We start from the raw sequence: 54,279 nt of genomic DNA, 5'->3' as shown, positions 1-54,279 counted from the left end.
ACCACCACGCCCTGGGTGATCCGGCCCAGCCGGCGCACCGCGAAACGGTCCGCGCCGACCTGCGCCAGCACCGGCACCGGACGCACCAGCAGGACGTCGAACGAGCCGTCCCGCATCCGCGCGCCCAGTACCTCCATCGACCCCAGCAGCATGTCGGCGATCCCGAACGACGTCACCGACAGCCCGTAGAGCAGGGCGATCTCCGGCAGCGACCAGCCGCCCAGCGAGTCGACCTGCGAGAACATCAGCAGGATCCCCACGAAGTCCAGGCCGGTCACCAGCAGGTTGCCGAACACCGTGAAGACGAAGGAGGTCCGGTACGTCATGCCGGACCGCACCCACATGCCCGCGATCAGACGGTAGGCCCGCAGCCCCTCGACGACCGTGCTCCGCTCACCCACCCTGGACCACCACCCGACGCGTCGCCACCGACTGGAGCAGCCGCCCGGCCGCAAGGAGGGCAACGGCCCAGACCGCCTGGAAGGCGAACGCCCCCAGCGGATCCGTCTCCCCCATCAGCACATCCGCCGGAACCTGGATCTGCGCCGCCCACGGCAGCACCCGCACCACGTCCCCGAACCCGCCCGGGAAGACGTTCAGCGGCAGCACCATGCCCGAGAAGAACACCCCCGTGATCATCAGCACCTGGCTGACGCCCATGCCGTCCATCAGCCAGAACACACTCAGCGCCGCCAGATAGCGGATCGCGAAGCTGACCACCGCCGCCAGCAGCAGCGTCACCGCGAACGCCGCCCAGACGGCCGTCTCCGACGGCAGCGCCATCGGGAAGAACAGCCAGCCGAACAGGAACGGGACCACGCCCCGCCCCAGCATCTGGAAGACCGCCCGCCCCAGGTCACCCGCCAGCCACCACAGCTGGAGATCGGCCGGCCGGTACAGGTCCACGGCGATCTCACCGGTGCGGATGCGTTCCATCAGGTCCTTCTCCGCACCGCCGCCCTGGATCGCCAGCGTCGCGTACAGACACTGCCCCAGCCACACGTACGTCACCGCCTGCGCCTGGTCGTAGCCCCCGAGACCGGGCCGCTCCTCCCACAGCGCCAGATACGTGTACACGAGGATCAGCCCGAACACCGTATTGGTGAACACCCCGGCGGCCGTCGCCAGCCGGTACGACGCGTACCGCCGGAAACCCCCCACTGCCACGGCCAGATACAACCGCGCCGAGCCCACGCCCCCACCCTCCTCCCGCCATTCGGACCGAAGCGCAGGAGCCTAGTGCGGACGCCACACCCCCTGCCACGCATTTTCGTTGAGCCCATGTGCGTGAGAAGCCGCGGGCACACGCCACGCGCGCCGTCACCGGGGAACGAATCACCGGATGGGACAGTCTTGGACAAGACGCGCGTATGCCGGCAATCAGGCGCAGCCGCGTCTGTACAGGAACGAACAAGGCGAAACAGGAGTCCGTGCACGACATGAGCGACGAGCCGCAGCCGCAGCAGCCCGGGAAGGGCTGGGCCCCGAGAAGGCCTCAGGCGGCCGACGCCCCGAAGAGGCCCCGACGCACCGGATGGCGCCGGCTGATCCCCACCTGGCGGATGGCGCTCGCCGGCTTCCTCCTCGCCGCCGTACTCGTCGTCGGCGGCTTCTTCCTCGGCTACCACCTCGTACAGATCCCCGCCGCCAACGCCCTCGCCACCCAGCAGGCCAACGTCTACCTCTACGCCGACGGCTCCGTGATCGCCCGCGACGGCGAGGTCAACCGGGAGAACGTCACCCTCTCCAAGATCTCCAAGGCCGCCCAGCACGCCGTGCTCGCCGCCGAGGACCGCGACTTCTACACCGAGTCCGCCGTCGACCCGCAGGCCATGGTCCGCGCCGCCTGGAACACCGCCACCGGCAAGGGCAAGCAGTCCGGCTCCACGATCACCCAGCAGTACGTGAAGAACTACTACCTGCGCCAGGAGCAGACCGTCACCCGCAAGGTGAAGGAGTTCTTCATCTCCATCAAGCTCGACCGCGAACAGACCAAGGACCAGATCCTCGAGGGCTACCTCAACACCAGCTTCTTCGGCCGCGGCGCCTACGGCATCCAGTCCGCCGCCCACGCCTACTACGGCATCGACGCCTCCGAACTCGACGCCGGCCGGGCCGCGTACCTGGCCGCCCTCGTCAACGCCCCCAGCCAGTACGACGTCATCACCCACCCCGAGAACCGCGACACCGTCGAGGACCGCTGGAACTACGTCCTCGACGGCATGGTCGACGAGGGCTGGCTCAGCGCGTCCGAACGCGCCGGGATGAAGTTCCCCGTGCCCCAGCAGACCACCCTCTCCACCAGCCTGTCCGGACAGCGCGGCTACATCGTCAACATCGTCAAGAACCATCTGATCGGCAACGGGATCGTCGACGAGGCCGCCCTCGACACCGGCGGCTACCGCATCACCACCACCCTGGAGAAGGACAAGCAGGACGCGTTCGTCGACGCCGTCAACGACCAGCTGATGGACCGGCTCGACCAGGAGAACCGCAAGGTCGACACGTACGTCCGCGCCGGCGGCGCCTCCGTCGACCCCAAGACGGGCAAGGTCGTCGCCATGTACAACGGCATCGACTACGTCAAGCAGTACACCCCCAACGCCACCCGCCGGGACTTCCAGGTCGGCTCCAGCTTCAAGCCGTTCGTGTTCACCGCCGCCGTCGAGAACGGGTCCCGCACCCGGGACGGCCGCACCATCACCCCCAACACGATCTACGACGGCACCAGCGAACGCCCCGTCCAGGGCTGGCCCGGCGACCGCTACGCCCCCGAGAACGAGGACCACCGGGACTACGGCGACATCACCGTCCGCGAGGCCACCGACAAGTCCGTCAACGCCGTGTACGCGCAGATGGCCGTCGACGTCGGCCCGGACAAGGTCCGGCGGACCGCCATCGACCTCGGCCTCTCCGAGGACACCCCCAGCCTCGACGACGCCGGCCCCTCCATCGCCCTCGGCGTGGCCACCGCCAGCGTCCTCGACATGGCCGTGGCGTACGCCACCCTCGCCAACCACGGCGAGCACAGCGACTACACGCTGGTCGAGAAGATCACCCAGAACGGCGAGGACGTCGAGCTGCCCGAACGCCGGACCCGTCAGGCCGTCAGCCGCCAGGCCGCCGACACCACCACCTCCGTCCTGCGCGGCGTCGTCGAGAACGGCACCGCCACCGCCGCCCAGACCGCCGGGCGCCCCGCCGCGGGCAAGACCGGCACCGCGGAGGAGGACACCGCCGCCTGGTTCGCCGGCTACACCCCGGACCTCGCCACCGTCGTCGCCGTCATGGGACAGGACCCCGTCACCGCCGGCCACAAGTCCCTCTACGGCGCCATGGGCCTCCCGCGCATCAACGGCGGCGGCGCACCGGCCGAGATCTGGGGCCAGTACACCCGCGACGCCCTCGAGGGCGAACCCGTGAAGGCCTTCGACCTCCGGCTCCAGCCCGGCGCCTGGAAGACCCAGCCGCCCCCCGGCGACTCCAGCACCGGACCCTCCTCCTCCGGCGACCCGAGCGGCGACGGCGGGAGCAGCGAGGCTCCCGGCGACGAGGAGACGAGCGACGGGAGCACCGGCGGGGAGGAAGCGGAACCGACCGGGGGCGGGACCGACGGCGGCACCACCGGGGGTGACACCGGCGACGACGGAACCGACACCGGGGACACCGCCACGGACGGCGGCACCACCGGCGACACCGGTGACGACGACGACAACGGGGACGACGGCATCGGCCCCGGCGGACTGACCGGCGCCCTCACCCAGAACGGCCGATGGGACGACTGACCGGCCCGCCCCTCAGCGCCCCTCAGTGCCCGGAGGTCGCCTTCAGCCCCACCACGGCCACCAGCAGCAGGGAGATGAAGAAGATCCGGGCGGCGGTCACCGGCTCACCCAGCACCAGCATGCCCAGCACCGCCGCCCCGGCCGCGCCGATCCCCACCCATACGCCGTACGCCGTGCCGATGGGCAGCGTACGAGCCGCGTACGACAGCAGCACCATGCTCGCGACGATCCCGGCACCGGTGAGCAGACTCGGAACCAGCCGGGTGAAACCGTCGGTGTACTTCATGCCGACCGACCAGCCGACCTCGAGCAGACCGGCGACGACGAGCAGAACCCAGGCCATAACGGCACCTCCGGGACACGAACGGAAACGGGGGTGCGTCGTCTTTGCCTTCACCCCGGTACGGCGCGTCTCGTCGGGGCCCAGTGGGTCCTTCCACCGTAGCCGAAAACCCGAGATGGGGCTGGTGACCATGGTCACCAGCCCCATCTCTCCGTAGATCTACAGGTACAGGCCGGTCGAATCCTCGGAACCCTCGAAACGGTCCGCGGCCACGGCATGCAGATCGCGCTCACGCATCAGCACGTACGCCGTTCCGCGCACCTCGACCTCCGCCCGGTCCTCCGGATCGAACAGCACCCGGTCGCCCGGCTCCACGGTCCGTACGTTCTGTCCCACCGCGACGACCTCGGCCCAGGCCAGCCGACGGCCGACGGCCGCCGTCGCCGGAATCAGGATGCCGCCGCCGGAACGCCGCTCGCCCTCGCTCGTGTCCTGCCGCACGAGTACGCGATCGTGCAGCATCCGGATGGGCAGCTTGTCGTGCTGGGAACTGTCGTGTCTCTTGGCGCTCACGTCCAGAAACCTACCCGCATTCACCGCGACCGTGGACGGGCGGGGTGCGCGGTCAGCGCCTGCGCCGACGGGACCCGAGGGCCAGCAGCCCCACGACACCCACCACCAGCACCGCCACCGGCACGACCCGCTCCAGCCGGGGCGAACCCTCCGCGTCCACGAACTGCGCCCTGACGTCGCTCACCACGCCGTTGACGCGGACGTACGTCCGCCCCAGCGTGTGATCGACGTTCGACACGACCCGGGCCTTCGCGTCCCCCATGATCGTCTTCGGATGCACCCGCACACCGATCTCGTCCAGGGTCTCGGCCAGCACCGCACGGCGGCGCTCGATGTCCGCCTCGATCTGCGCCGGGGTTCTGGTGTCCGCCGTGTCCGCCACCGTGTCGCCTCCGAAGTCCACTGATACCTGTGTACCTGTGCCGGACAGTCTGTCAGCTCCACGCCGCCACGCACTGTCAGGACCCCCGGTTACCCTCGATCCCGGCACCCGATCCACGCAGCGCGTACGTACGAGGAGACCAGACCGATGAGCGAACGCCTCCAGCCCGGGGACGAGGCCCCCGCCTTCACCCTGCCCGACGCCGACGGCAACGAGGTGTCCCTGGCCGACCACAAGGGCCGCAAGGTCATCGTCTACTTCTACCCGGCGGCCCTCACCCCCGGCTGCACGAAGCAGGCGTGCGACTTCACGGACAACCTCGAGCTCCTGGCCGGCGCCGGCTACGACGTGATCGGCATCAGCCCCGACAAGCCGGAGAAGCTCGCCAAGTTCCGCGAGCAGGAGTCCCTGAAGGTCACCCTCCTCGCCGACCCGGACAAGACGGTCCTCGACGCGTACGGCGCCTTCGGCGAGAAGAAGAACTACGGCCGCACCTACATGGGCGTCATCCGCTCCACGATCGTCGTGGACGAGGAGGGCAAGGTCGATCACGCCCTCTACAACGTCCGCGCCACGGGCCACGTGGCCAAGATCATCAAGGATCTGGGCATCTGAGCCCGCCGCGCCTGCGGAACGGCCCGTACCGGAGCTCCGGTACGGGCCGTTCCGTTTTTCGTACGTGACTGTCCGATATCCGGTTCGTTACTCCGTACGAGGCCACGAACGGGTGGCCGGGAGACGGAGGGGGAGGCATGGGGGTCCGATACACCCGTGAACTGCTCGAAGAGGCTGCTCGGGTGACAGCGAACTGGGACGACGCCGTACGCTGGTGCGGCGGGACACCCACGCCTGGCACCAGGCGCTATCTGCGTCAGAAAATGGCCGAGGCAGGCGTTGACGTCGCACATTTTCCAACACAGTGGACACGCCACACCGAAGAGGCACTCCGAAAGGCCGTCGCCGCATCGGCCAGCGTCAAGGAGGTGCTTCGCCGCTTGGGTATCAACCCGGTAGGCGGCAATCACACGCACATCAGCCGCCGTATCGCGGCATTGGGCATTGAAACATCCCATTTCGCTGGGCGATCACGAAAGCCAAGAAGTTCGTATGGCGATCTCCTGGTCCTTCGCACGCCAGAGGCTGGCAGGATCCCGGGAAGTCGACTGCTACGGCACTTGCTCCGGTCCGGAGTGCCGGAGAGCTGCGCAATGTGCGGCATTGGCCCCAGGTGGAAAGACAAACCTCTCCGGCTGGAGGTCGACCACATCGACGGCGCCTGGTGGGACAACCGACCGGAGAACCTTCGGCTGCTCTGCCCCAATTGCCATGCCGTAACGGACACATACCGAGGCCGCAGGCGCAGGGCCGCATGAGTAAGCCGAAGTACACGCGCGACCTGCTGACACGCGCTGCGGCCGAGGCCACCAGCATGGTCGACCTGATGCGCAAGCTCGGAACGCCGTTGAGGAGCGGCCCTCGCTGCTATCTCAGCAAGCGGCTACAGCACTACGGCATCAACACCTCGCACTTCCGCGAGGATCCGCTGCCAGAACGCGAACGACGCAGCTATCCGGAAGAACTCCTCAGAGAAGCCGCCGCTCATACGAACAGCATCAGGGAGATGCTGGAGTACATGGGGCTTCCCCCGCAGGACAGCCCGTACGGTCACATCAGGAGGAGGCTGGACAAGTTCGGTATCGACACCTCGCACTTCATCAGCGGACGCGCATACGGTCCTGGCCTTCTTCCTCGCGCCGAATTGGCGGCAGCGGTGGAAACGTCCACGAGCGTGGCTGGAGTCCTCGCGGCCCTTGGCCGAAGCAGCAACGGTGCAACTCGGGCACTCGTGAAGCGCAGCATCGAAGCGTACGGCCTGTCGACCGTCCATTTCACGGGACAAGGTCACTATCGCGGTACCCGCTCCCCAAACCGCAAGCCAGCGGCCGAGATCCTGGTGCAGCTCGGTCCCGGATGTGCCCGGACCAAAACGGCTCTGCTCCGGCGGGCCCTTGACGACCTCGGCGTATCGCATGTCTGCAGTGAGTGCGGCACCGGGGACACCTGGCAGGGCAGGCGACTCGTACTGGAGATTGATCACATCAATGGCGATCGGCTGGACAACCGTCAGGGGAACCTGCGTTACCTCTGCCCGTCCTGCCACAGTCAGACGAGCACGTTCGCCAATCGATCGCGCGATCGCCCCACCCCGCCGCAACGGATCGCCAAGTACCAGTAAGCTGTGCGTGGGGCCGTAGCCCAATTTCGGCAGGAGGCACCACTTTTAGGTAGTGGACAGTGCGAGTTCGAGTCTCGTCGGCCCCACCCTCAGGGCGCGGCTCCCAGCGGGGAGTCGCGCCCTTCCGGCTTCTTTCACACCCGGCCTCAGTCGAGCAGCTCCCGGACCACCGGGACCAGTGCCCGGAACGCCTTGCCTCGGTGGCTGATCGCGTTCTTCTCGGGCGGGGAGAGTTCCGCGCAGGTCCGGGTCTCGCCCTCCGGCTGGAGGATCGGGTCGTAGCCGAAGCCGTTCGTGCCGGCCGGGGTGTGGCGGAGGGTGCCCCGCAGCTGGCCTTCGACCACGCGTTCCGTGCCGTCGGGGAGTGCGAGGGCCGCCGCGCAGGCGAAGTGGGCGCCCCGGTGCTCGTCCGCGATGTCCGACAGCTGGGCCAGGAGCAGGTCCAGGTTGGCCCGGTCGTCGCCGTGGCGGCCGGCCCAGCGGGCCGAGAAGATGCCGGGGGCGCCGTTCAGGACGTCCACGCAGAGGCCGGAGTCGTCGGCGACGGCGGGCAGGCCGGTGGCGCGGGCGAGGGCGTGGGCCTTGAGCAGGGCGTTCTCGGCGAAGGTGACGCCGGTTTCCTTGACGTCCGGGATGTCGGGGTAGGCGTCGGCGCCGACGAGTTCGTGGGGCAGGCCCGCGTCGGCGAGGATCGAGCGGAGTTCGGTGATCTTCCCGGCGTTGCGGGTGGCGAGGATCAGGCGGGTCATGGGCCCAGTATCCCCGGGCCCATGGACCGCTCCTTACGGCGTGCAGACCTTGGTGAGTTCACCGGCCGCGTCGGTGACGGGGCTGATGTCGGGGGTCGCGTCGCCGTTCTCGACGGAGGTGCGGACGTTCTCGACGGCCTTCTCCAGGTCGTCGACGGCCTTGCTGACATCGGCGTTGTCGGTCTTGTCGCCGATCTCGCCGAGGTTCTTCTCTATGGAGTCGAGGGATTCCTCGAGCTGGGTGACGTCGTTGCCTGCGTTCTCGACGGCCTGTTGCATCTCGGTGACGCTGTCGGCGATGGCGTCGGCGGTCTGGACGCAGTCCAGTGCCTTGTCGACGGCGTCGCAGCCGGTGGTGAGTCCGGCGGTCAGCGCGACGGCCGCCAGGGTGGCGGCGACGGCTGTGATGCGGCGTCGGCGGCTCGCGGCCATGGAACGGTCCCTCCCCTGGTCGGGCCGTGGGCCGGCCCCGGTCGTTGGCCGGGCGCCCGGGTTTGAGCCGTGCGCCCGTACTCCTTCAGACGCGGCGGTGGCCGGCGCGGTTGCCCGCGTCGGCCGACTGCCTTGGTGTGTCTTTTACCTTTCGAGGACGGTATCAAGCGCCTTGCGCTGGGCGGTGGCGAGTTCGGCGCAGCCGGTGACGGCGAGGTCGAGGAGGGCGTTGAGTTCGTCGCGGGCGAAGGGTTCGGCCTCGGCGGTGCCCTGGACCTCGACGAAGCGTCCGTCGCCGGTGCAGACGACGTTCATGTCGGTGTCGGCCTTGACGTCCTCCTCGTAGCGGAGGTCCAGCAGCGGTACGCCGCCGACGATGCCCACCGACACCGCGCTGACGGTGCCGGTGAGGGGCTTGCGTCCGGCCTTGACGAGCTTCTTGCCCTGGGCCCACTGGATGGCGTCGGCGAGAGCGACGTAGGAGCCGGTGATGGCGGCGGTGCGGGTGCCGCCGTCGGCCTGGAGGACGTCGCAGTCGAGGACGATGGTGTTCTCGCCGAGGGCCTTGTAGTCGATGACGGCGCGGAGTGAGCGGCCGATGAGGCGGCTGATCTCGTGGGTGCGGCCGCCGATGCGGCCGCGGACGGACTCGCGGTCGCCGCGGGTGTTGGTGGCGCGGGGCAGCATCGCGTACTCGGCGGTGACCCAGCCCTCGCCGCTGCCCTTGCGCCAGCGGGGGACGCCTTCGGTGACGGAGGCGGTGCAGAGGACCTTGGTGTCGCCGAAGGAGACGAGGACGGAGCCTTCGGCGTGCTTGCTCCAGCCGCGTTCGATGGTGACCGGGCGGAGCTGTTCGGGGGTGCGGCCGTCGATTCGAGACATGGCGCTGAGCCTAGCCGTACATGCGCGAGGGCCCCTTCCGCAGGTGCGGACGGGGCCCGAAGGTGTGGCCGTGGCGCGCGCCGCGGCTCACATCATGTCTTCGATCTCCGCGGCGATGGGGTCGGCGTCGGTGCCGATGACGACCTGGATGGCGCTGCCCATCTTGACGACACCGTGGGCGCCGGCGGCCTTGAGGGCGGCTTCGTCGACCTTGGAGGCGTCCACGACCTCGGTGCGGAGGCGGGTGATGCAGCCTTCGACCTCTTCGATGTTGTCGATGCCGCCGAGCCCGGCAACGATCTTCTCAGCCTTGCTGGCCATGTTCGCTCTCCCTGATCCGAACCGCTTTGTCGCAGTAACCCACAGTTGGCCCATCTTTGCGAGCGGTCATGCCGTCCGTACCGAATGATGGCGGTCACGACAGCGGAACCGTCCTGCTCACTGGTCTACACCACCGGGTGGACTGCCGCCAAACCCGTCGTGACCGCTCGCCAGCGAAGGGGGCCGGATGAGTGCCGACAGTCCTGCCGACGCCGAGCCTACGGTCAGCCCGGCGCGCGAACGCTGGAACCGGCTGTTCCAGGGTCTCCAGAAGATGGGGCGCAGTCTTCAGCTGCCGATCGCGGTGCTGCCGGCGGCGGGCATCCTCAACCGGCTGGGGCAGCCCGATGTGTTCGGGGACGACGGTCTGGGCTGGACGAACGTCTCCAGGGTGATGATGGGCGCGGGCGGGGCGCTGCTGGACCCCGCGCTGGGGCTGCCGCTGCTCTTCTGCGTGGGTGTGGCCATCGGGATGGCGAAGAAGGCGGACGGTTCGACGGCGCTGGCGGCGGTGACGGGGTTCCTCGTCTACTACAACGTGCTGCGCCAGTTCCCGGAGGACTGCCCGGAGGGGTCGAGGGCGGTGGCGATGGTCGGCTGCCAGGTGGCCGACGGGACGGTGACGGCCTTCACCTATCAGAACCCGGGTGTGTTCGGGGGCATCGTCATCGGGCTGATGGCGGCGTACTTCTGGCAGCGGTTCCACCGTACGAGGCTGGTGGACTGGCTGGGGTTCTTCAACGGGCGCCGGCTGGTGCCGATCATCATGGCGTTCGCGGCGATCGTGTTCGCGGGGCTGTGTCTGTGGGTGTGGCCGCCCATCGGTGACGCGCTGGAGAGCTTCAGCGAATGGATGGACCGGCTGGACGCGTGGGGCGCGGGTGTGTTCGGTGTGGCGAACCGGGCGTTGCTGGTGGTGGGGCTGCACCAGTTCCTGAACGTGCCGATCTGGTTCCAGTTCGGGAGCTACACCACGCCGGACGGCAGGGTGGTGCACGGCGACATCAGCATGTTCCTGGCGGGTGATCCGGACGCGGGGCAGTTCACCTCGGGGTTCTTCCCGATCATGATGTTCGCGCTGCCGGCGGCGGCGCTGGCGATCACGCACTGCGCGCGGCCGGACCGGCGCAAGGAGGTCGGCGGGCTGATGCTGTCGGTGGCGCTGACGTCGTTCGTCACGGGCATCACGGAGCCGATCGAGTACTCGTTCCTGTTCATCGCGCCGCTGTTGTACGCGGTGCACGCGGTGCTGACGGGGGTGTCGATGGCGGTGACGTGGGCGCTGGGGGTGCACGACGGGTTCAGCTTCTCGGCGGGGCTGATCGACTACGTCATCAACTGGAATCTGGCGACCCGGCCGTGGGCGATCATCCCGATCGGGCTGTGCTTCGCGGCGCTGTACTACGTGATCTTCCGCTTCGCGATCACGAAGTTCGATCTGAAGACTCCGGGGCGGGAGCCGGAGGAGGAGGTGGAGGACGCGACGAAGGCGTGATCTCTTAGGCTGGAGGCGGCTTTTCGAGCCCTCGGACCCCGTGGTCCGAGGGCTTTTCGGCGTGCCCGCCGACGGTTCCGTTTAGCCGGGTCGGGCAGGCACGGTGCGTAGCTCGGCGGTCGCAGATTCGCGGGTTCCTTACGTGGCCTTCATCGTGCTACAACAGGTCTACACCACTAGTGGTGTAGACCACCACCGATGGAGGAAGTATGAGCACCGCCACCGCCTCGGCGGCCCCCGCAAAGAAGCGGGGATCCGGCCTGTTCCAGGGCCTGCAGAAGGTCGGCCGCAGCCTTCAGCTCCCGATCGCCGTGCTGCCGGCGGCCGGCATCCTGCTCCGGCTCGGCCAGACCGACGTCCAGGACAAGCTGAACCTGCCCGACAAGGTGACCGCGGTGTTCGCCACGGCGGGCGGCGCGATCTTCGACAACCTCCCGATGCTGTTCTGCATCGGTGTCGCGATCGGCTTCGCCAAGAAGGCCGACGGCTCCACCGCCCTCGCGGCCCTCGTCGGTTTCCTGGTCTACAGCAACGTCCTGAAGGCCTTCCCGGTGACCGAGGCGAAGGTGCAGGACGGCGCGGACATAGCCGCGACCTACAACAACCCGGGTGTCCTGGGCGGCATCCTGATGGGTCTGCTGGCGGCGGTGCTGTGGCAGCGGTACCACCGCAAGAAGCTGGTGGACTGGCTCGGCTTCTTCAACGGCCGCCGTCTCGTCCCGATCATCATGGCCTTCGTCGGCACCGTCATGGGTGTCTTCTTCGGTCTGGTCTGGGAGCCGATCGGTGAGCTCATCTCCGACGCCGGCGAGTGGATCACCGGTCTGGGCGCCGCGGGCGCCGGCCTGTTCGGTCTGATCAACCGCGCGCTGATCCCGATCGGCATGCACCAGTTCGTCAACACCGTCTCCTGGTTCCAGATCGGCGACTTCACCAACGCCGCGGGCGAGGTCGTGCACGGCGACCTGAACCGCTTCTTCGCCGGTGACCCGGACGCCGGCCAGTTCATGTCGGGCTTCTTCCCGATCATGATGTTCGGCCTCCCGGCCGCCGCCATCGCCATCGCGCACGCCGCCCGTCCGGAGCGCCGCAAGGCCGTGATGGGCATGATGGTCTCCCTCGCGCTGACCTCCTTCGTGACCGGTGTGACCGAGCCGATCGAGTTCTCGTTCATGTTCATCGCCCCGGTGCTGTACGCGATCCACGCGGTGCTCACCGCCCTGTCCATGGCGATCACCTGGGCGCTCGGTGTCCACGCCGGCTTCACGTTCTCCGCGGGCTTCATCGACTACGGGCTCAACTGGAGCCTGGCGACCAAGCCATGGCTGATCATCCCGATCGGTCTGGTCTTCGCGGCGATCTACTACGTGCTGTTCCGCTTCGCCATCACCAAGTTCAACCTGCCGACTCCGGGCCGCGAGCCCGAGGAGGAGGTCGAGGACGCCACGAAGGCGTGAGCCGTCCTCGTACGACATGACACCGGGGCCCCGGGAGCCGCAACGGCTCCCGGGGCCCCGGTCGTTTCGCGTCGGATCGTCGGTTCGTCAGATCTCGTACGTCGCCCCGGGCGTCGCCAGCCCCACCGGGCCGTCGTACACCGCGCGGGCGTCGGTGAGGTTGACCTGCGGGTCGGTCCACGGGGGGATGTGGGTGAGGATCAGGCGGCGGGCGCCCGCGCGGGCCGCCGTCTCACCCGCCTCGCGGCCGTTGAGGTGCAGGTCGGGGATGTTCTCCTTGCCGTGCGTGAAGGCGGCCTCGCACAGGAAGAGGTCGACGTCGCGGGCGAGGTCGTCGAGCGCCTGGCTCACGCCCGTGTCGCCGGAGTAGGTGAGCGTCCTCCCGCCGTGTTCGATGCGGATGCCGTACGCCTCGACCGGGTGCGCGACGCGCTCGGTGTGGACGAGGAACGGGCCGATCTCGAAGGTGGACGGCTTGACCGTGTGGAAGTCGAAGACCTCGCTCATGGAGGAGGCCGAGGGGGTGTCGGCGTAGGCCGTGGTCAGCCGGTGCTCGGTGCCCTCGGGGCCGTAGACCGGCAGGGGGGCGCAGCGGCCGCCGTCGTACCGGTAGTAGCGCGCCACGAAGTAGGCGCACATGTCGATGCAGTGGTCGGCGTGCAGATGGCTGAGGAAGATCGCGTCGAGGTCGTAGAGACCGCAGTGGCGCTGCAACTCGCCAAGGGCGCCGTTGCCCATGTCGAGGAGCAGCCGGAAGCCGTCGGCCTCGACGAGGTAGCTCGAGCAGGCCGATTCCGCGGACGGGAACGACCCCGAGCAGCCGACGACGGTGAGCTTCATGAAGCAGAAACCTCCGCTGGCGGGTGTGGAGAGACGGGGGTCGTGCGGTTTGTCGAGCGTAAGGCGCAAAACCTTTGGTCGCTCCTCCACCAGGGGCCGTTGTGGGCGAACTCACCTGCGCTGTCACCGGTTCGGCTGGAAGCGGCGCGTGCCGGGGCCGGGAGGGGGCGCGCGGCGGGCGCGCACGCCGGTACGGTCGGGGCATGGACACGGCCTGGTGGCTCGCGCTCGTCGCGGTGGTACTGCTCGCGCTCGTCTCCGCGCTGGTCGACGGATGGGGCCGGGGTCACCGGTCCCGGAGACGGCGGCGGGGGTCCGGGCGGGACGGAAGCGGCCCCGGGAACACGTGAAGGGCCGGAGGCGATGCTCCGGCCCTTGGTCGTGCGGGTCGTACGGGTGGGGTCACGCCCAGAGCTGGCCCTGGAGGGTGTCGATGGCCTCTTCCGTCGTCGCGGCGGTGTAGACGCCGGTCGACAGGTACTTCCAGCCGCCGTCGGCGACGACGAAGACGACGTCGGCGCTCTCGCCGGCCTTCTGCGCCTTCTTGGCGACGCCGATCGCCGCGTGCAGGGCGGCGCCGGTGGAGACACCGGCGAAGATGCCCTCCTGCTGGAGGAGTTCCCGCGTGCGGGTGACGGCGTCGGCGGAGCCGACCGAGAAGCGCGTCGTCAGCACGGAGGCGTCGTACAGCTCGGGGACGAAGCCCTCGTCGAGGTTGCGCAGGCCGTAGACGAGGTCGTCGTAGCGCGGTTCGGCGGCGACGATCTTCACGTCGGGCTTGTTCTCGCGCAGATAGCGGCCGACGCCCATCAGGGTGCCGGTGGTGCCGAGGCCGGCCACGAAGTGGGTGATGGACGGCAGGTCGGCGAGGATCTCGGGGCCGGTCGTCGCGTAGTGGGCGCCCGCGTTGTCCGGGTTGCCGTACTGGTAGAGCATCACCCAGTCGGGGTGCTCGGCGGAGAGCTCCTTGGCGACGCGCACGGCGGTGTTGGAGCCGCCGGCGGCCGGGGAGGAGATGATCTCCGCGCCCCACATCCCGAGCAGGTCACGGCGTTCCTGCGAGGTGTTCTCGGGCATCACGCAGACCATGCGGTAGCCCTTGAGCTTGGCGGCCATGGCGAGCGAGATGCCGGTGTTGCCGGAGGTCGGCTCGAGGATCGTGCAGCCCGGGGTGAGACGGCCGTCCTTCTCCGCCTGCTCGATCATGAACAGGGCGGGGCGGTCCTTGATGGAACCGGTCGGGTTGCGGTCCTCCAGCTTCGCCCAGATCCGGACGTCGGCGGACGGCGAGAGCCGCGGCAGGCGCACCAGGGGGGTGTTGCCCACCGCGGCCAGCGGGGAGTCGTAACGCATCGCCGATCAGGCCATACCGCCGGCGACGGCCGGCAGGATCGTGACGTTGTCGCCGTCGGACAGCTTGGTGTTGATGCCGTCCAGGAAGCGGACGTCCTCGTCGTTGAGGTAGACGTTGACGAAGCGGCGCAGCTGCTCGCCGTCCACGATGCGGGCGTGGATGCCCGTGTGCCGGGTCTCGAGGTCGGCGAAGAGCTCGGCGAGGGTGTCCCCGGTGCCCTCCACCGCCTTCTGACCGTCGGTGTACTGGCGGAGGATGGTCGGGATACGGACCTCGATGGCCATGGCTGAGGGCTCCTGTCGGAAGTGTCTGTCGTGGGTTCGAGAGGGCGCGCGGCGGCGCACGGCAGTTCGCCGCGGCTCACGGCCCACGGCGGCAGCGGAAGATCAACAGATGGCGCTGTTCAGCCTGCACAGGTCGACGTGCAGCCGCGCCACGAGCAGTGTGCCCGGCGCCTTTTCGCTCACGTCGGAAAGAACCATGGGGTCATCGTATCGATTCCCGGACCGGCCTCCGGAGTGTGATCTCACCCTTCGGACACCCTTCTTCCGCGATTCGGGATACAGGGTCGATCGGGCGGGTCAGTACGCCTCGACGACCTTGACCTCCTCCTCGGTGACCTCGCCCTCCAGGATGCGGAAGGAGCGGAACTGGAACTCCCCGGCGCCGTCGGTGTCGGCGGTGGAGACCAGGACGTAGTGGGCGCCGGGCTCGTTGGCGTAGGAGATGTCGGTGCGGGACGGGTAGGCCTCGGTGGCCGTGTGGGAGTGGTAGATGACCACCGGCTCCTCGTCGTTGTCGTCCATCTCGCGGTACAGCTTCAGCAGGTCCTGGGAGTCGAACTCGTAGAAGGTGGGCGAGCGGGCCGCGTTCAGCATGGGGATGAACCGCTCGGGGCGGCCGGCGCCCACCGGGCCCGCCACCACGCCGCACGCCTCGTCGGGGTGGTCCTCGCGGGCGTGGGCGACGATCCGGTCGTACAGGGCCTGGGTGATGGTCAGCATGGGGCTCAGGATAAGCGGACGGGCTGCTCCGTACCGAGGGGTGGTACGGAACAGCCCGTATGCCGGACGCCTTGAGCGGACGGGAGCAGGGGGCACCACGAGTACGCCCTGCTGCCCGGCGTCCTGGTGGGGACGTCAGTGCCCTGTCAGGGGCTCAGAGCGTCTTGGTCGCCTGGGTGCCGACCGCCTCGGACTCGGCGTCCGCCGCTCCGCCGGCGCGGCGGCTGCGTACGTAGTCCAGGAAGGAGTTGAGCTCGCGCTTGACCACGGGGGCCAGCAGGTACAGGCCGATGATGTTGAACACCGAGAGCAGGAAGAGCGCCGAGTCGGCGAGGCTGATCAGCGAGTCGAGGGAGAGCAGGGAGCCCGCGACCACGAACACGCTCCAGACCACCTTGAACGTCGTCTCGCTGGCCTTGCTGCGGCCGAAGAGGTGGGCCCAGGCCTTGAGGCCGTAGTAGCCCCAGGTCAGGATCGTGGAGAAGGCGAACAGCAGCACCGCGACGGTCAGCAGGTTCGGGAACCAGGGCAGGACGGTCTCGAAGGCGTCGGAGGTGATGGTGACACCGCCGATGCTCTCGCCCTCACGGGCCTCGCCCCAGCTGGCGGGGTTGGCGATGACGATGGTCAGCGCGGTCATGGTGCAGATGACGACCGTGTCGATGAACGGCTCCAGCAGGGCGACCAGGCCCTCGCTCGCGGGGTGCTTGGTCTTGACCGCGGAGTGGGCGATCGGCGCGGAGCCGAGACCGGCCTCGTTGGAGAAGGCGGCCCGCTGGAAGCCGACGATCAGGGCGCCGATCACACCGCCCGCGACGCCGTCGGCCTCGAAGGCGCCCTGGAAGACGTTGCCGATGGCGTCGGGCACGGCCGTGATGTTCGTCAGGATGACGATCAGGCAGGCCACGACGTACATGATCGCCATGGCGGGGACCAGCCGGCTGGTGACCGAGGCGATGGAGCGGATGCCGCCGAGCAGCACCAGGCCGACCAGCGCGGCGACGACCAGGCCGAACAGCACGGCACCGGCGGACGAGGCCAGGAAGCCGTCCTCGCCGCCGAAGGTCGAGGAGATCTGCGCGTAGCTCTGGTTGGTCTGGAACAGGTTGCCGCCGAACAGACCGAAGAAGAGGATCATGACGGAGGCCAGGACGGCGAGCACCTTGCCGAGCTTGGCGCCGGCACTGCCGAAGCGCTCGGCGAGGCCCTTGGGCAGGTAGTGCATGGGGCCGCCGGAGACGGTGCCGTCCGCGTGCTCCTCGCGGTACTTCACACCGAGGGTGACCTCGACGAACTTGGTGGCCATGCCGAGCAGGCCGCAGAGGATCATCCAGAAGGTGGCGCCCGGGCCACCGATGGAGACGGCGACGGCCACACCGGCGATGTTGCCGAGGCCGACGGTGCCGGAGACGGCGGCGGTCAGTGCTTGGAAGTGGTTGACCTCGCCGGGGGAGCCTTCCTCGTCGTACTTGCCGCGCACGACGTCGAAGGCGAGCTTGAGCTTGCGCGCCTGGATGAAGCCGAACCAGCCGGTGAAGACCAGACCGGCGACCACCAGCCACGCGACGATGAGCGGTAGCTCGGTGCCGCCGACCGGAACGGTGTAGAAGACGATGTCGCCGACGGTGGTGGCGACGGGATCGAAGAAATCACTTACGGCGTCGTCGATGTTTTGGGTGATGGAGTCGAGTGACATCGAACTTCCTCAGATGGCGCGGGGACGTGCTGGCGTGCGCAGCGGAGCGGGTGGATGTGGGCAGGGGCCCACGTCCCGTTCGGCGACGGCGATGAGGCGGCGGCCCGTGAACGGGGGAACCGTCGCCCTTCTGTCGTGCTGGTCGTACACACCGGCGGTGACCGGCTTCCTCGATCACGGCGAGGGGTGGGCCGAAAACGAGTTGCCGATTCTTACCACGCCGTTTACCTGCCAATGAGTGATGCAGATCACAGAAAACCGCCCCTACGGGACAAAACCGCAGGGGCGGTGACGCGATCGTTATCCGGACTTGAGGTTCCTCTGAGCGAACAGATCCGGTGATCTTTCCGGACAGATCCCTACATATTCACGGCATGAGCGTCGTGACGAGGGTCTCCTGGAGGCCGCCGAGCCACAGGTATGCCATCACCATCGGCTTGCGCGGATCCTCGTCGGGGAGGCGGAAGAGGAGGTCGCTGTCGTCCTCGTCGCTGATCTCCAGCCGGGAGCCGATCGCGAGGCGCAGGTCGTTGAGGGCGCCGAGCCACTGCCGGGACTCGTCCGGCGACAGCTTGAGCACCGCGCCCTCCTCGCCGGCCGAGGCGAGCGCGTCCAGGGAGCGGATCACCGCGAGGGCGTTGTCGCGCTTGCCGGCCCGCAGGTCGTTCTCGGTGTAGCGGCGGAACTCGGCGGAGTACGCCCGCTGCTCCTCGGCCTCCTTGGCCTGTGGGATGCCCTCGGGGTCGCCGTAGGCGTCCGGGAAGAGACGGCGCAGCACGGGGTCGGAGGGCGGCTCACTGGGACCCTCGGCGAAGAGTTCGGCGAGCGGGTCGGCGGACGCGTCCTCGGACGGGCCGGGGCCGATCAGCTCCATCAGCTGCACGGCGAGGGACCGGATGATGGAGATCTCGACGTCGTCGAGGGCGACGGCCGCGCCGCCGCCGGGGAGCGGTTCGAAGGTTCCTGGCATGGCGGCGTCGCTACTTCCGGTCCTGCGGGCGGGGTCGGGTCATGTCCGGTTCGGTCACTTCCGGTCCTGCTGGAGGGTGGCCCACAGTCCGTAGCCGTGCATGGCCTGGACGTCGCGTTCCATCTCCTCGCGGGTACCGCTGGAGACGACCGCCCGGCCCTTGTGGTGGACGTCGAGCATGAGCTTGGTGGCCTTGTCCTTGGAGTAGCCGAAGTACGTCTGGAAGACGTACGTCACATAGCTCATGAGGTTGACCGGGTCGTTGTGGACGATGGTGACCCACGGGACGTCGGGCTCGGGTACGGCGAAGACCTCCTCCGCCGACTCGGTGCGTTCGATCTCCAGGGGTGCGGGTGACGTCACACAGCCCATGCTGCCACCGCAGGGGGGTGGTCGCACAAACCGCCCCGCTCGGACGGGGTGCCGTCCGGCATCCGAACCCCATTTCGTCAAACTGACGAAATGGGGTTACCATCCTCAGCATGAACACAGCGGACCTTGGGCTGCCGGTGGACGTTCCCTCGACGGCGCTCTTCACGGACCAGTACGAGCTGACGATGCTGCGCGCCGCGCTGAAGGCCGGCACGGCCGGGCGCCGCAGCGTGTTCGAGGTCTTCACCCGGCGACTGCCGGACGGCCGCCGCTACGGCGTGGTGGCCGGCACCGGGCGGGTGCTGGACGCGGTGGAGAACTTCCGCTTCGACCCGGGCGTCCTCGGGTTCCTGCGCGAGAAGGACATCGTCGACGAGGCGACCCTGGACTGGCTGGCCGGCTACCGCTTCTCCGGTGACATCTGGGGCTACCCCGAGGGCGAGGTGTACTTCCCGGGCTCGCCGATCATGCGCGTGGAGGGCAGCTTCGCCGAGTGCGTCCTGCTCGAGACGGTGATCCTGTCGATCCTCAACCACGACTCGGCGATCGCCGCCGCGGCCTCCCGGATGTCGTCCGCCGCCGGTGACCGGCCGCTGATCGAGATGGGCGCCCGGCGCACCCACGAGCTGGCCGCGGTGGCCGCCTCGCGGGCCGCGTACGTCGGCGGTTTCGCCTCCACCTCCGACCTGGCGGCCGGCTTCCGCTACAACATCCCCACCGTGGGCACCTCCGCCCACGCCTTCACCCTGCTCCACGACACCGAGCGGGACGCCTTCCGGGCGCAGGTGGACTCCCTCGGCGGCGGTACGACGCTGCTGGTGGACACGTACGACGTGGCCGAGGCGGTCCGTACGGCCGTCGAGATCGCGGGGCCGGAGCTGGGCGCCGTACGGATCGACTCCGGTGACCTGCTGCTGGTGGCGCACCGGGTGCGGCAGCAGCTGGACGAGCTGGGCGCCACCGGCACGAAGATCATCGTGACCTCGGACCTGGACGAGTACGCCATCGCCTCGCTGGCGGCGGCTCCGGTGGACGCGTACGGCGTCGGCACCCAGCTGGTGACCGGCTCGGGGCATCCGACCGCCTCGATGGTCTACAAGCTGGTCGCCCGCGCCGAGTCCGCCGACCCGAAGGAACCTTTGGTGCCGGTGGCGAAGAAGTCCACCGGCGGCAAGACCTCCATCGGCGGCCGCAAGTGGGCCGCGCGGCGGCTGGACGAGTACGGCGTCGCCGAGGCCGAGGTGATCGGCACCGGCGAGGTGCCCGACGAGCTGGCCGATCGGCAGTTGCTGGTGCCGCTGGTCAGGGGCGGCGAGGTGATCGCCCGTGAGCCGCTGGACGTGGTCCGCGACCGGCACGCGGCGGCCCGCGCCGGTCTGCCGCTCTCCGCTACACAGCTCTCCCGTGGGGAACCCGTCCTTCCGACGGAGTACGCGCACGGGCCCTCGGGTAGCTAAAAGCGTGCCCCCCGTGCGCGGGGCGGGGCTCCTCGAACGCGGGCGGGGGCTCCCGTCCCCCCTGCCGTGCCCCTGTCCGCGCCACCCGCAATTCAATAGGCTCGGAGGTTCACCCGGCCGGGCCCGCCCCCACCCGACCCCATAGTCGAAGGACACCGACCATGCGCCGCGCACTGATCGTCGTTGACGTGCAGAACGACTTCTGCGAGGGGGGCAGCCTCGCCGTGTCCGGCGGTGCGGATGTGGCCGCCGCCATCACCGAGCTGATCGGGCAGGCCCCCGCCGGTTACCGGCACGTGGTGGCCACCCGCGATCACCACATCGCGCCCGGGGGCCACTTCGCCGACAACCCCGACTTCGTCCGGTCCTGGCCCGCGCACTGTGTCGCCGGGACGGAGGGGGTCGGGTTCCATCCGAACTTCGCGCCCGCGGTGACCTCCGGGGCGATCGACGCCGTGTTCAGCAAGGGGGAGTACGCGGCGGCGTACAGCGGGTTCGAGGGGGCCGACGAGAACGGGACGCCGTTGGCGGAGTGGTTGCGGGAGCGGGGGGTCGAGGAAGTGGACGTGGTCGGGATCGCCACGGATCACTGTGTGCGGGCCACCGCGTTGGATGCGGCGAAGGAAGGGTTTCGTACGCATGTGCTGCTGGATTTGACCGCGGGGGTTGCGGCGGAGACCACTGAGCGGGCGCTGGAGGAGTTGCGGGGCGCGGGGGTGGAGCTGTCGGGGAAGCCCGTCGTTCAGTGAACCTGGGTTGGGGTGGGGCGGGGGGTGTGCAGCTCGCGGCGCTGAGCCGGTGCCGCTGCGCCCACCCGTGCCGCCCCAGCGGCACGACTGCCCGCAGCTAAGCGGGAGCGGCACGATTGCCCGCAGCTACGCGGGGGCGGCGTGACTGGCCGCAGCTACGGTCTCTGTAGGGCTCTTATGGGGTGCCAGAGTTCTACCGTCAACGGGTTGGCGGTGGGGGTGGTGCGCCATATGAGGCCGTCGGGGTGGTGGAGGACCGCGGTGATCTCGTCGGGGGTGGGTGGGGCGGCGTTGCCGCGCAGGTAGACCGCTCGCAGGCCCAGGTTGCGGAGCCTGGTCAGGGCTCGGGCGCGGTTCTGGGCGTGGACGAGTACGCGGACTCCGGCCGGTGCGTCGGCGGCGGGGCTGGGCAGGTTCAGTGCCACCACCACCGTGCCGTTCGGCAGCTTGCAGAAACCTCCTGCGGCCATGCGGTCATACCCCCGGTTCGGTCTGTGTCGTCACAGGTGTCAATAAGAGAGCCACAGGGGGCACCTAAACACGGATCGGCGGTGACCCGCCAGGGGGTCACCGCCGATCATGCTCTGACCTGCTAAGACGCTATTTACCTGCCCGCAGGACCGACCTCGAGCTCGATCGTCGAGCCGTTCCTGGCCTCCTTGACGATCTTGATCTTCGTGTTGGTGTCAGTGACCTTGACACCGGCGGTCGGGTTCGACTCGTCGTAGTAGGTGTTGGTGCGGTCGTTGAAGACCGAAACACCCTTCGACGACGGGATCCACTTCGCCACGTCCGCCTTGTGCAGCGTCATGCCGTCGGTGCGGTACATGCTGAACGGCGAGTCGTAGGCCTGGATGCGGTTGCGCATCAGCGTGCCGTCGGACCACTTCAGCGCGGTCGGGTGCGAGTCGATCGGGAGGATCAGGCCCGTGCCCTCGTGCTGGCTGGTGTTGTTGTCCGCCTGGGAGGTGTCCCACTTCCAGATCAGCAGACCGTTCTGGTACGCGTAGTGCTCGACCCAGTCCGGGCGGGACGTGAAGCCGAAGTTGTACGGGCCGACCTCGAGGGTCTTGTCGTACGACACGTACTGGCGGTTCTCGGCGATGTAGTACTGCGCGTAGTCCTTGGTGAAGGACGCGCCCTGGCGGGTGAAGCCGTTCGCCGTCCAGGCGGCGTCGGCGCTCTCGGCGTTGTCCGAGAAGACCGGGGTGCCGTCCGCCGTCACCGTGATCGAGTCGGCCGTGAAGCCCTTGAGGGCCACGCCGCCGTCGGACTGGTAGCGGAAGCGCAGGTCGACCTTCTGACCGGCGTACGCGTCGAGGGAGTACGCGAACTTCTTGTAGCCGTCGAGCGTGCCGTGCAGGGCCGGCTTGTCGCTGCCGTCGCGCGGGATCGGCTGGCCGTCGACCGTGCCGTCGAGGGCGGTCCAGTTGGCGCCGCCGTCGGTGGACACCTCGGTGTAGAGGTAGTCGTAGTTGGCCTCGATGTCGTACCAGCCGTCGAACGTGAGCTCGGCGGACGACTTGCCGGTCAGGTCGACCGAACGGCTCAGCGTGTTCTTGAGGTTGTCACCGCTGCCGCTCCACCACTGGGTCTGGCCCTCGGCCGGCGGGATGATCTCGGTGGTGACGGCCTTCTTCGGCAGCTGGACGACGAGCGCCTGCTTGTGCTTGGTGTTGTACTCGGCGACGCCCAGCTTGTGCCAGGAGTTGACGCCCGCCTTGGCGGTGTCGTAGTTCAGCCAGCCGAGCTGGAGCTTGTCCCAGGCGGTCATGTCGCCGGGCAGGTTGCCGATCTCGTTCTTCCCGGTGCCGAGCCAGGAACCGGAGGACATCAGCGACCAGAAGCCGGTGGAGTTCTCGCCGCCCGCGGTGTCGTAGAGGTCCGGCAGACCGAGGTCGTGGCCGTACTCGTGGGCGAAGACGCCGAGTCCGCCGTTCTCCGGCTGGACGGTGTAGTCGCCGACCCAGATGCCGGTGGAGCCGATCTGCGCGCCGCCGAGCCTGTTCTGGTCGGGGCCGGTGGCGCCGGCGTCGGTGCCGAAGGCGTACCAGCGGTGGGCCCAGATCGCGTCGGTGCCCTGGGCGCCGCCGCCCGCGGACTCGTCCTCGCCGGCGTGCACGATCTGGAAGTGGTCGATGTAGCCGTCGGGCTCGTTGAAGTCGCCGTCGCCGTCGAAGTCGTAGCGGTCCCACTCGTCGAAGCGGGTGACGTCCGCCTTGATCTGGGCGTCGGTGCGGCCGGCGGCCTTCTGCTGGGCGACCCAGGCGTTCAGGCCGTCGCTGACGACGTTCCACACGCTGGGGCAGTTGGTGTCGCCACAGGCGTTGTTGCCGTAACGGGCCTCGTTGTAGGGGACCTTGACCCAGTCGGAGACCTCGCCCTCGACCGAGTAACGGCCGGAGGACTGCTTCTCGTAGTACGTCTTGACGGAGTCCACGCCCTTGCCGGACCCGAAGTACAGGTCCTCGAAGTGCTGCTGGTCGTAGTCCTCCTGCCAGGCCGTGGAGTTGTCCACCTTGCGGTCCGGCTTGGCGATCTGGTTGTGCAGCGGGCCGGCGTCGCCGCCGTAGCGGCTGTCGACCTTGTCGCCGAACTCGACCAGGATCGTGAAGATCTTGTCGGTCTTCTCGCGGCCGAGCTCGACGTACTTGCTGTCGCCCTTCTTGCTCTTGAGCTCGACGACCTTCGAACCGTCACGGTTCTTGACCGAGCTCTTACCGGAGATGACCTGGTTCAGGGCTTCCTCGCGCTGGGCCGCCTGCGTCTTGGAGAGCGGGCCCGAGAGGTCGTGCTCGACGTGGTTGTGCTCCGCCGGGTCGTGCCGGTCCACGGCGCCGGGACGCTCGGCCTTGTCAGCCGAGTCGGCCTGGGCCACGGTGAACGCAGAGCAGGTGGCGGTAACCGCCGCGAGGGCAACGCCTATCGCGGACGCTCTGAACGTCCAGGGTCTACTGGTCACTTGAGATCCCCTCCCGCGTGCGTGCGCGCGGTCAAAGGAGGTTCCGTCTATGGAAGGTCCCGCGCGGACGTGATCAACGCGTGTAGTCAAGTGACGACATTTGACTAGAGGTTCGCCAGAAAAAACAGACCTTGACTTGAACAGTTCAATGGCACTATGCGGAGACGACGTTCGCTTACCGGACGCACCGGTGCGAAGGTCCCCGGGCGCGCACAACCGTCCACTTGATGGACGCCATGAATCCGTGCGCCCCCTGTGCACCGGCCCTGTCGGTTAGGTCACGCTTACCGTCCGTTCCCCTCGGGCACTCTCGCGGTTAGAGTCGTCTGGCGGAACCGCCCCGAACCGGTGGAAAGCCAGGCGGACAGCCCCCGACTCCCGAGGACACGATGGCCATGCCCCGTCCGACTGTCGCTCAGCTCGCTTACGGCTCGTGCACCGTGATCTTCTCGACCTTCGCCATGCTGCTGTTGTCCGGAGCCAGTTCGGGCGTCGGCGTCGCGATCGTCGCCGTCTCGGCGCTCGCCCTCGGACTGCTGGTGGCCATGAGGGCCCCGCTCCCCCGGCCACGCACGGCCGCGGCGGGAGCGTCCGCCGTGGTGGCGGCACGCCCCGTGGCCGCCCCGGAGCCGGTACGGGCCACCGTCCCGCCTCCGGCCCGCGAGCCGGTGCGGGAGCGCGCGGCCTCCTGAGGCCGTCCCCGCTCATCCGTCATCCGGTGCTGACCACCACGGTCTTGGCCGCCTTGTCGTGCAGGCCCTGTTTGTAGGGCCGGTCGAAGAAGCTCCAGCCGCCCGAGATCGCGGTCCACACACAGGCGCAGCAGAACGCGAACGGCAGCCACAGCACGGCGGCGCGGATCAGCGCCGTCTGCACGGAGGGGTTCGAGCCGTCGTCCAGGTTGGCGACCCGCATGCGCAGCCACTTCTTGCCCAGGGTCTGGCCGTTTCGGCTGATCATGAAGGTGTCGTAGGCGATGTAGAGCACCGCGGCGATGACGGACTGCCCGAAGGAGTTGCCGACGTTGACGTCGTCGCCGTCGACGTTGTACTCGCTCACCCCGAACGGCCAGGTGAGCAACCAGACCACGATGCCGACGAGGATCATGTCGATGATGCGGGCGAGGGTGCGCCTGCCGCTGTCGGCGAGCGGGGGCATGCCGGCGAGGGGATCGGTGGGACCGGGACCGCCACCGTAGGGGGCACCGCCGTAGGGACCGCCACCGCCGCCACCACCGCCGTACGGATCGCCGCCCCGGGGCGGCGGGGGCGTGCCTCCCGGGGTGTCGTACGGGGAGCCCGGCCCCGGGGTCTCGGGGCCGCCCGGCGGGGGGTGCTTCTTGAACGGGTCGTCGTCCGGCGGCTGCTGACCGGAGCCGGGGGGCGGTTCGGTGGTCATGCCCCCGAGTCGACCGCGAACCCTCCGGCCCCGCATCCGGCGAGCGGCCGTCCGGAGTAGCGGTGGCCCGCGGTGGCGCTGGTGACGGTGGTTCAGCCGGCCACGAACGTGTGCGCGGCCTTGTCGTGCCAGCACTGGCGCCAGGGCTTGTCGAACAGGCACCACGCGACGCCGACGACTCCGACGACGAGCAGCCCGGGGACGCTGTAGACCAGCCAGCGGCGCAGGGCCGGGCCGAAGCCCGGAGCCTCGTGCCCCTCGATGTCCCGTACGTCCAGGCCGAGCAGCTTCTTGCCCAGGGTGCGGCCCCACTTGACGGTGGGCAGCACCTCGAGGAGGACACCGGCGAGGAGGAGCACGGCCAGGACGATGCCGAGGTGGACCGAGGTGGTGCCGTCGATCAGCCAGACCGTGACGGTCTCGCCGGACTGCTTGGCCGCCTCGATCTTCGCGTCGATGTGGTCCATGGCCTCGATGCCGAGCGGCACACCCGCCACGGCGGTGACGGCGCCGAGGACGACGGTGTCCAGCAGCCGGGCGGCCAGTCGTCTGCCGAGCGCGGCGGGGCGGGCCGCGGCCTGGCGCCGGGCCGCGGCCTGGAACGGGTCGTCGACCGGCGGCTTCCAGGGCGCGACCGGCGGCTCCTCTGCGCCGGCCAGCCGGTGCACCTGCTGCGCCCACGAGGACTGGCCGCCGCCGGGGCCGCTCGTCAGAGGCGCGGAGGGGGCGGCAGCGGCGGGCCGGGCGGCAGCGCCCGGGGTCTGCGGGGGCACGGTCGGGGCCGCGGCCTGCTGGGGACCCGACGGCGCCGTGGCGGCAGCGGCGGCGCGCTCGGCCGCCGCCTTCCCGGCCCCGAAGCCGGGCCGTCCGGAGGCGGGGCCCGCCTGCTGTCCCGCGTCGCCCTGTGCCGGGCGGGGGCTGACGGCGCGGAAGGTCATCGTGCCCTCGTCCGCGGGGGCCTCGGCCTCCTGCCGCGGCTTCGGCGTCGGCGAGGGCGTGGTCGTGGGCGTGGGCGTGGGCCTGCGGAACACGAACGTGTTGCCCGAAGCGGCGGCCTCCCCCGCGTCCGGAGCGTCCGCGCCCGTGGATCCGGCCTCCGGCGCGGAGGGCACGGAGGACGCGGGGGCGTCGGACGGCGACGGCGCGTGCGGCACCCTCGGGTCGGCGCCCCAGGAGACCTTGCGGTCCTGGTCGCCGCCGAAGCCGGACTGGTGGGAGCGGTCGGCGCCCCAGGCCGAGGCGGGTTCGGGCCGACTGCCGTGCTGGACCTCGGCGGGCGACGGGGACGCGGCGGCCGGGGACGGTCCGGCGTCCGGGTCCTCGTCGAAGAAGTGCGGTCCGGTCTCCTCGACGGTGGGCCGCGCCGGGCCCACGCCCGGCGGTGGTGCGAGCGACTCGCCGTCCTTGGGCGCCGGTCGGCTCGTGCCCGGCACCCAGGAGGCACCGTTCCAGTACCGGACATATCCAGGAATGGACGGGTCCGGGTAATACCCTTCGCGGGGCCTGTCGTCGCCGGGGGCCGGGGTTGGGGCGCTCATGTCCGTCGTCCCGTATCTGCTCGGTGGGTGGGTCGGGGGGAACCACATCTATCAGACGGGCGGGAAACTGACCGCCCGTCCGGCCGGACCCCACCCCTTTCGGGCATCTTCTCGTTCAGAAGAGCTTGCCCGGGTTGAGAATGCCCAGCGGGTCGAACACCTGCTTGACGGCCCGCTGCATCTCCAGCCCCACCGGGCCGATCTCGCGCGCGAGCCACTCCTTCTTCAGCACGCCCACGCCGTGCTCCCCGGTGATGGTGCCGCCGAGTTCCAGGCCGAGCGCCATGATCTCGTCGAAGGACTCCCGGGCCCGCCGCGACTCCTCGGGGTCCGACGCGTCGAAGCAGACCGTCGGGTGGGTGTTGCCGTCCCCGGCGTGGGCGACGACGCCGATGGTGAGCCCGTGCTTCTCGGAGATCCGCTCGACGCCGTCGATGAGCTCGCCGAGCCGGGAGCGGGGCACGCACACGTCGTCGATCATCGTCGTGCCCTTGACGGCTTCGAGCGCGACCAGGGACATCCGCCGCGCCTGGAGCAGCAGTTCGGACTCGGCGGCGTCCTCGGCCGGTACGACCTGGGTGGCGCCGGCGGCCTCGCACAGCGCGCCGACGGCCGCGAGGTCGGTGGCGGGGTCGGTGGTGTCGAAGGCGGCGAGCAGCAGCGCCTCGGTGGTCTCCGGCAGGCCCATGCGGGCCATGTCGTTGACCGCCTTGACCGTCGTACGGTCCATGAGTTCGAGGAGTGAGGGGACGTGGCCGCCGGCCATGATCCGGCACACGGCGTCGCAGGCGGCGGCGCCGGAGGCGAACTCGGCGGCCAGCACCAGCTGCTCGGGCGGCTTGGGCCGCAGGGCGAGGACCGCGCGGACGACGATGCCGAGGGAGCCCTCGGAGCCGACGAAGAGGCGGGTCAGGTCGTATCCGGCGACGCCCTTGGCGGTGCGGCGGCCGGTGGACATCAGCCGGCCGTCGGCGAGGACGACGTCCAGGCCGAGGACGTACTCGGCCGTCACCCCGTACTTGACGCAGCACAGCCCGCCCGAGGCGGTGCCGATGTTGCCGCCGATGGTGCACATCTCCCAGCTGGAGGGGTCCGGCGGGTAGTAGAGGCCGTGTTCGCCGACGGCGCGGGAGAGGGTGGCGTTGATGACGCCGGGTTCGACGACGGCGATCCGGTCGACCGGGCTGATCTCCAGGATGCGGTCCATCTTGGTCAGGGAGAGCACGACGCAGCCGTCGGTGGCGTTGGCGGCGCCGGACAGGCCGGTGCGGGCGCCCTGCGGGACGACGGGGACGCGGAGCTCGGTGGCGGTGCGCATGACGTGCTGGACCTGCTCGACCGTGCGCGGCAGGACCACCACCGCGGGGCTGCCGGCCGGGCAGAAGCTCGCCATGTCGTTGGCGTAGGAGGCCGTGACGTCGGGGTCGGTGAGGACGGCCTCGGGGGGCAGGCCGCCGAGCAGCCGGTCGACGAGAGGGCCGGCCGCCACCGTGTCTTCATCGCGTCGCGCTTCGATACGGCTCATGATCACAGCGTCGCACCCGGGGCCATCGGTGTGAACCCCGCGGAGGCAGGCGCGTCACGACGGGGTGTGATGATCGTATGGACGTGAGGTGTGGCGCACAGTGTGCGCCATGGACGACAAGCCATCCGAGCCCCGTCGGCGGGTCCGCCGTCGGGTCCTGCTCGCCTCGGTCGCCGGGTGCGCGGTGCTGGGCGGGGTGCTGGTACTGCTGCCCCGGGAGCATCGGGTGCCGCCCCCGCCGGACCCCGGAGCACGGGCGCTGGCGGCGGTCACCAGCGGCGTACCGGCCGCGCTGCCCGACCTGGCGGTGCTGGTCGAGGAGCACGAACGGCGGGTGCGGAAGCACCCGGGGGACGCGAAGGCCTGGGCGGTGCTCGGGGCGGCCCGCGTGGAGCAGGGGCTGCGGCTGGCGGACCCCGCGCACTGGTCACGGGCCGAGAAGGCGCTGCGCACCTCGCTGAAGGTCCGGGCGAAGGGCAACGCACCGGCGCTGCGGGGAATGGCGGCGCTGGCCAACGCGCGGCGGGATTTCGCGGAGGCGCGCAAGTGGGGCGAGGCGGCGCGGAAGCTGGAGCCGAAGCGGTGGACGACGTATCCGCCGCTGATCGAGGCGTCCGCCGGGCTGGGGGACGACGAGGAGACGGGGAAGCTGCTGGAGAGGCTGACGGACCTGCGCTCCGGGCCCGCGGTGATGGCGCGGGCGGCGGCCGTGTACCGGGACCGGGGCTGGCGGGAGGACGCGGCGGCCAAGCTGGCGGACGCGGCGTCGGCCGCCGGGGAGCCGGCCGAGCGGGCGGCGTATCTGGAGCGGGCCGGGCAGCTCGCCTGGGAGCGCGGCGACCGGGAGGACGCGCTGCGGCACTTCCAGGAGGCGGTGCGCGTCGACCCCGACCAGCGCGCGGCGCAGGCCGGGCAGGGCAGGGCGCTGGCGGCGCTGGGGCGGATGACGGAGGCGCTGAGCGCGTACCGGGTGGCGCTGGCGAAGCAGCCCCGGCCGGAGTACGCGCTGGAGCTGGGCGAGCTGTACGAGTCACTGGGGCTGCGGCAGGCGGCGGGTGTGCAGTACGGGGTGCTGCGGGAGCGGGTGCGGGTGGCCGCGGCGCACGGGGGTGACGAGGCGGTGGTGTGGGGGCGGTTCGAGGCGGACCACGGGGATCCGGAGGCCGCGGTGCGGCGGCTTCGGGCGGAGTGGGAGCGGCAGCCGTCGACGGAGGTGGCGGACGCGCTGGGGTGGGCGTTGCACCGGGCCGGGGAGGACGAGGAGGCGTTGCCGTTCGCGGTGCGGGCGACGGAGGGGACGGAGGGTGGGGGTGTGCGGAGCGCGCTGTACGTGTTCCACCGGGGGATGATCGAGCGGTCGCTGGAGCGGTACGGGTCCGCTCGGCGGCACCTGAAGGAGGCCCTTCAGATCAACCCGTGGTTCTCGCCCCTGGGCGTCCCCCAGGCAAAAGCGGCCCTGACCCGCCTGGGCGAACCTTCCGTCCAAGCGGGCCCCGAGTCTTCCTGACGCCCTCCGCCGCACTCCGCCGCTCTCCGCGGGCAGTCGTGCCGCAGGGCGGCACGGGTGGGCGCGACGGCACCCCGTAAGCGCCGGGCTGCGCGACCTCCCCCCGCCCAGGCACCAGCACCCGTTGCGCTGCCCGGGCGTGGGTTGCTCTGCCGGCGTTTGCCGGGTGCCGCTGCGCCCACCCGTGCCGCCCCAGCGGCACGACTGCCCGCAGCTGGGGCAGTTACAGGTTGCCGCGCTTTTCCTGTTCGCGTTCGATGGCCTCGAAGAGGGCCTTGAAGTTGCCCTTGCCGAAGCCCATCGAGCCATGCCGCTCGATGAGTTCGAAGAACACCGTCGGCCGGTCCTGGACCGGCTTGGTGAAGATCTGGAGCAGATACCCGTCCTCGTCCCGGTCCACGAGGATCTTCAGCTCGCGCAGCGTCTCCACCGGCACCCGCGTCTCGCCCGCCCACTCCCCGAGCGTGTCGTAGTACGAGTCGGGAGTGTCCAGGAACTGGACCCCGGACGCCCGCATCTGCCGCACCGTCTGCACGATGTCGTTCGTGTTCAGCGCGATGTGCTGGACGCCGGCACCGCCGTAGAACTCCAGGTACTCGTCGATCTGGGACTTCTTCTTGGCGATGGCGGGCTCGTTGATCGGGAACTTGACCTTGAGCGTGCCGTCGGCCACCACCTTCGACATCAGCGCGCTGTACTCGGTCGCGATGTCGTCGCCCACGAACTCCTTCATGTTCGTGAAGCCCATGACCTTGTTGTAGAACTCGACCCACTCGTTCATCCGGCCGAGCTCGACGTTGCCGACGCAGTGGTCGATCGCCTGGAAGGTGCGCTTGGCCGGCGGCTCGACGATCGGGGCGGCGGCGACGTAGCCGGGCAGGTAGGGGCCGTCGTAGCCACTCCGCTCGACCAGCGTGTGGCGGGTCTTGCCGTACGTGGCGATCGCCGCGAGGACGACCGTGCCGTGCTCGTCCTTCAGCTCGTACGGCTCGGTGACGGAGCGGGCGCCGTGCTCGACGGCGTAGGCGTACGCGGCGCGGGCGTCCGGGACCTCGATGGCGAGGTCGACGACGCCGTCGCCGTGCGCGGCCACGTGGTCGGCGAGGAAGGCCCCCCACTCACTGGACTGCTTGATCACCGAGGTGAACACGAAGCGGGCGGAGCCGCTCTCCAGGACGTAGCTCGCGGTCTCGCGGCTGCCGTTCTCCGGTCCGGAGTAGGCGACCAGCTTCATGCCGAAGGCGGTGGAGTAGTAGTGCGCCGCCTGCTTGGCGTTGCCCACGGCGAAGACGACCGCGTCCATTCCCTTGACCGGGAAGGGATCGGCCTGCCGGGCGGTCGCGTCGGGAGTGTGGTGTGTGGTCTGCGTCATAGGGGCAGCGTGGGCCAGCTCCGCAAGGTGCGCAATAGTTTGCCTCTTCACTGGGCAATGTGTTCACTCGAAGGCGCCCGCATACGGGCTTTCTGTACAGGATGACCACTGGGGAGGCGGCCATGGCGATCGATCATCTGGACGGGCGGATCATCCTGCTGCTGGCGCGGGAACCGCGGATCGGGGTGCTGGAGATGTCCCGGCGGCTGGGGGTGGCGCGCGGAACCGTGCAGGCCCGGCTGGACCGGCTTCAGTCGAACGGAGTCATCCGCGGATTCGGCCCCGAGGTGGATCCGGCGGCCCTCGGCTACCCGGTCACGGCGTTCGCCACGCTACAGATCCGGCAGGGCCAAGGAGCCGACGTACGGGCCCACTTGGCGACCGTGCCGGAGGTGCTGGAGCTGCACACCACCACCGGTACCGGGGACATGCTGTGCCGGCTGGTGGCACGCTCGAACGCCGATCTCCAGCGGGTGATCGACCTCGTCGTCGGTTTTGATGGCATTGTCCGGGCCTCCACGGCGATCGTCATGGAGAACCCCGTTCCGCTGCGGATCATCCCGCTGGTGGAGCAGGCCGCGCTCGGCGAGTGAACCGACCTGGCCGAGCTGGGGTGAGCGGATGTGAACTTCTGGGAGTACCTGGAGAGCCGGCATCAGCAACTGCTCACCGACGCGTATCAACACGCCAGCGTGGTCTTCCAGTGCATGGTGGTGGCGACCCTGCTCGGCGTGCTGATCGGGGTGGTCACCTATCGCAGCGAGTGGGCGGGCAACCTCGCCACGACCACCACCGCCACCCTGCTGACCATTCCCGCGCTGGCCATGATCGGTCTGCTGATCCCGGTGGTGGGACTCGGGGTGCCGCCGACGGTGATCGCGCTGACGCTGTACGGACTGCTGCCGATCGTGCGGAACTCGATCGTGGGCCTGCGCGGGGTCGATCCGTCGCTGGTGGACGCGGCCAAGGGGATCGGCATGTCGCGCCCCGCCCGGCTGGCGCGGGTGGAGCTGCCGCTGGCCTGGCCGCCGATCCTGACCGGCATCCGGGTCTCCACGCAGATGCTGATGGGCATCGCCGCCATCGCCGCGTACGCCTCCGGTCCCGGGCTCGGCAACCTGATCTTCCGCGGGATCGCCTCGCTGGGCAGCAAGAACGCGCTGAACCAGGTGCTCGCGGGCACCCTCGGGATCATCGTCCTCGCCCTGTTGTTCGACGCCGCGTACGTCCTGATCGGGCGGCTGACCATTCCCAGGGGGATCCGTGCCTGATCCATCCGTGCCTGATCCGCCCGCGCCCGATCCGTCCGATGCCGGGACGGCCGGGGCGGAGTCCCGGTCGGTCGGGGCGACCATCGAGCTGGAGGGGCTGACCAAGCGGTACCCGGGCAGCGCGCTGCCGGCCGTCGACAACGTCAACCTGGACTTCAGGTCCGGCGAGACGGTGATCCTCGTCGGCCCGTCGGGGTGCGGGAAGTCCACCCTCCTGAAGATGATCAACCGGCTGATCGAGCCGACGGCCGGCCGGATCCGCATCGGCGGCGAGGACGTCACCGACATGGACCCGGTGCGGCTGCGCCGCAAGATCGGGTACGCGATCCAGGCCAGCGGGCTGTTCCCGCACATGACGGTGGCGCAGAACATCGCGCTGGTGCCGAAGATGCTGCGCTGGCCGGCGGCGCGGGTGCGGGCCCGGGTGGAGGAGATGCTGGACCTGGTCGGTCTGGACCCCGGCGAGTTCCACGGCCGCTATCCGCGTCAGCTGTCCGGCGGTCAGCAGCAGCGGGTGGGCGTGGCACGGGCGCTGGCGGCGGACCCGCCGGTGCTGCTGATGGACGAGCCGTTCGGCGCGGTCGACCCGATCACCCGGGACCACCTCCAGGACGAGCTGATCCGGCTCCAGCGCGAGCTGCACAAGACCATCGTCTTCGTCACCCACGACTTCGACGAGGCGATCAAGATCGGCGACCGGATCGTGGTGCTGCGCGAACGCTCCCACATCGCCCAGTTCGACACCCCGGAGGCGATCCTGACCAACCCCGCCGACGACTTCGTGTCCGGATTCGTCGGCGCCGGGGCGGCGCTGAAGCGGCTCAACCTCACCCGGGTGCGGGACGTGGAGATCACCGACTACCCGACGGTGAGCGTCGACGACCCGCTCCAGCACATCTTCAACAAGCTGCGCTCCGGCGGCACCAACGAGGTCCTGCTGCTCGACAAGCGGGGCCGCCCCTACAAGTGGCTCCGGCGCGGCGACATGATGCGCGCCAAGGGCTCGCTGGCCCGCGCGGGCACGCTGGTGCACGACACGGTGACCCGGGACGCGACCCTGCGGGACGCGCTGGAGGCGGTGCTCACCGACAACACGGGCCGGGTGGCGGTCACGGGGCGGCGCGGCGCGTACGAGGGTGTCGTGGACGTGGAGACGCTGATGAACTCCGTGCACGAACTGCTGGAGGCGGACCGGCTGGAGGCGATGGACGCCCAGCACGACCTCGAGGAGCAGCGCGCCGCGCAGACGCACGCGGAGCAGGAGGGCTTCGGCGGGGAGGCGAAGGCGTGAGCACCGCCACTTCCGGCTCCACCGAAGAGACGGAGGCCGCTCCCCCGCCGGCGGCCACCCCCAAGCCGCCCCGGGTGACCTGGCTGAAGCTGACCCTGCTGCCGGTGGTGCTGATCGCCGTACTGCTCGCGACCTGGCTCTGGTTCGAGCAGGCCGACCTCGACGCGCTCACCCGGAACGCGCTGTCGAACGGGCAGGTGACCAAGGCGCTCTGGCAGCACATCCAGCTCACCGTGATCTCGACGTTCTTCGTGCTGATCATCGCCATCCCGCTGGGGATCCTGCTGACCCGCCGTATGTTCCGCAGGGCCACCCCGGCGGCGATGGCGTTCGCCAACATGGGGCAGGCCACCCCGGCGATCGGTCTGCTGGCGCTGCTGGTGATCTGGCTGGGCATCGGCCGCAAGGCGGCCCTGATCGGCATCATCGCCTACGCCGTGCTGCCGGTGCTGTCCAACACCATCGCGGGCCTGAAGGCCAACGACCCGACGCTGCTGGAGGCGGCGCGCGGCATCGGCATGTCCCCGCTGGGGGTGCTCACGCGGGTGGAGCTGCCGCTGGCCGTCCCCCTCATCCTCGCGGGGGTGCGTACGGCGCTCGTCCTGAACGTCGGCACGGCGACGCTGGCGACCTTCGGCGGCGGCGGCGGGCTGGGCGTCCTCATCACGACCGGGATCACCAGCCAGCGGATGCCGGTGCTGGTGGTGGGCTCGGTGCTCACCGTGGCCCTCGCGCTGCTGGTGGACTGGCTGGCCTCCCTGGCGGAGCTGCTGCTGCGGCCACGGGGTCTGGAGGCGGGGCCATGAGACGTGTCCGCCTGTTCCTGGCCGGGGCCCTGCTGGTGGCGGCCTCGGGGTGTGGCCTGACCAGCGGCTCCCCCATGGTCGACGACGTGGAACCGGGCTCGATCGGCCGGGGCAGACCGCTCGAGGGCGCCAAACTCACCGTGACCTCGAAGGAGTTCACGGAGCAGCTCATCCTGGGCGCGATCATGGGCATCGCCTTCCAGGCGGCCGGCGCGGAGGTCGTCGACCGGACCGGCATCCAGGGCTCGGTCGGCTCACGGGAGGCCGTCGTCAACGGTGAGGCGGACGCCGGGTTCGAGTACACGGGCACGGCGTGGATCACGTACCAGGGGAACAGCGAGCCGATCCCGGATCCGCGCGAGCAGTGGGAGGCGGTGCGGGACGCGGACGTGGAGAACGGGGTCACCTGGCTGGAGCCGTCGACCCTGAACAACACCTACGCCCTCGCCATGAACCAGGCCAACTACGAGAAGTACCGCACGCGGACCCTCTCCGACGTGGCCGCGCTGGCGAAGTCCGACCCGGGGGCGGTGACGCTGTGCGTGGAGGGCGAGTTCGCCAACCGCGCGGACGGGCTGCCGGGCATGGAGAGGACGTACGGCATGAACATCCCCGCGCGCAACGTCACGCAGATGGACACCGGGATCATCTACACCCAGACGGCCAAGGGCGCCTGCACCTACGGCGAGGTCTTCACCACCGACGGGCGCATCAAGTCCATGAACCTGGTGGTGATGGAGGACGACAAGAAGTTCTTCCCCAACTACAACGCGGCGCCGACGGTCAACACCGAGACCCTGAAGGAGTGGCCGGCGATCGCGGACGTCCTCGACCCGGTGACGGCGAAGCTGAACAACACGGTGGCGCAGGACCTCAACGCGAAGGTGGACGTCGACGGGGAGGACCCGCACCAGGTGGCGCTGGACTGGATGGTGGAGGAAGGGTTCGTCAAGGAGGGCTAGCCGGCGGACATGGGCTAGCAGCCGGGGACGGTGCCGGTGCCCTTCTCCAGCGCGACGAGCGCGTCGACGGCGCCCTTGAGCGTGGTGACCGGGATCAGGCGCAGCCCTTCCGGGAGTTCGGACTGGGCGTCGGAGCACTCGGCCTTCGGCACCAGGAAGACGGTGGCGCCGTCCCGCTTGGCCGCCTGCGTCTTCAGGGGTACGCCGCCCACCGCGCCGACGGTGCCGTCCGCGTCGATCGTGCCCGTGCCGGCGATGACCCTGCCGCCGGTGAGGTCGCCGCCGCTGCCGTCGCCGTTCAGCTTGTCGACGATGCCGAGGGAGAACAGCAGGCCGGCGCTGGGGCCGCCGACGTCGGCGAGTTCGAGGGTGACCTCGATGTCGTCGTCCTCGCGGTTCAGGTAGGTCAGCGCGGCCCGGGTCGCCTCGTCCTGGGACTCCTTCATCTGCTCGCGGTTGTACTGCTCGATCTCCTCGACCGTGTCGCCGCTGGGGTAGACGGAGTCGCGGGGCATGACCGCCTGGTCGGTGCGGAACCAGCCGTCGATGACGTCGGGGAGGTCGACGCGGGTGTCGGGGGAGGTCGCCTCGATGGTCGTCATCCGCAACTGCCCGCTGGTCTCGCGGACGGGTGCGCCGGTGATCGTGATGACCTGGGTGCCCTTGTTCTCACCGAGCACGTTCGCGGTGAGGCCGGGCTGCGCGACGGAGAAGGGCAGCGGCGCGAGTCCCGCCGTGGCGAGCAGAGCCACGACGGGCACGGCAAGAGCGGCCAACTTCTGCGGACGCGTGAGACGAGTGAACACGAAGCCAATCTAACCTGCGACACCCCTCCGCTCTCCGCGGGCAGTCGTGCCGCAGGGCGGCACGGGTGGGCGCGACGGCACCCCGCTGGCGCCGGGCTGCGTCACCTCCCCCCGCCCAGGCACCAGCACCCGTTGCGCTGCCCGGGCGTGGGTTGCTCTGCCGGCGTTGCCGGGTGCCGCTGCGCCCACCCGTGCCGCCCCAGCGGCACGACTGCCCGCAGCTGCGGGTGTCAGCGGAGGGCCTCGGCTACCTCTCGGGCCGCGTCCATTACTCGTGCTCCCACCCGCTCCGGCACGACCTCCGACAGCATCACCACGCCCACACTGCCCTCCACCCCCGTAACCCCCAGCAGCGGCGCAGCCGCCCCGCACGCACCCGCCTCCAGCTCACCGTGGGTGAGGGTGTACCCGGGATCATCCGCGGACCGCTGCCGGGCCGAGAGGATCGCCTTCCCCGCCGCCCCCCGGTCCAGCGGATGCCGGAACCCCGCCCGATACGCCACGTGGTAGTCCGTCCACGACGGCTCCACCACCGCCACGGCCAACGCCTCCGCCCCGTCCACCAGGGTCAGATGCGCGGTCGCGCCGATGTCCTCCGCCAGCGATCGCAGCGCGGGCATCGCGGCCTCCCGTACCAGCGGATGCACCTGGCGGCCCAGCCTCAGCACCCCGAGCCCGACCCGGGCCCGTCCGCCCAGATCACGGCGTACGAGCGCGTGCTGCTCCAGTGTGGCGAGCAACCGGTACACGACGGTCCGGTTGACGCCCAGTTTGTGGGAAAGCTCGGTGACGGTCAGCCCGTGGTCCGTATCGGCCAGCAGCTTGAGGACACGCAGTCCCCTGTCGAGCGTCTGAGAGGTCTCCGCGGTCACGACGCCCACTCCTTAGTGGTGAGGTCGGCGGCCCCCTCGCGGCAGATGCGTCACCGAGTCCCGTCGGTCACGCGCTTCAGAGGCCGCCGATCGGCCGGCGGCCCGGCCGTGTCCGGGCACAGTCGCTTCACGGCTGCGCTCCGCGGCGGCGCTGCCACGGGGCGTGTGCGTAGCGGGACAGTAGCGAGCCGGTTCGGTGAGCGGAAGGCTCCGTCCAGAATCCGGGCACTCTCACAGGGAAGTGGTTCCGTTTGTCCTCATACGTACACGCGCTGTCACCGCATGCGCGTGGCCCACTCCTGCACCTTCTCGATCCGCTGGCGCAGCTGTCCCGCCGTGGCCTCCGCGGAGGGCGGGCCGCCACAGACCCGGCGCAGCTCGGTGTGGATGACGCCGTGCGGTTTGCCGCTCTGGTGGACGTACGCGCCGACGAGGTTGTTGAGCCGCTTGCGCAGCTCCATCATCTCCTTGTGGGAGACCACGGGCCGCCGCTCGGCGGGCAGTTCGAGGAGGTCGGCCTCCTCGGCGGGCTTCTTGCGGCTGTGCGCGATCTGCCGGGCCTGCCGCTTCTGGAGCAGCAGCTGCACCTGGTCGGGTTCGAGGAGTCCCGGGATGCCGAGGTAGTCCTGCTCCTCCTCGCTCCCGGGGTGGGCCTGCATCCCGAACTCGGCGCCGTTGTACATCACCCGGTCGAAGACGGCGTCGGACTCCAGCGCCTCGAAGGGCAGCATGTCCTGCTCGCCGGTGTCCTCGTCCTGCTCCCGGTTCGCCTCCTCCATCTCCTTCTCGGACTCGGCGTACGGGTCCTCCTCGCCCTCCTTCTTGGGCTTGTCGAGGACGTGGTCGCGCTCGCGCTCCATCTCGTTGGCGAAGCCGAGGAGGTCCGGGATGGTCGGCAGGAACACCGACGCGGTCTCACCGCGCCGCCGGGACCGTACGAAACGGCCGACGGCCTGGGCGAAGAACAGCGGCGTGGAGATCGTGGTGGCGTACACGCCGACCGCGAGGCGCGGCACGTCGACACCCTCGGACACCATGCGGACGGCGACCATCCAGCGGTCGTCGCCGCCGCTGAAGTCGTCGATCCGCTTCGAGGCGCCGGTGTCGTCGGACAGCACGAGGGTGGCCTTGTGGCCGGTGATGTCCCGGATGAGCTTGGCGTAGGCCCGCGCGGACTCCTGGTCGGAGGCGATGACGAGGGCGCCGGCGTCCGGGATGGCCTTGCGGACCTCGGTGAGCCGCTGGTCGGCGGCGCGCAGCACGGCCGGCATCCACTCGCCGCGCGGGTCGAGCGCGGTGCGCCAGGCCTGGCTGACGGCGTCCTTGGTCATCGGCTCGCCGAGGCGGGCCTCGATCTCGTCGCCCGCCTTGGTGCGCCAGCGCATGTTGCCGCTGTACGACATGAAGATCACGGGGCGGACGACGCCGTCGGCGAGGGCGGAGCCGTATCCGTAGGTGTAGTCGGCGGACGACCGCCGGATGCCGTCGTCGCCCTCCTCGTACACCACGAAGGGGATGGGGTTGGTGTCGGAGCGGAACGGCGTACCGGTGAGCGCGAGCCGCCGCGTGGCCGGCTCGAACGCCTCCAGGCACGCCTCGCCCCAGGACTTGGAGTCACCGGCGTGGTGGATCTCGTCGAGGATGACGAGGGTCTTGCGCTGCTCGACGCGGTTGCGGTGCAGCATGGGGCGGACGCCGACACCGGCGTACGTCACGGCGACGCCGTCGTACTCCTTGCCGAGCGGGCCCGCGCTGTACTCCGGGTCGAGCTTGATGCCTATCCGCGCGGCGGCCTCGGCCCACTGCTTCTTCAGGTGCTCGGTCGGCGCGACGACGGTGACCTGCTGCACGACGTGGTGGTGCAGCAGCCAGGAGGCCAGCGTCAGCGCGAAGGTCGTCTTACCGGCACCGGGCGTGGCGACCGCGAGGAAGTCACGGGGCTGTGCCTGGATGTACTTCTCCATCGCCCCCTGCTGCCAGGCGCGCAGCTTGCCTGCGGTGCCCCAGGGGGCACGCCCGGGAAAGGCCGGGGACAGATGGTGCGAGTGGGACGCGGAGCTGGCGGTGGTAGTCACGATCTCCGTGGGGTGGTCGAGCGGCACGATGCGTATGACAACCGGGCCACCCTACCGATGGCCCGGTGGTGTCAACGCCGGTTGGGGGCCGCGTCGCCCGAGGGTGGGACCCACGTCACAACCGTCTCAGCCGCTCCGCGATCTCCCGCACCCCGCTCTCCGCACCGGAGGCCACGTCGACGACCAGCGTGTACGCCGTGTCCTGGTCGGCTGCGACGAGGTCCACGCCGTTCACGGCGAGGAAGGTGGCGGTGGCCAGCCAGGCGGTGCGTTTGTTGCCGTCGACGAACGGGTGGTTCGTCGCGATGGCGTGGAGCAGGGCGGCGGCCTGCTCGTGCGGGTCCTCGTACGCCGCGGTGCCGAACATGCGGGCGCGCGGCCGGTGCACGGCCGAGGCCAGGAGGCCCGGCGCCCGCGTCTCGGGCGGCTGCCCGCCGAAGGCGACCTCGGCGATGGCGATGACCTCGTCGACGGTGAGGTGCCGGGTCATTCGCCGAGCCTCCTCAGCAACTCGGCGTGCTCCCGCGCGATGTGCGCGGCGATGGCACGCACCAGCTCGCCCTCGGCGCGCAGGTGGCGGCGCAGCGCCTCCTGCGCGACCTCCTCCGGAGTGCGGTCCTGCGCGTCGGCGAGGTCGTGGAGGGCCTGCTGTACGGCAGGGTCGAGGCGGATGACGAGTTCGGACATGACGGGCAGGCTACTGTCCGCGATCATCCCGCGACGAACGGTTTACGCTCCCCGCTCGCGCACTCGCGCAGCCACCCACGCCCCCGCCAGGGCCACCGCCGCCATCGGCAGGAAGACCGCGACGAAGGCGGTCGGGTGGGAGGCTGTGGTCTCCGTGGTGGCGTGGCTGAGCGTGCCGCCGCCCAGGGCCGCGAAGGCCGCTCCCCCGGCGGCCAGGAGCAGGACGTTGGAGAGGCCGTCGGAGATCTGGAGGGCGGCCGAGTTGGTGCCGGCCTCCTCGGGGGCGGAGAGGGTGAGCAGCAGGACGCTGGTGGAGGAGATCACCAAGCCCATGCCGAAGCAGCCGAAGGCCCAGGCGACGGCCACCGTCCAGGCCGGTACGGAGTGGATCAGCACGCTGGGGGCCGCCGCGATCGCCGCCGCCACCAGCACCATGCCGAGGGTCATCAGGCGCTCCCGGTACGGCTCCAGGCGGGGCCGGGACTGGACCCAGGAGCCCAGTGCCCAGGTGCCGCCGCCGGCCGCGAGGGAGAACCCGGCGAGGGTGGGGCTGAGGCCGCGCTGGGTGACCAGCATCAGCGGGACGAAGGACTCCGCCGCGATGAAGGAGCCCGCGGCGACCCCGCGCAGGAGGACGACCGAGGGCAGTCCGCGCGCGGCCCGGTAGGTGCCGCGCGGGAGCAGACCGAGCACGGCCGGGACGAGCAGGGCCACGCCCAGCGCGCCCGGCAGCAGCGAGATCCAGCGCAGGTCCTGGGCGGCGTACTGGAGCAGACCCGCGCCGAAGGAGATCGCCAGGGCCAGGCGGATGCGGCGGCCGTCGAAGGAGGCCGGGGCGTCCGTGTCGCCGTTCACCGGGCCGGACGCCAGCCGCCGTATCTGCGGCAGCGCGAGTGCCAGCGGGAACACCACGAGCACCGGTATCCCGAGGAACACCCACCGCCAGCCGATGTGCTCCGTCACCGCCCCGGACGCGAGCGGTCCGACGATCGACGGCACCACCCAGCTCGCCGCGAACGCCGCCATGATCGCCGGCCGCAGCCGCTCCGGATAGGCCCGCCCGACGATGACGTACAGCGCGACGATCACCAGGCCGCCGCCGAGTCCCTGCACGGCCCGCCCGAGGATGAACAGCCACATCGCCCCGGCCGTCCCGGCGAGCAGCAACCCGGCCGCGAACGAGGCGATGCCCCAGGTGAGCGGGGCGAGCGGGCCCCGCCGATCCGACCACTGGCCGGAGAGGACCATGCCGAACAGGCTGGTCGTGAAGTACCCCGAGAACGCGAACGCGTACAGCGACACCCCGTCCAGCTCCCGCGCGGCCACCGGCATCGCCGTGCCCACCGCGGTCGCCTCGAAGGCGATCAGCAGCACCACGGAGACGACACCGATGCTCAGTGCGCGGTAGGGACGGCTCAGCACTGTCTCGTCGGGGGGTGCGGCCGGGGAAGGGGCGTCGACGGGCTCGGCGACATCGGTGTCGCGCGGGTTCGGGGCGGTCATGACCGCCAGAGTAAGGGCCGCGGCCGGGTTTGACCCCTGTCGGGGGTCGGGACCCGCACCGGGACCTTGGTCGTAGGACCGGAACCTCCGTTCATGAACGGCGTGTGGCAGTCGCATTGCGGCCCCCGGCATTTCCTTGAGCGCCGTCTCCGCGCCGCCTTACCGTCGACGCAGTGCTTCCGCACACCACGGCCGTGTGCCCGAGTGGCTCAGGGACTCGCCTGCAAAGCGAGGTACGCGGGTTCAATTCCCGCCACGGCCTCAAGTGCTTTGACCAGGCAAAACAAAAGGGCGGCACCCCTCTGGGGCGCCGCCCTCGTACCTGTCCGTCTCAGTTCCCGTCTCAGTTGGGCATGAGGGAGGCCACCACTGGGCTAGGTCTGGACGGCTACGACCTGGTTCATCGTGATCACGAACGCTAGGTGTGCCTCTGCTAGCGGTTCGCCCAGAGACTCGTGCCGACGACTGGCCGCATCCGATACTCGACTCATGTGTTAGCCGTTGTAGTGCTCGGGTGCGGAGGCGCAGCGCCTACCTACCGCCACATCTCACGCAGCCGCCACCCTTGGACCACATCCCTCACCAAAATGGCAACGGCAGCAAGCGATGCAATCACTGCCCCTGCGGTATTGAAAAGGTCAGCAAGAACAGACACCAGCGAAAGAACCAGCGCAGTATAACCTACGGCAGTAAGACCCTCTCTACACAGAAAAGAGAATTCCCTGGATGGTCTCCTAAATAGCAATGGCGCCACCAAGAGCGTCACAGAAGAAAGCAGAAGGAGATTCTTCGTAACGGAAGTAAGATCGTCGTTAGAACTTGCGAAGATTTGGGACCAGGAAGCAAGAGCAATCGAGCCGACAAGCACTAGCGTGTTGAACTGTTGGGTAGTCTGGCCGTAAAATTCTTCATGCCGTCGCCGACGCTCATCCTGAGATTCTCCCACATGAGGGAGGGAATCAACATGCATAACAGTGAACGGATGAGACACCTTGCGGCAGAATCTTACAATCACCAAGAATCGGAGTAGGATTACCTCTACCAAGCAGGCACACAGGAAGGCGTTTACCATTAGGGCGTCTCAGATACAGGGAATGCGGGGGCACTTGTTGTCATCGTAGGTAATTCGACCATGCCTGCACTCGCCAACATCAAGTGAACCGATGGGTTCCGGGTCCACTGCGGCAAGGATCCCTCTCAACCTGCTCAAGGATTCCGCCACAGCCTCCGGATTCCCGCTCTCCGCCTGAAGTGCGATAGCGAGGCCGAATGAATTGGCGGCCTGCACCACCCACGGCAGCAAAACACCAGGGTCCGCATCTTCCGAGATTAGCGACATTGTCATATCGTAAGAGGTATGAGTTGCCGTCGAAAGCGCTTTTAGGGCCTCACTGTAATCACCCTCCGCGAGAGCTGCATTCACTCTACTCTGGACCTCATTGAGCTTTCCGAGTTCTTCTGCAGAATCCACTTCAGGTCCACCCTCTCAAACGATGGGATCTACCGAGAATCCCCTTGCGGACCACGCAAGTCGAGCATGCCGCCCATGACGCGGCCACATATCGCCTGATCGGCTGATCTGCGGCGGCATGCCCTCAGCCCATGTGTTGGCCGTCAAGCGAGCCCAGTGCGCTTACCCGGGTGTCGATACCTAGATCCAGGAGTGGAGTGCGCCGTGCAGCTCTTGGCACGGCGGAGTTTCCGGAAACGGAAGGGCGGTCTGCGATAGACCGCCCTTCCGTCTGATCTCAGTTGGCCGGTACGAGCGCCCCGGCTGCGCCGTCGTCGTCCTCGTCCGGCTGGTCAGTCTCTGGCTTCCAGATCAGGTCGTCCACCTGCCTCGCGATGTCCGTCCGTACAGCATCCACCATGTGCTGGTAGCGGGCGGCCATGGCCGTTGTCGACCACCCCATGAGGCCCATGACAGCCCGCTCAGATACACCGAGGATGAGTAGGACCGTGGCGGCCGTGTGGCGCGCGTCGTGCAGACGCCCGTCCCGGACCTTCGCCTCTGCCAGAAGCGCCTTCCACTCGGTCCAGTCCCGGCGGTGGGACGGGCTACGGCCGTGCTCATCCGGGAACACCAAGCCGTTTTCCTCCCAGCGCTTCCCGGCCGCCTGCCGCTCCGCTTCCTGCGCCTTAAGATGCGCCCGGAGTAGGTCAATGAGTTGCTCAGGAAGGCCGACCGCGCGCCGACCGGCGCGCGATTTGGTTGGGGACAACTCCGGGTTGGTGCGTCGCCTCTCCGGGCAGTAGCCGGCGGCCTTGCGTCCGCAGGGCTCCACGCACCCGTGGGCGTACTGCGGCCGGTGGCGACTACGGCGGACCACGAGGAACCCACCATCAAGGTCCACGTCCTCCCACTTGAGGGCCAGCACTTCCCCCTGACGCAGGCCGAGGGCGAGGGCAACGGCCCACCGCGCGGAATTGCGGTGCTGGTCGGCGGCCTTCAGCAACCGCTGTACCTCTTGGACGCTGTAGGGCTCCACCTCGTACTCACCCGTCTTCGGAGCCTTGGCCAACTGGACCGGGTTCTTGCCGAGATGGCCGCGCCGTACGGCCTCGTTGAGGGCGGTGCGGAAGGTGCGATGCACCTGGTGAGCAGTCGCGGGCTTGCTGCCGTTGGCATGCATCTTCGCGTAGAACGCCTCGATGTGCTCGGGCTTGAGCCTGTCGAGACGGTGGGCGCCCAAGCCGGGGATGAGGTGCTTCCGGACCGCAACGCCGTACCCGACCATCGTGTTGTCGTTGACGGCGAGGGGCGCCACGTTCTCAACCCAGTGCGTCAGCCATGCCTTGACCGTCCACGCCTTGCCGGGCTTCTTCACAGTCTTGGCGTCGCGCTGCTTCTCCAACTTGCGTACGGCGGCCGTCACTTCAGCGCGGGTCTTGCGTTCGACGTGGCGGCGGTCCGGCGTGCCGTCGTCGCGGACGCCGACGGTGACGCGGCCGTGCCATTTGCCGTCCTTGCCGAAGTAGATCGAGCTGCGGCCGTTGGGCTGTCGGGTGCGCTTCTTCTTTTCCTCTGCCACAGGCAGGCTCCTGTTTCGTGTGTGTCGGGATGGGAGCCGGGACGGCGGGCTGTCCTGTCCGGGAGTGCCGCCGCCCCGGGCGTCGTCAAGCAGCGCGTTGGGCGGTACGGAGACGGGTGACGTACTCGGGTATCGCGTCGACCGGGACCCTGCGGAGGCCTCCGACCATCACGGATTCCAGCGCGCCGGTGCGGATGAGGGCGTAACAGGTGGTGCGGCCGACGCGGAGTCGGCGGGCGGCCTCCTCGACCTTGAGGAGGACCAGGGTCGGGTCGTCGTCGACCGGGGTCGCGAGGGTGCCGTGTTCGTCCAAGGCTCACTCCTGTGGGGCTGAGTTCATGGGCAGAGGCCGCCGCACAAACCGCAAAATCCGCAGAAAAGCCGGGAGCGGGCGTTGACCTGCGGTGATGCGATGGGCGGGCGGCGGTGGGCGGTGCTCCGCAGAAATCCGCGATATTCCGCAAAAATCAGGGACGCCCTGCGGGCGAAACTGGCAGTGGGGTGTTGCTCCGTTTTTTGCGGAATATCGCGGGATTGTGCGGCGGGCCCCTCGCTGGGCCCGGGTTGGGGCTCCGCCGCAGGTCAGCAGAGGCGTCGGGGGTTTATTGCGATTTTGCGGTTTGTGCGGGCGGGGTTGTGAGGGAACGGCAGGGTTACCGGCCGCCCTGGTGCAGGACGGGATGCACCTGCAAGCGGGGCGCTGGGGGCCGACCGCGCTTGCCAGTCCGCTCGGGCTGGTACGACCGCAGGTATCCGTGGTCTTCCAGCAGGGCGAGGGCCGGTTCGAGGTCGGCGACGGTCGGAACCTCGGCGCGCGAGAGGGCGGTGAACACATCCCTCCGGCTGACGTCCTCCCACCGGTTGTCCCGCAGCGCGTCCAGCACGCTGCGGGCTCGGGACAGGACCGGGTCTGCGCCCATGACGTCGAACACGGCGAGGGCATGAGCGGTGTAGTACTCCCCCAGCTCGATGGCCGCGTTCATGATGGCCTCGGTGACCGGGTGGGCGTAGCCGTCGCCCCCGTGCTCGGCGAGGTGCAGCAGTGCGGCCATGCGGGCGGTCGCTCCGGCCAACTTCCCGGCCCAATTGGAGATGTGCCCCAGCTTCCCCCCGCGCGCCTTGAGCTGCGGCTCAACTCGCTTCTGGTAGGCAATCAGTGCCGCGTCGGCGTCGGGGGTGAGCTGGATGACCGCCGGGTCGGTCCACTCTGCGAGGGACAGCGTCAGGTCGATGACCCTCGCGGTGTAGGTGGCGGCCGTCTGCTCGGGGATCGGATCGGTGATGATCTCCCGCTCGCCCACCAGGGACACCGGCAGGGAGTACAGGAAGCGGGCCAGCAGTCCGCGTCCCTCGAACCCTTTCACCTTGCCAATGTCCCGCAGAACGTCCGGCTGCACGGCGAGGCCGATGGTCAGGGCGGGGGCGTCGATGTACTCGCGGCGGGTCTGTCGGTTGACCCTCAGCCGGTCCCCGGCATGCCCCTTGAGGAACACTTCCATGTTCGGGGCGCCTGAGTACCGTCCGGCGATGATGTCGAAGATGCCGCCCTCGGCACTCATCACCGACAGCCGGCCGCCCTGTTCCGCCATGAGCGAGGTCACCGTCTCGGGTGTCGAATCGTCCGCCAACAGGACCGGTTCGGCGGGGACGGTGAGCGTGTCGGCGGTCTGTGCGAGGCCGACGGCAGTAGCCACCATCTCATCGCGCTTGTCCGCGTCGGCGGACGCGGCCTTGGAGGCGGCCTTGTCGGCCGCTTCCTTGGCCAGCCGGGCGGTCAGCTCGGCCTCGACGATGACCGGCTTCATCGCCGTCTTGAGCTGTTTCTCAGCCTCGTACAGCGGGTTGGTCAGCAGCGCGAAGACGGCGGACTTGCGGTTGGCGGGCGGGAGGGCCACCACGGTGTAGAGGTTGGTGGGCTCGCGCCAGTTGCCGCGCACGTGGACCACCGACCGGCCGCCGGCCGCCGTGGCGAGCACGGCCAGGGCGATCGATCCGGCGAGGTCCACCGGGGTCTGCGTCTCCTCGGCGACGGCCGCCACGAACTCCCCCAACCAGGTGGGGAACACGTGCGCAGGGAACGGCGGACGCTCGCGTCGGCCGGTGAGAGGAATAGGGTCTTCCCACACCTCAGGCGCCGTCTCGTCCCCGTCGGGCGGTTCTTCCAGGGTGGGCAGTCCGGCCCACAGGTCGGGCCTGTCCACAGGCTGTGGAGTCATGCGGCTGCCCTCCCTTCGGCGGTGGTGGTGTGGGGGCAGATGCCGACGCGGACGCGGGTGGTGAGCCTGATGACGGCCGCGCGGCCACGGGCGCGTTCGTGGTGCCCGCAGGAGCACAACCAGTCCGCGACGGGCGGGTTGGTGAACTGGACTTGGAGACCCGGTTGGATGCCGGTGATGATGACCGTCTGCGAGTCAGAGCGAGGAGCAGTATGGACGCCCTTGCGGGCGGCGTTCTTCGGTTCGCCTACGGCCGCCCGTGGCGGGCCCTGTGCGGCGCCCTGACGGCCGTTTGCGGGGTTTCGGGATGCTTTGTTCATGCCGCGCGCTCCGAGGCGGTCTCAAGGCCGTTGGTGACGGCGCGGCGGGCGTAGGTCTCGGGAACGCCGACCGAGACCGCGGTGGCCACGATCTGTTCGCCGATGACGTCCAGTCCGCAGGGGCCGGGGCATGCGGTGTGCTGTGCGGCGAGGAACCGGGCAACGCCGAACGCCTGTGATCCCGCTCCGGTTTCGGTGCGGGCGCGCACGAGGGCGAGGCCGCGTTCGAGTCCGGTGCGTACGTAGCGCTCGGTGTGGCGGCACCCGGTGGCAACCGTCCGGTCCCAGGTGGCGCGGGTGGGGAGAGAAGAGGCCACCCCGTCGCGCGCGGGGGTGGTTTCTTCCTTCACCACCAGGTCGCGGACGGCCGACGGCAGGTCGGTCATACGGCCGGTTCCGGGGCCGAGCCAACGGGCGTACTGCATGAGCGACTTGACGTCCACCCCCGGCCGCACGGCGTTGGCCGACCGCATGGCACCCCGGTAGATCCAGTGTTCGCCGCGCGTCGTCTGCAGGGTCCGGGTGGCGGGCAGGGTCTCGCGGGCCCATGCGACGGCCGCCGCGTTGTCGAGGTCGACCACGGTCAGCCCGGCCCCGCCGGGGTGGTAGGCGACGGCCACGGCCTGGCGCCATGCCATGGCCCATGCGGGCGAGGTGATGACGCTTGGGTCGGTGGTGGCTGCGGCCCACGCGTGGCAGACGCCGGGGCACCGGCAGGGGCCGGCGCTCTTCATGTTCGGCCGCCCGCCGCACGCGTTGCCCGCGCACGCGCGGCAGTTCCCGAACGGCACCTTGCCCTGCCGCAGCGGCAGCGGGGGAACGCCCACCGCAGCCAGTTGCAGAGCGGTGCGCAGATGGGTGGGGGTCATGCGGCGGTCCTCCCTTCCAGGGCGAGGAACTGGGTGGCGATCCACTGGGAGTAGGCGGGCGGGACGGCCTGCCGGGCTTCGAGGTTGGTCATCCAGGTGCAGCCCATGGCGTCGGCGTAGGCACGCTCGCCCTTGTGCTCGAACGCCAGCAGGCCCTTGTGGTGCCAGCAGGGCGGGACCAGGTCCCCGCCCCCGCCCCACGACGTCTCGAACGCGCGGTGACGGCGGACGCTGAGGCCGAACTGGGTGCCGCACAGCAGGTAGTCCGGCCTCAGCGGCGCCTCGGGAACGTTCTCGATGACCCACGGCAGCCCGGACGCTTCCAGCCGCGCGCGGCCGGGGGTCAGCAGGTCGGGGTGCTCCGCACGGCTGCCGCGCCACGCGGTGACCTTGGCGAAGTGCTGGCACGGCCACGACGCGTGGACCAGGTCGAAGCCGTCCAGCGGGAAGGTCAGGGCGTCGGCCTGGTGGAAGGTGAAGGGGTAGTTCGGCTGCGGGCGGTTGTCGACGCCGACCACGTCGAACCCGGCGAGGTAGTAGCCCATGGACAGGCCCCCGGCCCCGCAGCACAAGTCCAGCACCCGCAGCCCGTTGGGCCGCCGCAGCGGCAGTACGCGCGCGCTCATGCCGCCGTCCTCAGCGCGAGCGCGGCGAGGAAGCTGCGGCCAAGCCATTCGGTGTAGGCGGGCGGGATGCACTCGCGGATGCCGTCGCGGTTCATCCACTCAACGTCCATCACCTTCCGGGCGAGGGCGACGCCGGAGAAGTTGCCGACGAACTGGCCGTAGTGGCCGGGCGGGATGGGACGGCCCATCTTGGCCTGCGGCACGGTGTGGGCAGGATGCGGGAGCTGTGGCAGGTTCAGCAGTCCGCCGGCTTCGAAGTAGCGGTGCCGGTAGGTCTCCAGGCCGAACATGGGCCCGCACAGCATCACCGGACGGTGCAGCTTCGGCATGGCGCCCCGTACGTTCTCGATGACCCACGGCCGTCCGGTGGACTCCAGCGCGGCGCGGGTAGGGGCGATCAGGTCGGGGTGGTCGTTGCCCTGGATGCGCTGGCAGTCGCTGTCGTGCTGGCACGGCGGCGAGGCGTGGATGAAGTCGAACTCTGCCCCGTGCTCGCGGATGAACGCGACCGCTTCGGCCTGCACGAAGGTGAAGGGGTAGCGGGGCTGCGGGGCGATGTCGACGCCCACGACGTCGAACCCGGCGAGGTGGTAGCCCATGCTCGCGCCACCCTGGCAGCAGAACGCGTCCAGCAGACGCGGTCGGCTCCGGTGACTCGTCTGGGTGGCGCGGCCCGAGGGGCCCTCGCCGAATACGTGGAGTTGGGCCATGCTGTAGGTCTCCTGTTCTGCTACGTCGGGATACGGAGACCGAGGGCGGTGGGCTGTCCTTGTCCGGGAGTGCCGCCGCCCTCGGGCGTTGCTAGTGGTCGGGGTCCGGGTGCATGAGGCAGTCGCCCTCGCCGAAGTCGTCGCAGACGCACCGGGCCCGCTGGGCGTACTGCTGGCGGACGTAGCCGCGCGGGTCCTTCTCGGCTTGGTCTGCGAGGTGCGGGGCGATGTGCGGCCGGTCGATGTCGAGCAGCATCACAGCCGCCGCGAGCGCGGTTTCCCTGGCGCCGCCGTCGTTGAAGACGTCGGGCTCATCCAGCAGCGCGATGCGGTCCAGCAGCGCGGCCTTGCGCAGGTAGTAGTCCCGGTCCAGCTCGGTGAAGCACTCAGCCGTGGCGAGGGTGCGGGCGGTCCAGCCGATTTCGCTGATTACGCTGGGCGCGAGGGCGTACGCCGCGTCCGGGGCCGGGTAGGGCTCGGGGGCGGGGCGGTGGTCGGCCGTGACGTACAGGCGGGTGCGCTTACCGTCGCGGGCGGGGTACTGGCGCACGGTGCCGGTGATGAACGCAGCACCGAGCGCGGTGGTGATGCGGTCGATGTCGGCCGGGTCGCAGATGATGCGGATGTCGAACACAGGTGGTTCCCCCTCTGGTCAGCCGTTGAAGGTGCTGCGCTTGATGACGGCCTTGCGGATGTTGACCGTGCTGCCTCGCCCGCCGCTGATGGCGCGGACGGGCATACGCCACGCGAGCACGGCGAGGGCGATCCACATCGCGGCGCCGGAGGTGAACCCGGCGGCGGCGTTGATGACCTCGCCGACGCCCCAGCCGACGCCGACCGCGAGGGCGCCGCCGCCGATCCCGGCGCCGACGAAGCGCTGAGCGATCGGGTCCAGCAGCGGCAGCGGGGTCAGGTCGCGCGGCTCCGGCATGGGCATGGGCGGCGGGGCGAGGTGTTTGGGCATGGGGACCATGCGCCCGTAGGCGTCCGGCACCCACACCACGGGGCCGCGTTCCGCGGCCAGTTCGACGGCCGTTGGGTCGGGCGCGTACAGCTCCAGCGACGCCGGGTCGTACGCGGGGGCGGTCGGCAGGTCCGGCCGCAGGGCGGGGACGTGTTCGTTCATGACGGGGGCTCCTGTCAGTTGCCGAGTGCGCTGGCCGCGTCGGCGGCGGCCTTGACCAGGTCGCGGATGGGCTCGTACGCGCCGGTCCCGGCGGCGAAGAAGCCGAACAGGAACAGGACGATGGCCGGGCCCGCTCCGGCGGACTTGGTCTTGACGGCGAGGGCGGAGGCGGCGCCGAACAGCAGCACGGCGGAGATGTCGAAGATCATCGGAAGCCTTCCGGTCGGGGGGTGTCGGTGCCGGCGCGGTAGATGCGGGCCCAGCGGTTGTAGAGCCAGCGGCCGACGCGTATGCGCTTGCCGGTGGCCTTGCAGCGGCGGCAGTCCTTGCCGCGCTTGAGCCGTCCCTTGCGGTCGGTCTTGAGCGCGTGGCCCATGCCACGGCACTTACGGCAGTCGCCAAACGGCGAGGCCGCACACAGCCCGACGTAACTGAGAGTGACGAGTGCCAGGCAGGCGATAGCAAGCAGGATGGGGGTCATGAGGGGCCCTTCCAGGCGGTTTCCAGGGGTTTCCGCACGTAGGGTGCTATCCGCTAGAACACTGGTGGGGGCGGGTTTGGGGTGCTAGCGGGGGTGCTACCGGTAGCAGGTGTGGGTGCTACCGGTAGCACCTTGTCGGGGCTATGCGGCGCCCGGCTTTTCGTTACGTTCCGCAATCGCCTTCGTGAGGTCGGCGCGAACGATGCCCCGGCGGGTGGTGCGGGTACCGTCGTCGGTCGTCCCCGCCACGTCGCGCGTCTTGATGCCGTGCGGCTTGAGGGCGCTGGTGACGTTCTCGCCCTTCCAGCCGCCGTAGACCTCCGGCCGCAGTTCGGCGAGGCGGGCGGCGATCCGCTCGTTCCACACCCGCTCCTCGGCCTCCGGCACCACGGCCGCGACGTCGGCGAGCAGGTCATAGGACGGGCCGGTGACCTCCTCGGGAGCCTCCCCGAGCGCGTAGCCGGACAGCAGACCGGCCTTTTCGCGCGCCTTGCGGGCGCGGGCGGCGATCGTGTCGGCGCCGGGGGCGTCGACGTAGACGCTAGAGACGATCCGGGCGTCGGCGCCCTCGCCGACGAAGTAGTGAATGCCCTTGTCGCCCCAAGCGAACATGGTCGCCCGCACGCCGCGCTTGTAGGCGGAGGTGCCCAGCACCATGTCGTTCTCCGTCTGGCCCATGACCTTGAGGCACCAGCGGGCGGAGGCGTTCGCGCTGATCCCGGTGGGCAGCGACTTGGCGTCCGGCCGCTGGGTGGCCAGCAGCATCACGATGCCGGTGGCGGGACCGCGCTTGACCAGGTCGGTGGCGATCTCCTCGAACTCCTTGCCGTGGTCGGGGTGCTCGAACAGCACCTGGCACTCATCCACCCCGACCACGATCGGGTGCAGCCCCAGCGACCGCTTGTCGGCGAGAGCGCTGGTCACCTTGTTCTCAGGGCAGATGTCGCGAGGCAGGGACCGGATCACCTTCACGCGGCGGCGCAGTTCCTCGCGCAGGGCGCGGAAGTCGGCGAGCGCGTACAGGATCGACTCGTCGTCGTCCCCGGCCGCGTGCCGGTGGGAGACGTTGTTGCCAACCGGATCGAGGTCGCCGGTGCCCTTCATGTCGTAGCTGTGCACCTCGGCACGCGGATCGAGGGCGGCGATGAGCAGCAGCAGACGCAGCAGGAACGTCTTGCCCATACGCGGGATGGCGCCGATGACACCCGCGATGAACATCAGGGTGATCTCGACCCAGCGCCCGCGCTGGTCGGTGCCGAACGCGACGGGCTTGAACAGGTCGACCGTGCCGGACTTGGCCAGCGGCCATGCGGGCTTCTTGGCCGTGTTCATGTCCTGGTCGCCGACCCACAGCACCAGGTGGCCGGGGTGTTCCGGCGCGGCCTCGGGCCACACGCAGCCCAGCGGGCGGCGCAGACCGGAGGCGAGGCGTTCGCGACGCTCAATGATGTCCGTGACCGTCACGCCGTACGGGAGTTCACCCTCCGCGCGCCAGCCGGGGCCGTCGCGGGTGATCGGGGCCGTGAACTCGAACCCGTCCTTGCCCTTGGCCTGTGCCTGGTTGATGGCCGGGATGCCGAGCGCTCCCAGGGCGCGCAGGACGATGTCCGACGTGAGTTTGGTGGCCTTGGGCAGTTCCACCGCCCGGTGGATGACCGGGGCGTCGGCCTGGCGGCCGGCGCACCCGAGTGCAAGCACCAGGGCGCCCACGGACAGGGCTTGCAGCCAATCCGGGGCCAGGATGTAGATGGCCAGCGCCAGACCGAGGCCGATGAACATGCCCAGCACGGTCACCAGGGTGCGCAGCCGTACGCGGCCGTCGCGCTGCCGCGACAGCTTGAGGTATTCGGCCGCGTCCTCGCGTCGGACGGCGGCGAGGCGGACCGGTTCGCCCTCGCGGTCGGCGACCCACCGCATGGTGCCTCCGACGAACCGGGCCGCACCGGTCGGCGCCTGCAAGGCGAGGCGGACGGCGTAGACCGGGGCGCGCAGGGCGTGATAGCCGATCGCGTGCGTGTAGTGGCGGGCCACCCATCCGGCCGCGATGCGCAGTTCGGCGGTCGACCGCAGCCAGACCGGGACGACGTCCCGTCGCCTTGCTGCGGCCAGTCGCCCCAGGTAGCCCGGTCCGGTCGCGGCCGGGGTCGGCTGATCGACCATGACGGTGGCGGTCGGGTCGTCCGACGCCGGGTCGGTCGGGGCCGACTCACGGGCTGCACGGGCCTTGTCGAGGTCGACCACGTTGTCCCCGGAGTCGGCGGCCATCTCAGCTTCCAGTCGGTTGAACAGTTCGTTGTCGTCGTCGGGATGCTTCACTGAGGGTTCCTTCCTGACATGGGAGGAGAGTCGGGGTTCGGTCATCGCTTTGGCCGGCTGAGGCCGAACCCCGACGGGAGACTTGAAAATACGGCCGGTACTGGCCAGTAACCCGGAAGAAAATTCCGCCCTGATTGGGGTTCCGGGTCGCATCGCGCGATTCAGGACCGGCGTGAGTCTTGACGGCTTGACGCGGTCGCTGTTCGTGCGGCGATGTGAGGCTCGGGGAAAGCGCAGGTCACACACATGCCGAGCGTGGGCGGGATGACGTATCCGGCGTCGTTTCCGCACTTGGGGCAGCGGCGGCGGGCGCGCATCATCGCGGCGTGTGCGCGCCACCGGCCTGGTGTCATCGGACGTACCGGGCGGGCGAGATCGGCGCGGTACAGGTACGCCGTCAGCGGCTCCCGCCGTCGGCGCGGTCGAAGGAGCTGAGCTGCGACGGCCTGACCTCCAGGCCGCATTCCGCGGCTGCGGAGTTGGCGGCGGGTGGCCAAGCCGTCGGGGGCACAGCGCCAGGGGTAGGTGGGGATGCCGAAGCGCTCGCCGGTCGGGTCGAAACAGTCGGCGAGCGTCAGCCGCTTCACGCGGCCTTGCCGCCATCGGCGGCACGCTCAGCAAGGATCGCGTCCCGCAGCATCCGCGCGTTCGCCGGCGACGTGCGCACGGTCCGGCGGATGCCCTCAGCAGTGATCTGCCAATCGGACCAATCGGCCGTCGCGGTGCGCGCCTCCGCGAGCAACTGATCGGGGGTGCGCTTGGGTCGGGGCGATCGGGCCACCTCGGGAACCCGGCCGGTCGCCCGGCGGGGTCGGGGGGAATCGGCCCCCACCGCCCGCCGCTTGGTCGACTCGATCGGCGCCGGGTCGACCGGTGCCGCAATCGCCGGTACGGGCTTGAGGGGGAGGGTCGACTTCACGTAGTCGACCGCCACCGGATCGGGCATCGGCAGACGCGTCAGGACGACCGGT

At 69.8% G+C, this 54,279-nt stretch carries 60 protein-coding genes, 2 tRNA genes and 1 riboswitch (2 of these 63 running past the window's edge); of the genes, 18 read left to right on the top strand and 44 right to left on the bottom strand.

The window, feature by feature from the left end; genetic code table 11:
• Together ACZ470_RS00775 and ACZ470_RS00770 are read right to left on the bottom strand one after the other, a co-directional pair.
• Positions 1-401 carry the 5' portion of an ABC transporter permease gene (locus ACZ470_RS00775; RefSeq protein ID WP_468423109.1) on the bottom strand. The gene continues 421 nt to the left of window position 1, outside the view, so 401 of the gene's 822 nt are visible here — the first part of the coding sequence; the start codon lies at positions 399-401; its stop codon lies beyond the left edge, outside the window.
• Entirely contained in the window at positions 394-1,179 is a 786-nt protein-coding gene (locus ACZ470_RS00770) for an ABC transporter permease (RefSeq protein ID WP_468424027.1), read from the bottom strand. The genes ACZ470_RS00775 and ACZ470_RS00770 overlap by 8 nt, the downstream gene beginning before the upstream one ends.
• A gap of 260 nt (positions 1,180-1,439) precedes the next feature.
• Between ACZ470_RS00770 and ACZ470_RS00765 the strand changes: the two genes are divergently transcribed.
• Entirely contained in the window at positions 1,440-3,785 is a 2,346-nt protein-coding gene (locus ACZ470_RS00765) for a transglycosylase domain-containing protein (RefSeq protein ID WP_468423108.1), read from the top strand.
• A 22-nt stretch (positions 3,786-3,807) separates the two neighbouring features.
• On the opposite strand, the gene ACZ470_RS00760 is transcribed toward ACZ470_RS00765, so the two are convergent.
• The 3 genes from ACZ470_RS00760 to ACZ470_RS00750 all read right to left on the bottom strand — a co-directional run bounded on the left by ACZ470_RS00760 (position 3,808) and on the right by ACZ470_RS00750 (position 5,023).
• Positions 3,808-4,128: a DMT family transporter gene (locus ACZ470_RS00760; protein ID WP_468423106.1), complete on the bottom strand. Its 321-nt coding sequence runs from the start codon at positions 4,126-4,128 to the stop codon at positions 3,808-3,810.
• Between the two features lie 32 nt (positions 4,129-4,160).
• Positions 4,161-4,221: riboswitch (guanidine-III (ykkC-III) riboswitch) on the bottom strand.
• Between the two features lie 66 nt (positions 4,222-4,287).
• Positions 4,288-4,641: a GroES family chaperonin gene (locus tag ACZ470_RS00755; protein ID WP_468423104.1), complete on the bottom strand. Its 354-nt coding sequence runs from the start codon at positions 4,639-4,641 to the stop codon at positions 4,288-4,290.
• Between the two features lie 52 nt (positions 4,642-4,693).
• Positions 4,694-5,023, bottom strand: coding sequence for a DUF3618 domain-containing protein (locus ACZ470_RS00750; protein ID WP_468424025.1), 330 nt, complete (start codon positions 5,021-5,023; stop codon positions 4,694-4,696).
• A 147-nt stretch (positions 5,024-5,170) separates the two neighbouring features.
• Between ACZ470_RS00750 and bcp the strand changes: the two genes are divergently transcribed.
• From bcp to ACZ470_RS00730, 4 genes are all read left to right on the top strand, one after another.
• Positions 5,171-5,638 (top strand): thioredoxin-dependent thiol peroxidase, encoded by a 468-nt coding sequence (bcp, locus tag ACZ470_RS00745; protein WP_468423102.1) that lies wholly within the window; start codon positions 5,171-5,173, stop codon positions 5,636-5,638.
• Between the two features lie 137 nt (positions 5,639-5,775).
• Positions 5,776-6,396 carry an HNH endonuclease gene (locus tag ACZ470_RS00740; protein ID WP_468423100.1) on the top strand — a complete coding sequence of 207 codons (621 nt, stop codon included), beginning with the start codon at positions 5,776-5,778 and terminating at the stop codon, positions 6,394-6,396.
• Positions 6,393-7,259, top strand: a complete 867-nt coding sequence (locus ACZ470_RS00735; protein ID WP_468423099.1) for an HNH endonuclease signature motif containing protein — start codon at positions 6,393-6,395, stop codon at positions 7,257-7,259. The genes ACZ470_RS00740 and ACZ470_RS00735 overlap by 4 nt, the downstream gene beginning before the upstream one ends.
• Positions 7,260-7,268: 9 nt before the next feature.
• Positions 7,269-7,345, top strand: a tRNA-Leu gene (locus tag ACZ470_RS00730).
• Positions 7,346-7,405: 60 nt separating this feature from the next.
• Here the strand turns inward: ACZ470_RS00730 and rdgB are convergent.
• The 4 genes from rdgB to ACZ470_RS00710 all read right to left on the bottom strand — a co-directional run bounded on the left by rdgB (position 7,406) and on the right by ACZ470_RS00710 (position 9,643).
• On the bottom strand, positions 7,406-8,008 hold the full coding sequence (gene rdgB / locus ACZ470_RS00725) for an RdgB/HAM1 family non-canonical purine NTP pyrophosphatase (RefSeq protein ID WP_468423097.1): 603 nt from the start codon (positions 8,006-8,008) through the stop codon (positions 7,406-7,408).
• A gap of 33 nt (positions 8,009-8,041) precedes the next feature.
• A complete protein-coding gene (locus ACZ470_RS00720) occupies positions 8,042-8,440 on the bottom strand; it encodes a hypothetical protein (protein ID WP_468423095.1) in 399 nt (132 codons plus the stop codon).
• Positions 8,441-8,584: 144 nt separating this feature from the next.
• Positions 8,585-9,322, bottom strand: coding sequence for a ribonuclease PH (rph, locus tag ACZ470_RS00715; protein WP_468423093.1), 738 nt, complete (start codon positions 9,320-9,322; stop codon positions 8,585-8,587).
• An 87-nt stretch (positions 9,323-9,409) separates the two neighbouring features.
• Complete coding sequence (locus ACZ470_RS00710; RefSeq protein WP_468423091.1) at positions 9,410-9,643, bottom strand: PTS sugar transporter subunit IIB; 234 nt, start codon at positions 9,641-9,643, stop codon at positions 9,410-9,412.
• A gap of 187 nt (positions 9,644-9,830) precedes the next feature.
• On the opposite strand from ACZ470_RS00710, the gene ACZ470_RS00705 reads away from it, so the two are divergent.
• Together ACZ470_RS00705 and ACZ470_RS00700 are read left to right on the top strand one after the other, a co-directional pair.
• Positions 9,831-11,138 carry a PTS transporter subunit EIIC gene (locus ACZ470_RS00705; RefSeq protein ID WP_468423089.1) on the top strand — a complete coding sequence of 436 codons (1,308 nt, stop codon included), beginning with the start codon at positions 9,831-9,833 and terminating at the stop codon, positions 11,136-11,138.
• A gap of 209 nt (positions 11,139-11,347) precedes the next feature.
• Positions 11,348-12,595, top strand: coding sequence for a PTS transporter subunit EIIC (locus ACZ470_RS00700; protein ID WP_468423087.1), 1,248 nt, complete (start codon positions 11,348-11,350; stop codon positions 12,593-12,595).
• Between the two features lie 87 nt (positions 12,596-12,682).
• Here ACZ470_RS00700 and ACZ470_RS00695 read toward each other — a convergent pair whose 3' ends face one another.
• Positions 12,683-13,435, bottom strand: coding sequence for an MBL fold metallo-hydrolase (locus ACZ470_RS00695; protein WP_468423086.1), 753 nt, complete (start codon positions 13,433-13,435; stop codon positions 12,683-12,685).
• Positions 13,436-13,638: 203 nt separating this feature from the next.
• Between ACZ470_RS00695 and ACZ470_RS00690 the strand changes: the two genes are divergently transcribed.
• Entirely contained in the window at positions 13,639-13,785 is a 147-nt protein-coding gene (locus ACZ470_RS00690; protein ID WP_468424064.1) for a hypothetical protein, read from the top strand.
• 52 nt (positions 13,786-13,837) lie between these two features.
• On the opposite strand, the gene ACZ470_RS00685 is transcribed toward ACZ470_RS00690, so the two are convergent.
• The 7 genes from ACZ470_RS00685 to clpS all read right to left on the bottom strand — a co-directional run bounded on the left by ACZ470_RS00685 (position 13,838) and on the right by clpS (position 18,831).
• Positions 13,838-14,788, bottom strand: a complete 951-nt coding sequence (locus ACZ470_RS00685; RefSeq protein WP_468423084.1) for a PLP-dependent cysteine synthase family protein — start codon at positions 14,786-14,788, stop codon at positions 13,838-13,840.
• A 6-nt stretch (positions 14,789-14,794) separates the two neighbouring features.
• Positions 14,795-15,073: a MoaD/ThiS family protein gene (locus ACZ470_RS00680; RefSeq protein ID WP_085574000.1), complete on the bottom strand. Its 279-nt coding sequence runs from the start codon at positions 15,071-15,073 to the stop codon at positions 14,795-14,797.
• Positions 15,074-15,175: 102 nt separating this feature from the next.
• Positions 15,176-15,271 carry a putative leader peptide gene (locus ACZ470_RS00675; RefSeq protein ID WP_468423082.1) on the bottom strand — a complete coding sequence of 32 codons (96 nt, stop codon included), beginning with the start codon at positions 15,269-15,271 and terminating at the stop codon, positions 15,176-15,178.
• A 99-nt stretch (positions 15,272-15,370) separates the two neighbouring features.
• The gene (locus ACZ470_RS00670; protein ID WP_468423080.1) at positions 15,371-15,793 is read right to left on the bottom strand and encodes a M67 family metallopeptidase; all 423 of its coding nucleotides are present in this window, start codon (positions 15,791-15,793) and stop codon (positions 15,371-15,373) included.
• A 154-nt stretch (positions 15,794-15,947) separates the two neighbouring features.
• Positions 15,948-17,489 carry an alanine/glycine:cation symporter family protein gene (locus ACZ470_RS00665; protein WP_468423078.1) on the bottom strand — a complete coding sequence of 514 codons (1,542 nt, stop codon included), beginning with the start codon at positions 17,487-17,489 and terminating at the stop codon, positions 15,948-15,950.
• 367 nt (positions 17,490-17,856) lie between these two features.
• Positions 17,857-18,459: a DUF2017 domain-containing protein gene (locus tag ACZ470_RS00660; protein ID WP_468423076.1), complete on the bottom strand. Its 603-nt coding sequence runs from the start codon at positions 18,457-18,459 to the stop codon at positions 17,857-17,859.
• Between the two features lie 54 nt (positions 18,460-18,513).
• Positions 18,514-18,831, bottom strand: a complete 318-nt coding sequence (gene clpS, locus ACZ470_RS00655) for an ATP-dependent Clp protease adapter ClpS (RefSeq protein WP_019757729.1) — start codon at positions 18,829-18,831, stop codon at positions 18,514-18,516.
• A gap of 110 nt (positions 18,832-18,941) precedes the next feature.
• Between clpS and ACZ470_RS00650 the strand changes: the two genes are divergently transcribed.
• Positions 18,942-20,288, top strand: a complete 1,347-nt coding sequence (locus tag ACZ470_RS00650) for a nicotinate phosphoribosyltransferase (RefSeq protein ID WP_468423075.1) — start codon at positions 18,942-18,944, stop codon at positions 20,286-20,288.
• Between the two features lie 161 nt (positions 20,289-20,449).
• Positions 20,450-21,037 carry a nicotinamidase gene (locus tag ACZ470_RS00645; RefSeq protein ID WP_468423073.1) on the top strand — a complete coding sequence of 196 codons (588 nt, stop codon included), beginning with the start codon at positions 20,450-20,452 and terminating at the stop codon, positions 21,035-21,037.
• Between the two features lie 155 nt (positions 21,038-21,192).
• Here ACZ470_RS00645 and ACZ470_RS00640 read toward each other — a convergent pair whose 3' ends face one another.
• Positions 21,193-21,507 (bottom strand): hypothetical protein, encoded by a 315-nt coding sequence (locus ACZ470_RS00640; RefSeq protein ID WP_468423071.1) that lies wholly within the window; start codon positions 21,505-21,507, stop codon positions 21,193-21,195.
• Positions 21,508-21,641: 134 nt separating this feature from the next.
• Positions 21,642-23,999, bottom strand: coding sequence for an immune inhibitor A domain-containing protein (locus ACZ470_RS00635; protein ID WP_468423069.1), 2,358 nt, complete (start codon positions 23,997-23,999; stop codon positions 21,642-21,644).
• 389 nt (positions 24,000-24,388) lie between these two features.
• Here ACZ470_RS00635 and ACZ470_RS00630 point away from each other — a divergent pair, with 389 nt between their 5' ends.
• Positions 24,389-24,691, top strand: a complete 303-nt coding sequence (locus ACZ470_RS00630) for a hypothetical protein (protein WP_468423067.1) — start codon at positions 24,389-24,391, stop codon at positions 24,689-24,691.
• A gap of 19 nt (positions 24,692-24,710) precedes the next feature.
• Here ACZ470_RS00630 and ACZ470_RS00625 read toward each other — a convergent pair whose 3' ends face one another.
• The 3 genes from ACZ470_RS00625 to ACZ470_RS00615 all read right to left on the bottom strand — a co-directional run bounded on the left by ACZ470_RS00625 (position 24,711) and on the right by ACZ470_RS00615 (position 28,466).
• Complete coding sequence (locus ACZ470_RS00625; RefSeq protein WP_468423065.1) at positions 24,711-25,397, bottom strand: RDD family protein; 687 nt, start codon at positions 25,395-25,397, stop codon at positions 24,711-24,713.
• A 92-nt stretch (positions 25,398-25,489) separates the two neighbouring features.
• Entirely contained in the window at positions 25,490-26,935 is a 1,446-nt protein-coding gene (locus ACZ470_RS00620; RefSeq protein ID WP_468423063.1) for an RDD family protein, read from the bottom strand.
• Positions 26,936-27,050: 115 nt separating this feature from the next.
• Complete coding sequence (locus ACZ470_RS00615; RefSeq protein WP_468423061.1) at positions 27,051-28,466, bottom strand: FAD-binding oxidoreductase; 1,416 nt, start codon at positions 28,464-28,466, stop codon at positions 27,051-27,053.
• Positions 28,467-28,569: 103 nt separating this feature from the next.
• Between ACZ470_RS00615 and ACZ470_RS00610 the strand changes: the two genes are divergently transcribed.
• Entirely contained in the window at positions 28,570-29,967 is a 1,398-nt protein-coding gene (locus tag ACZ470_RS00610) for a tetratricopeptide repeat protein (RefSeq protein ID WP_468423059.1), read from the top strand.
• Between the two features lie 223 nt (positions 29,968-30,190).
• On the opposite strand, the gene hppD is transcribed toward ACZ470_RS00610, so the two are convergent.
• The gene (gene hppD / locus ACZ470_RS00605; protein ID WP_468423058.1) at positions 30,191-31,339 is read right to left on the bottom strand and encodes a 4-hydroxyphenylpyruvate dioxygenase; all 1,149 of its coding nucleotides are present in this window, start codon (positions 31,337-31,339) and stop codon (positions 30,191-30,193) included.
• A gap of 122 nt (positions 31,340-31,461) precedes the next feature.
• Here hppD and ACZ470_RS00600 point away from each other — a divergent pair, with 122 nt between their 5' ends.
• The 5 genes from ACZ470_RS00600 to ACZ470_RS00580 all read left to right on the top strand — a co-directional run bounded on the left by ACZ470_RS00600 (position 31,462) and on the right by ACZ470_RS00580 (position 35,669).
• Positions 31,462-31,932, top strand: coding sequence for an Lrp/AsnC family transcriptional regulator (locus tag ACZ470_RS00600; protein WP_468423057.1), 471 nt, complete (start codon positions 31,462-31,464; stop codon positions 31,930-31,932).
• 30 nt (positions 31,933-31,962) lie between these two features.
• Positions 31,963-32,610 carry an ABC transporter permease gene (locus ACZ470_RS00595; RefSeq protein WP_468423055.1) on the top strand — a complete coding sequence of 216 codons (648 nt, stop codon included), beginning with the start codon at positions 31,963-31,965 and terminating at the stop codon, positions 32,608-32,610.
• An 82-nt stretch (positions 32,611-32,692) separates the two neighbouring features.
• Positions 32,693-33,901, top strand: a complete 1,209-nt coding sequence (locus ACZ470_RS00590; protein ID WP_468424023.1) for an ABC transporter ATP-binding protein — start codon at positions 32,693-32,695, stop codon at positions 33,899-33,901.
• A complete protein-coding gene (locus ACZ470_RS00585; RefSeq protein WP_468423052.1) occupies positions 33,898-34,707 on the top strand; it encodes an ABC transporter permease in 810 nt (269 codons plus the stop codon). Before ACZ470_RS00590 ends, ACZ470_RS00585 begins: the two co-directional genes overlap by 4 nt.
• Entirely contained in the window at positions 34,704-35,669 is a 966-nt protein-coding gene (locus tag ACZ470_RS00580) for a glycine betaine ABC transporter substrate-binding protein (protein ID WP_468423050.1), read from the top strand. The genes ACZ470_RS00585 and ACZ470_RS00580 overlap by 4 nt, the downstream gene beginning before the upstream one ends.
• A 14-nt stretch (positions 35,670-35,683) precedes the next feature.
• On the opposite strand, the gene ACZ470_RS00575 is transcribed toward ACZ470_RS00580, so the two are convergent.
• The 6 genes from ACZ470_RS00575 to ACZ470_RS00550 all read right to left on the bottom strand — a co-directional run bounded on the left by ACZ470_RS00575 (position 35,684) and on the right by ACZ470_RS00550 (position 41,612).
• Positions 35,684-36,475: a S16 family serine protease gene (locus tag ACZ470_RS00575; RefSeq protein WP_468423048.1), complete on the bottom strand. Its 792-nt coding sequence runs from the start codon at positions 36,473-36,475 to the stop codon at positions 35,684-35,686.
• 230 nt (positions 36,476-36,705) lie between these two features.
• Positions 36,706-37,347 (bottom strand): IclR family transcriptional regulator, encoded by a 642-nt coding sequence (locus tag ACZ470_RS00570; protein WP_468423046.1) that lies wholly within the window; start codon positions 37,345-37,347, stop codon positions 36,706-36,708.
• A 275-nt stretch (positions 37,348-37,622) separates the two neighbouring features.
• Positions 37,623-39,422, bottom strand: a complete 1,800-nt coding sequence (locus ACZ470_RS00565; RefSeq protein ID WP_468423045.1) for a DEAD/DEAH box helicase — start codon at positions 39,420-39,422, stop codon at positions 37,623-37,625.
• Positions 39,423-39,537: 115 nt separating this feature from the next.
• Positions 39,538-39,912 carry a type II toxin-antitoxin system death-on-curing family toxin gene (locus tag ACZ470_RS00560; protein ID WP_468423044.1) on the bottom strand — a complete coding sequence of 125 codons (375 nt, stop codon included), beginning with the start codon at positions 39,910-39,912 and terminating at the stop codon, positions 39,538-39,540.
• Positions 39,909-40,109, bottom strand: coding sequence for a hypothetical protein (locus ACZ470_RS00555; RefSeq protein ID WP_468423042.1), 201 nt, complete (start codon positions 40,107-40,109; stop codon positions 39,909-39,911). The genes ACZ470_RS00560 and ACZ470_RS00555 overlap by 4 nt, the downstream gene beginning before the upstream one ends.
• Before the next feature lie 42 nt (positions 40,110-40,151).
• Positions 40,152-41,612, bottom strand: a complete 1,461-nt coding sequence (locus tag ACZ470_RS00550) for an MFS transporter (protein ID WP_468423040.1) — start codon at positions 41,610-41,612, stop codon at positions 40,152-40,154.
• Between the two features lie 190 nt (positions 41,613-41,802).
• On the opposite strand from ACZ470_RS00550, the gene ACZ470_RS00545 reads away from it, so the two are divergent.
• Positions 41,803-41,874, top strand: a tRNA-Cys gene (locus tag ACZ470_RS00545).
• Positions 41,875-42,693: 819 nt separating this feature from the next.
• Here ACZ470_RS00545 and ACZ470_RS00540 read toward each other — a convergent pair.
• From ACZ470_RS00540 to ACZ470_RS00470, 15 genes are all read right to left on the bottom strand, one after another.
• Positions 42,694-43,083 (bottom strand): hypothetical protein, encoded by a 390-nt coding sequence (locus ACZ470_RS00540; protein ID WP_468423038.1) that lies wholly within the window; start codon positions 43,081-43,083, stop codon positions 42,694-42,696.
• Between the two features lie 277 nt (positions 43,084-43,360).
• Positions 43,361-44,644, bottom strand: coding sequence for a tyrosine-type recombinase/integrase (locus ACZ470_RS00535; protein WP_468423036.1), 1,284 nt, complete (start codon positions 44,642-44,644; stop codon positions 43,361-43,363).
• Between the two features lie 85 nt (positions 44,645-44,729).
• Positions 44,730-44,957 (bottom strand): helix-turn-helix domain-containing protein, encoded by a 228-nt coding sequence (locus ACZ470_RS00530; protein WP_468423034.1) that lies wholly within the window; start codon positions 44,955-44,957, stop codon positions 44,730-44,732.
• A gap of 340 nt (positions 44,958-45,297) precedes the next feature.
• Positions 45,298-46,860, bottom strand: a complete 1,563-nt coding sequence (locus ACZ470_RS00525) for a YfjI family protein (protein WP_468423033.1) — start codon at positions 46,858-46,860, stop codon at positions 45,298-45,300.
• Positions 46,857-47,180, bottom strand: coding sequence for a hypothetical protein (locus ACZ470_RS00520; RefSeq protein ID WP_468423031.1), 324 nt, complete (start codon positions 47,178-47,180; stop codon positions 46,857-46,859). The genes ACZ470_RS00525 and ACZ470_RS00520 overlap by 4 nt, the downstream gene beginning before the upstream one ends.
• On the bottom strand, positions 47,177-48,049 hold the full coding sequence (locus ACZ470_RS00515) for a bifunctional DNA primase/polymerase (RefSeq protein WP_468423029.1): 873 nt from the start codon (positions 48,047-48,049) through the stop codon (positions 47,177-47,179). The genes ACZ470_RS00520 and ACZ470_RS00515 overlap by 4 nt, the downstream gene beginning before the upstream one ends.
• A complete protein-coding gene (locus tag ACZ470_RS00510; RefSeq protein WP_468423027.1) occupies positions 48,046-48,675 on the bottom strand; it encodes a DNA cytosine methyltransferase in 630 nt (209 codons plus the stop codon). Before ACZ470_RS00510 ends, ACZ470_RS00515 begins: the two co-directional genes overlap by 4 nt.
• Complete coding sequence (locus ACZ470_RS00505) at positions 48,672-49,274, bottom strand: SAM-dependent methyltransferase (protein WP_468424021.1); 603 nt, start codon at positions 49,272-49,274, stop codon at positions 48,672-48,674. Before ACZ470_RS00505 ends, ACZ470_RS00510 begins: the two co-directional genes overlap by 4 nt.
• Before the next feature lie 202 nt (positions 49,275-49,476).
• Positions 49,477-50,019: a hypothetical protein gene (locus tag ACZ470_RS00500; RefSeq protein ID WP_468423025.1), complete on the bottom strand. Its 543-nt coding sequence runs from the start codon at positions 50,017-50,019 to the stop codon at positions 49,477-49,479.
• Positions 50,020-50,037: 18 nt separating this feature from the next.
• Positions 50,038-50,511, bottom strand: coding sequence for a hypothetical protein (locus tag ACZ470_RS00495; RefSeq protein ID WP_468423023.1), 474 nt, complete (start codon positions 50,509-50,511; stop codon positions 50,038-50,040).
• 14 nt (positions 50,512-50,525) lie between these two features.
• Entirely contained in the window at positions 50,526-50,720 is a 195-nt protein-coding gene (locus ACZ470_RS00490) for a hypothetical protein (RefSeq protein ID WP_468423021.1), read from the bottom strand.
• A complete protein-coding gene (locus tag ACZ470_RS00485; RefSeq protein WP_468423019.1) occupies positions 50,717-50,992 on the bottom strand; it encodes a hypothetical protein in 276 nt (91 codons plus the stop codon). The genes ACZ470_RS00490 and ACZ470_RS00485 overlap by 4 nt, the downstream gene beginning before the upstream one ends.
• 141 nt (positions 50,993-51,133) lie before the next feature.
• On the bottom strand, positions 51,134-53,308 hold the full coding sequence (locus ACZ470_RS00480; protein WP_468423018.1) for a cell division protein FtsK: 2,175 nt from the start codon (positions 53,306-53,308) through the stop codon (positions 51,134-51,136).
• Between the two features lie 161 nt (positions 53,309-53,469).
• Complete coding sequence (locus ACZ470_RS00475; RefSeq protein WP_468423016.1) at positions 53,470-53,895, bottom strand: RRQRL motif-containing zinc-binding protein; 426 nt, start codon at positions 53,893-53,895, stop codon at positions 53,470-53,472.
• Positions 53,892-54,279, bottom strand: partial view of a conjugal transfer protein gene (locus ACZ470_RS00470; protein WP_468423014.1) — the end only. Its footprint extends 710 nt past the window's final position; the window shows 388 of its 1,098 coding nt (coding positions 711-1,098); its start codon lies beyond the right edge, outside the window; it ends in the stop codon at positions 53,892-53,894. Before ACZ470_RS00470 ends, ACZ470_RS00475 begins: the two co-directional genes overlap by 4 nt.

This window comes from Streptomyces sp. NPDC031111 (genome assembly GCF_055570675.1).
The sequence above is the reverse complement of the archived record's forward strand: the minus strand, read 5'-3'. Positions and strand labels throughout refer to the sequence as shown.

Bases quoted from the DNA above. Each gene is read 5' to 3' on its own strand.
- ACZ470_RS00525 (WP_468423033.1), bottom strand. From the start codon at position 46,860: ATGACTCCACAGCCTGTGGACAGGCCCGACCTGTGGGCCGGACTGCCC.
- ACZ470_RS00680 (WP_085574000.1), bottom strand. From the start codon at position 15,073: ATGGCCATCGAGGTCCGTATCCCGACCATCCTCCGCCAGTACACCGAC.
- ACZ470_RS00625 (WP_468423065.1), bottom strand. From the start codon at position 25,397: ATGACCACCGAACCGCCCCCCGGCTCCGGTCAGCAGCCGCCGGACGAC.
- ACZ470_RS00640 (WP_468423071.1), bottom strand. From the start codon at position 21,507: ATGGCCGCAGGAGGTTTCTGCAAGCTGCCGAACGGCACGGTGGTGGTG.
- ACZ470_RS00610 (WP_468423059.1), top strand. From the start codon at position 28,570: ATGGACGACAAGCCATCCGAGCCCCGTCGGCGGGTCCGCCGTCGGGTC.
- ACZ470_RS00735 (WP_468423099.1), top strand. From the start codon at position 6,393: ATGAGTAAGCCGAAGTACACGCGCGACCTGCTGACACGCGCTGCGGCC.
- ACZ470_RS00600 (WP_468423057.1), top strand. From the start codon at position 31,462: ATGGCGATCGATCATCTGGACGGGCGGATCATCCTGCTGCTGGCGCGG.
- bcp (WP_468423102.1), top strand. From the start codon at position 5,171: ATGAGCGAACGCCTCCAGCCCGGGGACGAGGCCCCCGCCTTCACCCTG.
- clpS (WP_019757729.1), bottom strand. From the start codon at position 18,831: ATGGGCTGTGTGACGTCACCCGCACCCCTGGAGATCGAACGCACCGAG.
- rph (WP_468423093.1), bottom strand. From the start codon at position 9,322: ATGTCTCGAATCGACGGCCGCACCCCCGAACAGCTCCGCCCGGTCACC.
- hppD (WP_468423058.1), bottom strand. From the start codon at position 31,339: ATGACGCAGACCACACACCACACTCCCGACGCGACCGCCCGGCAGGCC.
- ACZ470_RS00700 (WP_468423087.1), top strand. From the start codon at position 11,348: ATGAGCACCGCCACCGCCTCGGCGGCCCCCGCAAAGAAGCGGGGATCC.
- ACZ470_RS00520 (WP_468423031.1), bottom strand. From the start codon at position 47,180: ATGAACAAAGCATCCCGAAACCCCGCAAACGGCCGTCAGGGCGCCGCA.
- rdgB (WP_468423097.1), bottom strand. From the start codon at position 8,008: ATGACCCGCCTGATCCTCGCCACCCGCAACGCCGGGAAGATCACCGAA.
- ACZ470_RS00695 (WP_468423086.1), bottom strand. From the start codon at position 13,435: ATGAAGCTCACCGTCGTCGGCTGCTCGGGGTCGTTCCCGTCCGCGGAA.
- ACZ470_RS00580 (WP_468423050.1), top strand. From the start codon at position 34,704: ATGAGACGTGTCCGCCTGTTCCTGGCCGGGGCCCTGCTGGTGGCGGCC.
- ACZ470_RS00710 (WP_468423091.1), bottom strand. From the start codon at position 9,643: ATGGCCAGCAAGGCTGAGAAGATCGTTGCCGGGCTCGGCGGCATCGAC.
- ACZ470_RS00645 (WP_468423073.1), top strand. From the start codon at position 20,450: ATGCGCCGCGCACTGATCGTCGTTGACGTGCAGAACGACTTCTGCGAG.
- ACZ470_RS00485 (WP_468423019.1), bottom strand. From the start codon at position 50,992: ATGACCCCCATCCTGCTTGCTATCGCCTGCCTGGCACTCGTCACTCTC.
- ACZ470_RS00765 (WP_468423108.1), top strand. From the start codon at position 1,440: ATGAGCGACGAGCCGCAGCCGCAGCAGCCCGGGAAGGGCTGGGCCCCG.
- ACZ470_RS00550 (WP_468423040.1), bottom strand. From the start codon at position 41,612: ATGACCGCCCCGAACCCGCGCGACACCGATGTCGCCGAGCCCGTCGAC.
- ACZ470_RS00650 (WP_468423075.1), top strand. From the start codon at position 18,942: ATGAACACAGCGGACCTTGGGCTGCCGGTGGACGTTCCCTCGACGGCG.
- ACZ470_RS00630 (WP_468423067.1), top strand. From the start codon at position 24,389: ATGGCCATGCCCCGTCCGACTGTCGCTCAGCTCGCTTACGGCTCGTGC.
- ACZ470_RS00760 (WP_468423106.1), bottom strand. From the start codon at position 4,128: ATGGCCTGGGTTCTGCTCGTCGTCGCCGGTCTGCTCGAGGTCGGCTGG.
- ACZ470_RS00660 (WP_468423076.1), bottom strand. From the start codon at position 18,459: ATGCCAGGAACCTTCGAACCGCTCCCCGGCGGCGGCGCGGCCGTCGCC.
- ACZ470_RS00670 (WP_468423080.1), bottom strand. From the start codon at position 15,793: ATGCTGACCATCACCCAGGCCCTGTACGACCGGATCGTCGCCCACGCC.
- ACZ470_RS00560 (WP_468423044.1), bottom strand. From the start codon at position 39,912: ATGACCCGGCACCTCACCGTCGACGAGGTCATCGCCATCGCCGAGGTC.
- ACZ470_RS00515 (WP_468423029.1), bottom strand. From the start codon at position 48,049: ATGACCCCCACCCATCTGCGCACCGCTCTGCAACTGGCTGCGGTGGGC.
- ACZ470_RS00510 (WP_468423027.1), bottom strand. From the start codon at position 48,675: ATGAGCGCGCGCGTACTGCCGCTGCGGCGGCCCAACGGGCTGCGGGTG.
- ACZ470_RS00705 (WP_468423089.1), top strand. From the start codon at position 9,831: ATGAGTGCCGACAGTCCTGCCGACGCCGAGCCTACGGTCAGCCCGGCG.
- ACZ470_RS00665 (WP_468423078.1), bottom strand. From the start codon at position 17,489: ATGTCACTCGACTCCATCACCCAAAACATCGACGACGCCGTAAGTGAT.
- ACZ470_RS00740 (WP_468423100.1), top strand. From the start codon at position 5,776: ATGGGGGTCCGATACACCCGTGAACTGCTCGAAGAGGCTGCTCGGGTG.
- ACZ470_RS00505 (WP_468424021.1), bottom strand. From the start codon at position 49,274: ATGGGCTACCACCTCGCCGGGTTCGACGTCGTGGGCGTCGACATCGCC.
- ACZ470_RS00490 (WP_468423021.1), bottom strand. From the start codon at position 50,720: ATGATCTTCGACATCTCCGCCGTGCTGCTGTTCGGCGCCGCCTCCGCC.
- ACZ470_RS00675 (WP_468423082.1), bottom strand. From the start codon at position 15,271: ATGGTTCTTTCCGACGTGAGCGAAAAGGCGCCGGGCACACTGCTCGTG.
- ACZ470_RS00620 (WP_468423063.1), bottom strand. From the start codon at position 26,935: ATGAGCGCCCCAACCCCGGCCCCCGGCGACGACAGGCCCCGCGAAGGG.
- ACZ470_RS00495 (WP_468423023.1), bottom strand. From the start codon at position 50,511: ATGAACGAACACGTCCCCGCCCTGCGGCCGGACCTGCCGACCGCCCCC.
- ACZ470_RS00555 (WP_468423042.1), bottom strand. From the start codon at position 40,109: ATGTCCGAACTCGTCATCCGCCTCGACCCTGCCGTACAGCAGGCCCTC.
- ACZ470_RS00690 (WP_468424064.1), top strand. From the start codon at position 13,639: ATGGACACGGCCTGGTGGCTCGCGCTCGTCGCGGTGGTACTGCTCGCG.
- ACZ470_RS00720 (WP_468423095.1), bottom strand. From the start codon at position 8,440: ATGGCCGCGAGCCGCCGACGCCGCATCACAGCCGTCGCCGCCACCCTG.
- ACZ470_RS00685 (WP_468423084.1), bottom strand. From the start codon at position 14,788: ATGCGTTACGACTCCCCGCTGGCCGCGGTGGGCAACACCCCCCTGGTG.